The 56,636-nt window shown below is 66.8% G+C and carries 57 protein-coding genes (2 of these 57 only partly in view); 40 read left to right on the top strand and 17 right to left on the bottom strand.

What is annotated here, in order from left to right; genetic code table 11:
• Positions 1–432, top strand: the 3' end of a protein-coding gene (locus tag IEW19_RS00565) for a monocarboxylic acid transporter (RefSeq protein ID WP_188569746.1). 1,185 nt of this gene lie to the left of the window's left edge; the window shows 432 of its 1,617 coding nt (coding positions 1,186–1,617); the start codon falls outside the window, past its left edge; it ends in the stop codon at positions 430–432.
• A gap of 119 nt (positions 433–551) precedes the next feature.
• Here IEW19_RS00565 and IEW19_RS00560 read toward each other — a convergent pair whose 3' ends face one another.
• The 4 genes from IEW19_RS00560 to IEW19_RS00545 form a co-directional block, all read right to left on the bottom strand.
• A complete protein-coding gene (locus IEW19_RS00560) occupies positions 552–1,217 on the bottom strand; it encodes a hypothetical protein (RefSeq protein ID WP_229748230.1) in 666 nt (221 codons plus the stop codon).
• 1 nt (position 1,218) lies between these two features.
• On the bottom strand, positions 1,219–1,623 hold the full coding sequence (locus IEW19_RS00555) for a DUF4383 domain-containing protein (RefSeq protein ID WP_188569745.1): 405 nt from the start codon (positions 1,621–1,623) through the stop codon (positions 1,219–1,221).
• 170 nt (positions 1,624–1,793) lie between these two features.
• Positions 1,794–2,339, bottom strand: a complete 546-nt coding sequence (locus tag IEW19_RS00550; protein WP_229748229.1) for a hypothetical protein — start codon at positions 2,337–2,339, stop codon at positions 1,794–1,796.
• A gap of 173 nt (positions 2,340–2,512) precedes the next feature.
• Positions 2,513–2,986 carry an Lrp/AsnC family transcriptional regulator gene (locus IEW19_RS00545; protein ID WP_188569744.1) on the bottom strand — a complete coding sequence of 158 codons (474 nt, stop codon included), beginning with the start codon at positions 2,984–2,986 and terminating at the stop codon, positions 2,513–2,515.
• Between the two features lie 193 nt (positions 2,987–3,179).
• On the opposite strand from IEW19_RS00545, the gene pdhA reads away from it, so the two are divergent.
• Genes pdhA through IEW19_RS00530 form a run of 3 tightly spaced genes read left to right on the top strand, consistent with a single transcriptional unit; the run spans position 3,180 to position 6,732 of the window.
• Entirely contained in the window at positions 3,180–4,349 is a 1,170-nt protein-coding gene (gene pdhA / locus IEW19_RS00540) for a pyruvate dehydrogenase (acetyl-transferring) E1 component subunit alpha (RefSeq protein WP_188569743.1), read from the top strand.
• Complete coding sequence (locus tag IEW19_RS00535) at positions 4,349–5,359, top strand: alpha-ketoacid dehydrogenase subunit beta (protein WP_188569742.1); 1,011 nt, start codon at positions 4,349–4,351, stop codon at positions 5,357–5,359. Before pdhA ends, IEW19_RS00535 begins: the two co-directional genes overlap by 1 nt.
• Entirely contained in the window at positions 5,356–6,732 is a 1,377-nt protein-coding gene (locus IEW19_RS00530; RefSeq protein ID WP_188569741.1) for a dihydrolipoamide acetyltransferase family protein, read from the top strand. Before IEW19_RS00535 ends, IEW19_RS00530 begins: the two co-directional genes overlap by 4 nt.
• A 14-nt stretch (positions 6,733–6,746) precedes the next feature.
• Here IEW19_RS00530 and IEW19_RS00525 read toward each other — a convergent pair whose 3' ends face one another.
• Positions 6,747–7,394, bottom strand: a complete 648-nt coding sequence (locus tag IEW19_RS00525; RefSeq protein WP_188569740.1) for an SACE_7040 family transcriptional regulator — start codon at positions 7,392–7,394, stop codon at positions 6,747–6,749.
• A 145-nt stretch (positions 7,395–7,539) separates the two neighbouring features.
• On the opposite strand from IEW19_RS00525, the gene IEW19_RS00520 reads away from it, so the two are divergent.
• The 7 genes from IEW19_RS00520 to IEW19_RS00490 are packed head-to-tail and all read left to right on the top strand — an operon-like array spanning position 7,540 to position 15,582.
• On the top strand, positions 7,540–9,147 hold the full coding sequence (locus IEW19_RS00520) for a carboxyl transferase domain-containing protein (protein WP_188569739.1): 1,608 nt from the start codon (positions 7,540–7,542) through the stop codon (positions 9,145–9,147).
• 7 nt (positions 9,148–9,154) lie between these two features.
• Entirely contained in the window at positions 9,155–11,389 is a 2,235-nt protein-coding gene (locus IEW19_RS00515; RefSeq protein ID WP_373283539.1) for an ATP-binding protein, read from the top strand.
• A gap of 2 nt (positions 11,390–11,391) precedes the next feature.
• A complete protein-coding gene (locus IEW19_RS00510) occupies positions 11,392–12,555 on the top strand; it encodes an acyl-CoA dehydrogenase family protein (protein ID WP_188569738.1) in 1,164 nt (387 codons plus the stop codon).
• A gap of 45 nt (positions 12,556–12,600) precedes the next feature.
• The gene (locus IEW19_RS00505; RefSeq protein WP_188569737.1) at positions 12,601–13,365 is read left to right on the top strand and encodes a CoA transferase subunit A; all 765 of its coding nucleotides are present in this window, start codon (positions 12,601–12,603) and stop codon (positions 13,363–13,365) included.
• The gene (locus IEW19_RS00500; RefSeq protein ID WP_373283538.1) at positions 13,362–14,144 is read left to right on the top strand and encodes a CoA transferase subunit B; all 783 of its coding nucleotides are present in this window, start codon (positions 13,362–13,364) and stop codon (positions 14,142–14,144) included. The genes IEW19_RS00505 and IEW19_RS00500 overlap by 4 nt, the downstream gene beginning before the upstream one ends.
• Complete coding sequence (locus IEW19_RS00495; protein WP_229748228.1) at positions 14,141–14,746, top strand: MaoC family dehydratase; 606 nt, start codon at positions 14,141–14,143, stop codon at positions 14,744–14,746. Before IEW19_RS00500 ends, IEW19_RS00495 begins: the two co-directional genes overlap by 4 nt.
• Positions 14,743–15,582 (top strand): HpcH/HpaI aldolase/citrate lyase family protein, encoded by an 840-nt coding sequence (locus IEW19_RS00490; protein ID WP_188569735.1) that lies wholly within the window; start codon positions 14,743–14,745, stop codon positions 15,580–15,582. The genes IEW19_RS00495 and IEW19_RS00490 overlap by 4 nt, the downstream gene beginning before the upstream one ends.
• Positions 15,583–15,595: 13 nt before the next feature.
• Here IEW19_RS00490 and IEW19_RS00485 read toward each other — a convergent pair whose 3' ends face one another.
• Entirely contained in the window at positions 15,596–17,065 is a 1,470-nt protein-coding gene (locus IEW19_RS00485; RefSeq protein WP_188569734.1) for a lipase maturation factor family protein, read from the bottom strand.
• 121 nt (positions 17,066–17,186) lie between these two features.
• On the opposite strand from IEW19_RS00485, the gene dxr reads away from it, so the two are divergent.
• The 8 genes from dxr to IEW19_RS00445 all read left to right on the top strand — a co-directional run bounded on the left by dxr (position 17,187) and on the right by IEW19_RS00445 (position 24,249).
• Positions 17,187–18,371: a 1-deoxy-D-xylulose-5-phosphate reductoisomerase gene (dxr, locus tag IEW19_RS00480; protein ID WP_188569733.1), complete on the top strand. Its 1,185-nt coding sequence runs from the start codon at positions 17,187–17,189 to the stop codon at positions 18,369–18,371.
• Between the two features lie 17 nt (positions 18,372–18,388).
• A complete protein-coding gene (locus IEW19_RS00475) occupies positions 18,389–19,720 on the top strand; it encodes a M50 family metallopeptidase (RefSeq protein ID WP_188569732.1) in 1,332 nt (443 codons plus the stop codon).
• Positions 19,721–19,797: 77 nt separating this feature from the next.
• A complete protein-coding gene (locus IEW19_RS00470; RefSeq protein ID WP_188569731.1) occupies positions 19,798–20,538 on the top strand; it encodes a MarR family transcriptional regulator in 741 nt (246 codons plus the stop codon).
• Complete coding sequence (locus IEW19_RS00465) at positions 20,535–21,014, top strand: hypothetical protein (protein ID WP_188569730.1); 480 nt, start codon at positions 20,535–20,537, stop codon at positions 21,012–21,014. The genes IEW19_RS00470 and IEW19_RS00465 overlap by 4 nt, the downstream gene beginning before the upstream one ends.
• Positions 21,015–21,112: 98 nt before the next feature.
• Positions 21,113–21,406 (top strand): YciI family protein, encoded by a 294-nt coding sequence (locus IEW19_RS00460; RefSeq protein ID WP_188569729.1) that lies wholly within the window; start codon positions 21,113–21,115, stop codon positions 21,404–21,406.
• Between the two features lie 34 nt (positions 21,407–21,440).
• Entirely contained in the window at positions 21,441–22,607 is a 1,167-nt protein-coding gene (ispG, locus tag IEW19_RS00455; RefSeq protein ID WP_188569728.1) for a flavodoxin-dependent (E)-4-hydroxy-3-methylbut-2-enyl-diphosphate synthase, read from the top strand.
• Positions 22,570–23,460, top strand: coding sequence for a GNAT family N-acetyltransferase (locus IEW19_RS00450; RefSeq protein WP_188570000.1), 891 nt, complete (start codon positions 22,570–22,572; stop codon positions 23,458–23,460). Before ispG ends, IEW19_RS00450 begins: the two co-directional genes overlap by 38 nt.
• 54 nt (positions 23,461–23,514) lie before the next feature.
• Positions 23,515–24,249, top strand: coding sequence for a hypothetical protein (locus IEW19_RS00445; RefSeq protein WP_229748227.1), 735 nt, complete (start codon positions 23,515–23,517; stop codon positions 24,247–24,249).
• A gap of 33 nt (positions 24,250–24,282) precedes the next feature.
• Here IEW19_RS00445 and IEW19_RS00440 read toward each other — a convergent pair whose 3' ends face one another.
• The 3 genes from IEW19_RS00440 to IEW19_RS00430 are packed head-to-tail and all read right to left on the bottom strand — an operon-like array spanning position 24,283 to position 26,509.
• Complete coding sequence (locus IEW19_RS00440) at positions 24,283–24,924, bottom strand: TetR/AcrR family transcriptional regulator (protein ID WP_229748226.1); 642 nt, start codon at positions 24,922–24,924, stop codon at positions 24,283–24,285.
• Positions 24,921–25,676, bottom strand: a complete 756-nt coding sequence (locus IEW19_RS00435; RefSeq protein WP_188569997.1) for an ABC transporter permease — start codon at positions 25,674–25,676, stop codon at positions 24,921–24,923. Before IEW19_RS00435 ends, IEW19_RS00440 begins: the two co-directional genes overlap by 4 nt.
• Positions 25,676–26,509 (bottom strand): ABC transporter ATP-binding protein, encoded by an 834-nt coding sequence (locus IEW19_RS00430; RefSeq protein WP_188569727.1) that lies wholly within the window; start codon positions 26,507–26,509, stop codon positions 25,676–25,678. Before IEW19_RS00430 ends, IEW19_RS00435 begins: the two co-directional genes overlap by 1 nt.
• 430 nt (positions 26,510–26,939) lie before the next feature.
• Here IEW19_RS00430 and IEW19_RS00425 point away from each other — a divergent pair, with 430 nt between their 5' ends.
• Genes IEW19_RS00425 through IEW19_RS00415 form a run of 3 tightly spaced genes read left to right on the top strand, consistent with a single transcriptional unit; the run spans position 26,940 to position 29,768 of the window.
• Positions 26,940–28,751: a proline--tRNA ligase gene (locus IEW19_RS00425; RefSeq protein ID WP_188569726.1), complete on the top strand. Its 1,812-nt coding sequence runs from the start codon at positions 26,940–26,942 to the stop codon at positions 28,749–28,751.
• A complete protein-coding gene (locus tag IEW19_RS00420) occupies positions 28,748–29,542 on the top strand; it encodes a sulfite exporter TauE/SafE family protein (protein WP_188569725.1) in 795 nt (264 codons plus the stop codon). The genes IEW19_RS00425 and IEW19_RS00420 overlap by 4 nt, the downstream gene beginning before the upstream one ends.
• 55 nt (positions 29,543–29,597) lie before the next feature.
• The gene (locus IEW19_RS00415) at positions 29,598–29,768 is read left to right on the top strand and encodes a hypothetical protein (protein WP_229748225.1); all 171 of its coding nucleotides are present in this window, start codon (positions 29,598–29,600) and stop codon (positions 29,766–29,768) included.
• A 21-nt stretch (positions 29,769–29,789) separates the two neighbouring features.
• Here IEW19_RS00415 and IEW19_RS00410 read toward each other — a convergent pair whose 3' ends face one another.
• The 3 genes from IEW19_RS00410 to IEW19_RS00400 all read right to left on the bottom strand — a co-directional run bounded on the left by IEW19_RS00410 (position 29,790) and on the right by IEW19_RS00400 (position 32,865).
• Positions 29,790–30,842 carry an aminoglycoside phosphotransferase family protein gene (locus IEW19_RS00410; protein ID WP_229748224.1) on the bottom strand — a complete coding sequence of 351 codons (1,053 nt, stop codon included), beginning with the start codon at positions 30,840–30,842 and terminating at the stop codon, positions 29,790–29,792.
• A gap of 34 nt (positions 30,843–30,876) precedes the next feature.
• A complete protein-coding gene (locus IEW19_RS00405) occupies positions 30,877–31,644 on the bottom strand; it encodes a VIT1/CCC1 transporter family protein (RefSeq protein ID WP_188569723.1) in 768 nt (255 codons plus the stop codon).
• A 102-nt stretch (positions 31,645–31,746) separates the two neighbouring features.
• Positions 31,747–32,865 carry a DUF4439 domain-containing protein gene (locus IEW19_RS00400; protein ID WP_229748223.1) on the bottom strand — a complete coding sequence of 373 codons (1,119 nt, stop codon included), beginning with the start codon at positions 32,863–32,865 and terminating at the stop codon, positions 31,747–31,749.
• Between the two features lie 106 nt (positions 32,866–32,971).
• Here IEW19_RS00400 and rimP point away from each other — a divergent pair, with 106 nt between their 5' ends.
• From rimP to rbfA, 5 genes are all read left to right on the top strand, one after another.
• Positions 32,972–33,583 (top strand): ribosome maturation factor RimP, encoded by a 612-nt coding sequence (rimP, locus tag IEW19_RS00395; protein WP_188569722.1) that lies wholly within the window; start codon positions 32,972–32,974, stop codon positions 33,581–33,583.
• Positions 33,583–34,563 carry a transcription termination factor NusA gene (gene nusA / locus IEW19_RS00390; protein ID WP_188569721.1) on the top strand — a complete coding sequence of 327 codons (981 nt, stop codon included), beginning with the start codon at positions 33,583–33,585 and terminating at the stop codon, positions 34,561–34,563. Before rimP ends, nusA begins: the two co-directional genes overlap by 1 nt.
• A 180-nt stretch (positions 34,564–34,743) precedes the next feature.
• Positions 34,744–35,091, top strand: coding sequence for a YlxR family protein (locus IEW19_RS00385; RefSeq protein WP_188569720.1), 348 nt, complete (start codon positions 34,744–34,746; stop codon positions 35,089–35,091).
• Positions 35,092–35,243: 152 nt separating this feature from the next.
• Complete coding sequence (infB, locus tag IEW19_RS00380) at positions 35,244–38,147, top strand: translation initiation factor IF-2 (protein WP_188569719.1); 2,904 nt, start codon at positions 35,244–35,246, stop codon at positions 38,145–38,147.
• 290 nt (positions 38,148–38,437) lie between these two features.
• Complete coding sequence (gene rbfA / locus IEW19_RS00375; RefSeq protein WP_188569718.1) at positions 38,438–38,947, top strand: 30S ribosome-binding factor RbfA; 510 nt, start codon at positions 38,438–38,440, stop codon at positions 38,945–38,947.
• A gap of 80 nt (positions 38,948–39,027) precedes the next feature.
• Here the strand turns inward: rbfA and IEW19_RS00370 are convergent, their stop codons facing one another.
• Positions 39,028–40,155 (bottom strand): ScyD/ScyE family protein, encoded by a 1,128-nt coding sequence (locus tag IEW19_RS00370; protein ID WP_188569717.1) that lies wholly within the window; start codon positions 40,153–40,155, stop codon positions 39,028–39,030.
• 176 nt (positions 40,156–40,331) lie between these two features.
• Here IEW19_RS00370 and IEW19_RS00365 point away from each other — a divergent pair, with 176 nt between their 5' ends.
• The gene (locus IEW19_RS00365; protein WP_188569716.1) at positions 40,332–40,835 is read left to right on the top strand and encodes a nucleoside deaminase; all 504 of its coding nucleotides are present in this window, start codon (positions 40,332–40,334) and stop codon (positions 40,833–40,835) included.
• Between the two features lie 2 nt (positions 40,836–40,837).
• Positions 40,838–41,275, top strand: a complete 438-nt coding sequence (gene trxA, locus IEW19_RS00360) for a thioredoxin (protein WP_188569715.1) — start codon at positions 40,838–40,840, stop codon at positions 41,273–41,275.
• Positions 41,276–41,297: 22 nt separating this feature from the next.
• Here trxA and IEW19_RS00355 read toward each other — a convergent pair whose 3' ends face one another.
• Positions 41,298–42,455: a pyridoxal phosphate-dependent aminotransferase gene (locus tag IEW19_RS00355; RefSeq protein ID WP_188569714.1), complete on the bottom strand. Its 1,158-nt coding sequence runs from the start codon at positions 42,453–42,455 to the stop codon at positions 41,298–41,300.
• A gap of 94 nt (positions 42,456–42,549) precedes the next feature.
• Between IEW19_RS00355 and truB the strand changes: the two genes are divergently transcribed.
• The 10 genes from truB (at position 42,550) to IEW19_RS00305 (ending at position 52,612) form a co-directional block, all read left to right on the top strand.
• Positions 42,550–43,479, top strand: coding sequence for a tRNA pseudouridine(55) synthase TruB (gene truB / locus IEW19_RS00350; RefSeq protein ID WP_229748222.1), 930 nt, complete (start codon positions 42,550–42,552; stop codon positions 43,477–43,479).
• A 2-nt stretch (positions 43,480–43,481) separates the two neighbouring features.
• On the top strand, positions 43,482–43,835 hold the full coding sequence (locus tag IEW19_RS00345) for a hypothetical protein (RefSeq protein ID WP_188569712.1): 354 nt from the start codon (positions 43,482–43,484) through the stop codon (positions 43,833–43,835).
• A gap of 19 nt (positions 43,836–43,854) precedes the next feature.
• On the top strand, positions 43,855–44,313 hold the full coding sequence (locus IEW19_RS00340; protein WP_188569711.1) for a hypothetical protein: 459 nt from the start codon (positions 43,855–43,857) through the stop codon (positions 44,311–44,313).
• Between the two features lie 99 nt (positions 44,314–44,412).
• Positions 44,413–45,396, top strand: coding sequence for a bifunctional riboflavin kinase/FAD synthetase (locus IEW19_RS00335; RefSeq protein WP_188569710.1), 984 nt, complete (start codon positions 44,413–44,415; stop codon positions 45,394–45,396).
• Between the two features lie 56 nt (positions 45,397–45,452).
• Complete coding sequence (gene kynA, locus IEW19_RS00330) at positions 45,453–46,307, top strand: tryptophan 2,3-dioxygenase (RefSeq protein ID WP_188569709.1); 855 nt, start codon at positions 45,453–45,455, stop codon at positions 46,305–46,307.
• Positions 46,304–47,563, top strand: a complete 1,260-nt coding sequence (locus IEW19_RS00325) for a kynureninase (protein WP_188569708.1) — start codon at positions 46,304–46,306, stop codon at positions 47,561–47,563. The genes kynA and IEW19_RS00325 overlap by 4 nt, the downstream gene beginning before the upstream one ends.
• 199 nt (positions 47,564–47,762) lie before the next feature.
• Complete coding sequence (gene rpsO, locus IEW19_RS00320; protein WP_188569707.1) at positions 47,763–48,032, top strand: 30S ribosomal protein S15; 270 nt, start codon at positions 47,763–47,765, stop codon at positions 48,030–48,032.
• A gap of 241 nt (positions 48,033–48,273) precedes the next feature.
• Positions 48,274–50,532: a polyribonucleotide nucleotidyltransferase gene (locus tag IEW19_RS00315; RefSeq protein ID WP_188569995.1), complete on the top strand. Its 2,259-nt coding sequence runs from the start codon at positions 48,274–48,276 to the stop codon at positions 50,530–50,532.
• Between the two features lie 113 nt (positions 50,533–50,645).
• Entirely contained in the window at positions 50,646–51,989 is a 1,344-nt protein-coding gene (locus IEW19_RS00310; protein WP_188569706.1) for a M16 family metallopeptidase, read from the top strand.
• 77 nt (positions 51,990–52,066) lie between these two features.
• Entirely contained in the window at positions 52,067–52,612 is a 546-nt protein-coding gene (locus tag IEW19_RS00305) for a DUF1579 family protein (RefSeq protein WP_308419961.1), read from the top strand.
• Here IEW19_RS00305 and IEW19_RS00300 read toward each other — a convergent pair.
• The 3 genes from IEW19_RS00300 to moaA all read right to left on the bottom strand — a co-directional run bounded on the left by IEW19_RS00300 (position 52,585) and on the right by moaA (position 55,690).
• Positions 52,585–54,219, bottom strand: coding sequence for an HNH endonuclease signature motif containing protein (locus IEW19_RS00300; RefSeq protein ID WP_188569705.1), 1,635 nt, complete (start codon positions 54,217–54,219; stop codon positions 52,585–52,587). The two genes, IEW19_RS00305 and IEW19_RS00300, sit on opposite strands and share 28 nt — an antisense overlap.
• 71 nt (positions 54,220–54,290) lie before the next feature.
• A complete protein-coding gene (locus tag IEW19_RS00295; RefSeq protein ID WP_188569704.1) occupies positions 54,291–54,557 on the bottom strand; it encodes a MoaD/ThiS family protein in 267 nt (88 codons plus the stop codon).
• A 5-nt stretch (positions 54,558–54,562) separates the two neighbouring features.
• Positions 54,563–55,690 (bottom strand): GTP 3',8-cyclase MoaA, encoded by a 1,128-nt coding sequence (moaA, locus tag IEW19_RS00290; protein WP_188569703.1) that lies wholly within the window; start codon positions 55,688–55,690, stop codon positions 54,563–54,565.
• 74 nt (positions 55,691–55,764) lie between these two features.
• Between moaA and IEW19_RS00285 the strand changes: the two genes are divergently transcribed.
• A protein-coding gene (locus IEW19_RS00285) for a molybdopterin-dependent oxidoreductase (protein WP_188569702.1) crosses the window boundary here: on the top strand, positions 55,765–56,636 show its 5' portion. 808 nt of this gene lie beyond the right edge of the window; the window shows 872 of its 1,680 coding nt (coding positions 1–872); it begins with the start codon at positions 55,765–55,767; its stop codon lies beyond the right edge, outside the window.

Raw genomic sequence — 56,636 nt, 5'->3', positions numbered from 1 at the left:
ACCGTTGTGGTCATCGGCATCCTGGCCATCCTGGGCGGCATCTTCGCCAACGGCCAGAATGTGGCCTTCCTGGTGGCGCTGGCATTCGCCGTCGCCGCTTCGGCCAACCTCCCCACCATCCTCTACTCGCTGTTCTGGCGGAAGTTCACCACCCAGGGCGCGCTATGGAGCATGTACGGCGGCTTGGCTTCAGCTGTCCTGCTCATCGTGTTCTCCCCGGTGGTTTCGGGGGCCAAGACCTCGATGATTCCGGGCGCCAACTTCGCCCTCTTCCCGCTCAGCAACCCGGGCATCGTGTCCATCCCGCTGGCCTTCTTCCTTGGCTGGCTGGGCACCACCCTCGACAAGAGGCGGGAGGATGCGGCCAAGCAGGCCGAAATGGAAGTCCGCTCGCTGACGGGCATCGGAGCCGAGAAGGCCGTGGACCACTAACAGCGGACCGCTAAAAACACGCCGGCATGTTCCGGCAGCAACGTGAAGAGCCTCCTGCCGCAGACCCGCGGCATGGAGGCTCTTTCGTTGGGCCAATATGTTCCCGTTGCGGGAGTGGTTCAGTGTCGATGGTGGCCGTCCGGCGCCACGTTGCCATGCCCACCGTGCGGCACGGCGTACTGGCCAGCCGTGGAAGCGGCGAGTCCCGGCGTCGTTATTCCTGCCACCAGGACGGCGCCGGCGAAAGCTCCCAGCAGAAGCCTGCCCGGCCGCGCACCTGTCGATGCCGCCGCCGGTCCTTGGCCTGGCTGCTGCCGTTCACTTTCCTGCCGAGCCCCGGCCCGCCGCAGCCATCCCAGCGACGCGATAATCATCAGGGTGAGCAGCAGCGCCGAAAGCTGCGTGAGGTAAAGCCCGGGACGCCCGGGGGCCGCGAAGGCTATGGCGGCCAGATGGGCCGCGGCGGCAGCTGCCAGAACGTATCGCGCGGCCCCGCCGCCCGGCAGCCGGTCCCGGGCCAGGAACACCACGGAACCCGCCAGCAGGGCGGTCCCCCAGAGGCCGGCCAACGCACCGAAGGCCAACAGCTCCGGTCCCGTGGCACCGGCCGCTGCCGCGAAGAAGCTGGACGAGAGGGCCAGGTTGACCGTTCCCGCACCAAAGCCGGCGAACCCTGCGACCAGGCGGGTGGCAGCGGCAGCGGGAGGCAGGGCTGCTTCCGGGAACACCGCCTGGTCCTGGGGTACGGCCAGCTTCCGGGACACCGTTCGTCGGAGGGCTGCCATGCTAGGCCCGTGCGGCGGCAGGAGACTTATCCAGCGACAGGCCCACGCCGAGGAGAAGCACCGCACTGGCGAGGTGGAGGACGTTGTCAGCACCGTTCAGGGCGATGATGTTCAGGGACGAGTCCAGCAGGAACAGCCCCACGATGCCCACCAGGAGGTATACGCCGCCCACCGTGGCGTTCACCGTGCGCGCCGTGTCCGTCCCGCGAAGCCCCGCGAAGAGCAAGGCGGCGCCGATGGCCAGGTGGATGACATTGTGCAGCGGGTTGACTTCGAAGATGATGAGGTTCGCGCCTTCCGTGGCGACGAAACCGACGCCGGACGTGACGGCGAAGCCCAGGATGCCCACCAGCAGGTAGACGGCTCCGAATATGGTGGCGACGAGGCGGTTGGGTGAGTTGCGCATGGACCGAATCCTTCCGTTAAGGCGGGTGGATCTTCCCGCCGGCGTTGGGGTCCTGGCAGGACCCTCGGAAGCGATTCGGACCATCGTCGGGGGCGGATGGGTGAAAGGATCAGCACCCTTTCCACTGTTGTCTCCGCAAGAAGGCCCCCGCGTCCCAGCTGGGGCCGCGGCTAAGTTGCGGGCCGCAGCTTGATGTTGGTCATCCGCAACTGGTCCTTGCCCTCGAAGCGGTACGCGAGGTCCACCTTCTTGCCGGTGCAGCTGATCTCGCCGACCACCTCCGCCGACTTCACCCCGTTTTCCGCTGCCACCTTGGGGTTGTTGTAGGCGGGCTGGCAGGAGCTGTCCATCTCCAGGCTCCTCACCCCGGAGATGAAAGCCTCCTTGGACAGCTGCTTCTGCAGCGCGGGATCGAGGTATTGGTCGTATGCGCGGGACGTGTCACCGGCGATCACCTTCTTGGTGAAGTCGTCGGCAAGGCCTTTGGCCTGGTTGGTGGCACTGCCCACCACGTTCACCAGGATTACGACGCCGAGGATCACAAGGAGCAGCACGCCGCCGATGCTGCCAAGGACGATCCACAGCTTCCGCCGGCTCCGCTGCCGGGGCGGTTCCCCCGGCAGGCCGAACGGGGCGGGCCGCTCCGGCAGAGGGGGAACCTGCTGTGGCGGGTAGCCCGCCTGGCCCTGCCGGTATGGTTCCTGGGGACTGCTCAAGGGGGGCCTTTCGGAACAGGCGCTCGGCGCCGAACAACTGAACCCGGGCTTCTCCCGGCCCGGCGCATGACTGCAACCAGCCTATAGCCCTGCCCGCCGGCGTCGTACTTAATGCGGGTGCGCCTTCAACGCAGGACCGTCAATGCGCCGCGCCAAAGGTTCCGGCGCCGCTGCTATGCGCCCTCGGAGCCCCGCTCCAGCAGGGGCTGGACGCGGAAGGGGATCAGTTCACCCATTGCCAGCGCCGTGTCCGCACGCTCTACGCCGTCGCACGCCAGGATCTTGCCGTTGATGCGGAAGAGGTCCTCCGCGTCCCGTGCCACCACGCGCAGCAGCAGGTCCGCAGATCCAGTCAGCCCGTACCCCTCCAGGACCTCCGGGATGGCAGCGATCTCCTCCGCCAGCCGCCCAAGTTTCTGCTGCTGGACGTGTACGGAAATAAAGGCCATGAGCGGATACCCCAGGGCCACTGGATTGATGCGCCGCTCAAAGGACATGAAGACGTGCTGCTTTTCCAGCTGTGCCATGCGCGCCTGCACCGTATTGCGGGACAGGCCGAGCTTTTGCGCGAGGGCCACCACGGTGCGGCGCGGGTCCTGCGCCAGCGCCGACAGCAGTCGGGTGTCAGTGCCATCCAAAGCTCGCATAATGCGCAACGCTAGCACGGTTCGGGACTGCCACGCAGGGCATTTTGCTCAATAAGGGACGCAGTGGTTGTACCCCATGGGCATTGTGAGTAGGGTCACAGTATCTGGGGCAATGACGCCCGGAAGGCCGGTGGCGGCAGGGGCCAAAAGTCCGAAAACCACGGGTCAACGACGTACGAAGGTTGCGGCAATCGTGTCTACAGACGAAACGGGCCATGGCGGCGCAAAGACCCCCGAAAGCGCAGGAAACCCCGGTGGAACCGGGCAGGACCTCCTCCAGCTGATCACCCCGTCGGGTGAGCGCATCAGCCACCCGGAGTTTGATTTCTGGGTCAGGGACATCACCGACGAGCAATTATGTTCCCTCTTTGAGGACATGACCGTCATCCGCCGCATCGATGTTGAGGCCACCGCCCTGCAGCGGCAGGGTGAGCTGGCCCTGTGGCCCCCGCTCCTGGGCCAGGAAGCAGCCCAGATCGGGTCCGGAAGGTCATTGCGCCCGGACGACTTTGTCTTCTCCAGCTATCGCGAGAACGGCGTGGCGTACTGCCGGGGCGTGGACCTGACCGACCTCCTCCGGGTGTGGCGCGGCAACGCCTCGGGCGGCTGGGACCCGGACAGCATCAACATGGCAACCCCGCAGATCATCATCGGCGCCCAGACCCTGCATGCCACCGGCTATGCAATGGGGATCCAGAATGACGGCGCCGATGCCGTGGCCGTCACCTACTTCGGCGACGGTGCCACCAGCGAGGGCGACGTCAACGAGGCCATGGTGTTCGCCGCCAGCTTCCAGGCCCCGGTGGTGTTCTTCTGCACCAACAACCACTGGGCCATCTCCGAACCCGTGCGCCTGCAATCGCACATCCAGCTCGCGGACAGGGCCACCGGTTTCGGCATCCCCGGCATGCGGGTGGACGGCAATGATGTCCTGGCGGTCATGGCCGCCACCCGGCTGGCCCTGGACCGGGCGCGGCGCGGCGGTGGCCCCACTTTCATCGAAGCGGTCAGCTACCGCATGGGCCCGCACACCACCGCGGACGATCCCACCCGGTACCGGGACGCCAACGAGCTGGAGGACTGGGCCGCGAAGGACCCCATCTCCCGGTTGGCCGGACTGCTGGAGCGGAAGGGGCTCCTGACCCCGGAACTGCAGCAGCAGGTCAAGGACAAGGCCGACGCCGTCGCATCCGGGATGCGCCGCGGATGCACCACCATGCCGGACCCCCGGCCCATGGACATCTTCAAGCACGTCTACAGCACGCCCAATTCCTGGCTGGAACGCCAGCAGGACCATTACGCCCGTTACCTGGCCTCCTTCGGCGACCCCGCGGATGCCGTTTCAGAGGAAGGTGCACGCTGATGACCCAGTTGACCTTTGCCCGTGCCATTAATGCCGGGCTGCGGAAGTCCCTGGAAGACGACTCCAAGGTGGTCCTCCTCGGCGAGGACATTGGCGCGCTCGGCGGCGTGTTCCGGGTGACGGACGGCCTGCAAAAGGACTTCGGCACGCACCGGGTGGTGGACACCCCGCTGGCGGAATCCGCCATCGTGGGGACCGCCGTCGGCCTGGCCTACCGGGGCTACCGGCCGGTGGTGGAAATCCAGTTTGACGGATTCATTTACCCGGCGTTCGACCAGATCGTCAGCCAGGTGGCAAAGCTGCATTACCGCACCCGCGGAGCCGTCAAGATGCCCATCACCATCAGGGTCCCGTTCGGCGGCGGTATTGGCTCACCGGAGCACCACTCCGAGTCCCCGGAAGCCTACTTCACCCATACCTCCGGGCTGCGGGTGGTGACCGTCGCCAACCCCCAGGACGCCTACACGGTCATCCAGCAGGCCATCGCCTGCGACGATCCCGTCCTCTACTTCGAACCCAAGCGCCGCTACCACGACAAAGGCGAGGTGGACGAGTCCGTGGATCAGCGTTCCGCGCTGCCCATGGACAAGGCCCGGGTACTGACCGCCGGCAGCGACGTCACCCTGGTGGCCTACGGTCCCCTGGTCAAGACAGCGCTGGACGCCGCCTCCGCCGCTGCTGACGAGGGCATCTCCATTGAGGTCATCGACCTTCGCTCGCTGGCCCCCGTGGACTACGCGCCTGTGGAGGATTCGGTCCGGAAGACCGGTCGCCTGGTGGTGACGCACGAGGCCGGACAGTCCGGCGGGCTGGGCGCGGAGGTGGCGGCCAGCATCACCGAGCGGTGCTTCTACCACCTTGAGGCCGCCCCGGTCCGGGTCACCGGGTTCGACATTCCCTACCCGTACTCCAAGCTGGAAATGCACCACCTGCCGGGCCTGGACCGCATCCTGGACGGCGTGGACCGTGCCTTGGGCCGCCCCAATTCCCTGACCGGGCTGGAAGGATGAGCGCCACCATGATCAAGGAATTCCGGCTCCCGGACCTGGGCGAGGGGCTTACAGAGTCCGAAATCCTCAGCTGGAAAGTGGCCGTTGGCGACACCGTCAGCCTGAACCAGGTCATCGCGGAAGTGGAAACCGCCAAGGCGGTAGTGGAGCTTCCGTCGCCGTTCGCCGGGGTCATCAAGGAACTCCACGAACAACCCGGTTCCGTCGTGGAGGTGGGCAAGCCGATCGTCTCCTTTGAGGTAGCTGACGACGCCGGCGCGTCACCCTCGACGCCATCAGGCGCGTTGCCTGCCAAGGCGGGGGAGTCCGTGGTGGAAACGCCGAAAAGGGAACCGAACCTGGTGGGGTACGGCGCCGTCGTCGAGGGCTCCGGCCGGCCGGCGCGCCGGCGCCGGAACTTTGCCCCGGCGGTCGAACCCGTCGAAACCCAGACCGCCGCGGCGGCTGAGCCCGCCGAAACCCAGCCTGCCGAAAACACGGTCGAGCGCCCCCGGTCCACGCCCCCTGTCCGCAAGCTGGCCAGGGACCTGGGGTTGGATCTGGCACGTGTGCCCGGCACTGGTCCCGGTGGGTTGATCACGCGCGAAGACGTCCAGGAGTTCGCCGGGCATGCGGGGGAACCTGCCACCCAGGCGTCTGAGGAGCCTGTATCGACTGGAACCAGACCGGGGGAGCGGGAGACCCGGACCCCCATCAAGGGCGTGCGCAAACATACCGCGGCGGCCATGGTGCAGAGTGCCTTCACTGCGCCGCACGCCACCGAGTTCCTCACCGTGGATGTCACGCCCAGCCTTGAGCTGCTGGCAAGGCTCAAGAACAGCAGGGAGTTCGCCGGCATTAAGCTCACGCCCCTGACCCTCGCCGCCAAGGCAGTCCTTATTGCCCTGCACCGGAACCCGGCATTGAATTCCCGCTGGGACGAAGAAAACCAGGAAATCGTCACCTTCAACTACGTGAACCTGGGCATCGCCGCTGCCACGCCACGCGGGCTCACCGTCCCCAACATCAAGGACGCCGACGCCCTCCCGCTGACGCAGTTGGCCCAGGCGCTCACGGCGCTCGCCGAAACCGCCCGGGCAGGCAAGACAACCCCCGCCGACCTGTCCGGCGGCACCATCTCCATCACCAACATCGGCGTCTTCGGCATCGATGCCGGCACTCCCATCCTCAACCCGGGCGAGGCGGCGATCCTCGGCCTCGGCGCGGTCCGCACCCTGCCATGGGAATACCGGGGTGAGGTGGCACTGCGCCAGGTGCTCACGCTGAGCCTGTCCTTCGACCACCGCCTGGTGGACGGCGAGCAGGGCTCGCGGTTCCTGGCCGACGTCGGAGCCATCCTGGCTGAACCGGGCATGGTGCTCACCATGGTCTAGCGGCCCGCCCAGGATCAGGGAGCGGGGGCGCTGTCCACCATCAGGGCCGCAAGCGCCATCCGTTCCAGGAGGGGGCGGGCAACCCCGGCCGCCATCCGCCTGCCGTGGCTGCGCACCGAATGCGGTGTGGAATTGATGAGGCCAAACGTGGCGTGGGCACGCATCCGCAGCTCAGCCGCATCGGTTCCCGGGTGGACCTTGGCCAGGATGTCCACCCACACCTCCACGTAGCTGCGCTGCAGGGTGCGCACCGCCAACTGGTCCTGCTCCGAAAGGTTGCTGAAGTCCCGGTCCTGCACCCGGATCACGTCCGGCTTGCCGAGTGCAAAGTCCACCTGGAACTCCACCAGTTGCCGCAGTGCAGCCAGGGGGTCGGCGGTGCGCGCCACCACCTCGCGCCCGCCGTCCAGCAGCTCCTGGCTCACCGTCACCAGCAGGTCGGCGAGGACTGCCTGCTTGCCCGGAAAATGGCGGTACACCGCGGGCCCGCTTACGCCTGCCGCTGCGCCAAGGTCCTCCAGCGAAACCCGGTTGAAGCCGTTGAGGGCGAACAGCGAGGCCGCGGCCGACAGCAAAGCGTGCCGGCGGTCCTCCTTGGCCTTGCCGCGCTGCGTTCTCGGGGCCTGGGCGGTAGGGACCGGCTGGACTGTATTGCTGGACACTTTTCCTCCTCGGACCGACGCAGAGTCTAGCAAGGCGGCGGCGTGTTGGACATCACAGTTAATCGAGACTAACCTGAATTTCAGTTACTAGTCACTAACCGAGTTGGCGTGGAGCCGGCCCGGTCCACACAAGGACGGATCGTCGATGGAGACCCTGGCCACCCGGCTCGACCCGGCAAGCGAGTCCTTCCGTGCCAACCGGGAAGCGCAGTCTGCGCTCGTGGGGGACCTGCGGAAGAAGCTGGCGGACGCCGCGCTGGGCGGCCCCCAAAAGTCGCGGGACCGCCATGTAGCCCGTGGCAAACTCCTGCCACGGGACCGGATAGACCAGCTGCTGGATGACGGCAGTCCCTTCCTGGAGATCGCACCCTTGGCGGCCAACGGAATGTACGGCGACGAGGCGCCCGGCGCAGGGGTCATCGCCGGGATCGGCCTGGTGCACGGCCGGCACGTCCTGGTCATCTCCAACGACGCCACCGTCAAGGGCGGCACCTACTATCCCATGACGGTGAAGAAGCACCTCCGCGCCCAGGAGATCGCCCTGGAGAACCGGCTGCCGTGCGTCTACCTGGTGGATTCGGGCGGAGCCTTCCTGCCCAAACAGGACGAGGTGTTCCCGGACAAGGAGCACTTTGGCCGGATCTTCTACAACCAGGCACGCCTCTCCGCAGCCAAGATTCCACAGATCGCTGCCGTCATGGGGTCCTGCACGGCCGGCGGCGCGTACGTCCCCGCCATGAGCGACGAAACAGTCATCGTCCGCAACCAGGGCACCATTTTCCTGGGCGGGCCGCCGCTGGTGAAGGCAGCGATCGGGGAAATCGTCACCGCTGAGGAACTGGGCGGCGGCGAAGTGCACTCCCGGGTCTCCGGGGTAACGGACCACCTGGCGGAAAACGACGAACATGCCCTGCAGATCATCAGGGACATTGTTGCCACGCTGCCGCCTCCCGCCGCGGCCGCCTGGCAGGTGGAACCCGCCGTCGAACCTGCCGTGGATCCGGACGGGCTCTACGGCGCCGTTCCCACGGACGTCAACGCGCCCTACGACGTCCATGAGGTCATCGCCCGGCTGGTGGACGGCAGCAGGTTTCACGAGTTCAAAAAGGACTACGGAACCACCCTGGTGACTGGATTCGCCCGGATCGAAGGACACCCGGTAGGGATCGTGGCCAACAACGGCGTGCTCTTCAGCGAGTCCTCGCTCAAGGGAGCCCACTTCATTGAACTGTGCGACCAGCGCGGCATCCCGCTGCTGTTCCTGCAGAACATCTCCGGCTTCATGGTGGGCAGGGACGCCGAACAGGGCGGCATCGCCAAGAACGGGGCCAAGATGGTCACCGCTGTCGCCACTGCCCGCGTCCCCAAACTGACGGTGGTCATCGGCGGCTCTTTCGGCGCCGGGAACTACTCCATGTGCGGCCGCGCCTACTCGCCCCGGTTCCTCTGGATGTGGCCCGCTGCCCGGATCTCGGTGATGGGCGGCAACCAGGCTGCCAGCGTGCTGGCCACAGTGAAGCGGGACCAGTACGCGGCGGCGGCCGAGGATTGGCCGGCCGACGACGAGGAAGCGTTCAAGGCGCCCATCCGCCGGCAGTACGAGGACCAGGGCAGTCCCTACCATTCGACCGCCCGGCTGTGGGATGACGCAGTCATCGATCCCGCCGATACCCGCACCGTCCTGGGCCTGGCCCTCGACGTCGTCTCCCGCACCTCGTTGCCGGAGACGTCCTTCGGCCTCTTCCGGATGTGAGCCAGCAATGACCATGCAGACCAACACCGCCATGCAGCAAAGCACCGCCTCCACCGGAGAAGCCGGCGCCGCGCAGACCGCCGGCCGCCCCCTTTTCAGCACCGTCCTGGTCGCCAACCGGGGGGAAATCGCCTGCCGCGTCATCCGCACCCTGCGGCACCTGGGGATCCGTTCGGTGGCCGTCTACAGCGATGCCGACGCCGGCGCCCGCCACGTGCGGGAGGCCGACGCTTCCGTGCGCATCGGCCCCGCCGCGGCAACCGAAAGCTACCTCAGCATCGATGCCATCCTCGAAGCATGCCGGCGTTCCGGCGCCGACGCGGTCCACCCCGGCTACGGCTTCCTGAGTGAAAACGCGGACTTTGCCCGTGCCCTGGAAAAGGCCGGCATCACCTTCATTGGCCCGGGCGTGGAAGCGCTGGACGTCATGGGTGACAAGATCCGCGCCAAGAACCACGTGGCGGGGTACGGCGTGCCCGTGGTCCCCGGCGTTGCAAGGCCCGGCATGACGGACAGCGAACTGGCGGACGCCGCTGCCGGCGTCGGCTTTCCGCTCCTGATCAAGCCGTCCGCGGGTGGCGGCGGCAAAGGGATGCACGTGGTGGAAAAGGCGGCGGACCTGGCCGCCGTTCTTACCACGGCGCGGCGCGTAGCGGCGGCCGCCTTCGGCGACGACACCCTGTTCCTGGAGCGCCTGGTGACCACCCCGCGGCACATCGAGGTGCAGGTGCTGGCGGACGGCCACGGCAACGTGATCCACCTGGGCGAGCGCGAATGCTCCCTGCAGCGGCGGCACCAGAAAGTCATCGAGGAAGCCCCGTCGCCGTTGCTGGAGGGCCTTCCCAAGGGCAGCGAAGTCCGTGCCCGGATTGGTGAAGCCGCGTGCAACGCCGCCCGCAGCGTCAACTACACCGGGGCGGGAACCGTGGAATTCCTGGTTTCCGACAACGCGCCGCACGAGTTCTTCTTCATGGAGATGAACACCCGGCTGCAGGTGGAACATCCTGTGACGGAAATGGTCACGGGCATCGACCTGGTGGAATGGCAGGTGCGGATCGCCGCCGGGGAGGAACTCACCGTCCGGCAGGCCGGCGTCGAACTCTCGGGCCACGCAGTGGAGGCGAGGGTATACGCCGAGGTGCCGGAGAAGAATTTCCTGCCGTCCACCGGCACGGTGCTCACGCTGGATGAGCTGCCGCCCGGAACGGCGGGCCGGGTCCGGGTGGATTCCTCCCTGGCCGAAAACCTGGAGCTGTCGGCACACTACGACCCCATGATTTCCAAGGTGATCGCCTGGGGCGAGGACCGTGCGGCAGCCCTGGCAGCCCTGGACACGGCGCTGTCCGGCTACACGGCACTGGGCATCGAGACCAACGTCGAATACCTTCGGCTCCTGCTCAACGATCCCGACGTCCGCGCCGGGCACCTGGACACGGGGCTGATCGAACGGAAACTCCCGGGGCTGGAATTCCGGCGCATCGGTGAGCCGGAGCTGGTGGCCACCGCGCTGTACGCCCTCAGCATGGAGTCGCAGAACCACCCGGGGCCCGCGTCCGGCTCCTGGCAGGGCAGGAGCGGCTGGCGCCTCGGAGCACCGGCACCGCGCCGCATCAGCCTGGGAACGCCCGACGGCGGCGTGGTAACCGTGCAGGTCAGCGGCAGTCCCAGTGGCGGAGACACTGCGGTGGTTGCTGTCGGCGGCGGCCCTCGGCGCACCGCCGCACTGCAGTGGTCCAGCCGCAGAAGCATCGAACTTGACCTTGACGGCGAGCGTTGGAGTTATCGGCTTGCGCCGGTCTACACGGGGCCGGTGGAGCCGACGTGGAGCAACCCCATGCCCGGCCGGCCCATGCAGCTCTTCCTTGGCAGTGACGGCTGGTCCTGCAGCCTGGAGGTGCTGACAAGGGAAGCGCGGCTGGAACGGGTTCTGGCAGCCGTCCAGCGTCAGGAAGGCGCTGCCGATCCCGAGGTGCGCTCCCCGATGCCGGGAACCGTGGTGGCCGTCCCGGTCAGCGACGGGGACACGGTCCAGGCCGGGGAGGTCCTGGTGTCCGTGGAGGCCATGAAGATGGAGCACCACCTGGTGGCTCCGCTGGAAGGAACGGTGCACCTTGCCGCCCGCACCGGTGACCTCGTGAAGGCCGACCAGGTCCTGGCCACCATCCACCCCCATTCCGCGGGCCATGAAGCGGGCGCGGAGACAGACACAGATGCAACTGCAAGCCAAGGCGAAGGAGCCTGACCATGACCGGTTTTGAACTCACCGAGGAATACCAGGACCTCAGCGACACCGTGCGCGACTTCGCGGACAACGTGGTGGCCCCGGTCTCCGCCAAGCACGATGAAGAGCACAGTTTCCCCTACGAAGTGGTGAAGCAGATGGCGGAGATGGGCCTGTTCGGGCTGCCGTTCCCCGAGGAATACGGCGGCATGGGCGGGGACTACTTCGCGCTGGCCCTCGCCCTGGAACAGCTCGGCCGGGTGGACCAGTCCGTCGCCATCACCCTGGAGGCCGGCGTGTCCCTGGGAGCCATGCCGGTGTACCGCTTCGGCACGGACGCCCAAAAGCAGGACTGGCTGCCCATGCTGGCGTCCGGCCAGGCGCTTGCAGGGTTCGGGCTTACCGAACCCGAAGCCGGCTCGGACGCCGGCGGCACCAAGACCCACGCCAGGCGTGAGGACGGCAACTGGGTGATCAACGGCCACAAGGAGTTCATCACCAACTCCGGAACGGACATCACCCGGCTGGTGACCGTCACGGCCGTCACGGGGCAGACGAAACGCGAAGACGGCACTGTCAGGAAGGACATCTCCACCATCTTGGTGCCCACAGACACTCCGGGCTTCAAGGCGGAAAAGCCCTACAACAAGGTGGGGTGGAACGCCTCCGACACCCACCCGCTGACCCTGACGGACGTCCGGGTCCCGGAAGCAAACTTGCTGGGAACGGAAGGCCGTGGTTACGCCAACTTCCTGTCCATCCTGGACGAGGGCCGGATCGCCATCGCAGCCCTGGCCACCGGCGCAGCCCAGGGCTGTGTTGACCTGTCGGTCAGGTACGCCCGCGAGCGCCGGGCTTTCGGCCACGAAATCGGCAAGTACCAGGCCATCTCCTTCAAGATCGCCCGCATGGAAGCCCGGGCCCACACGGCACGCCTGGCCTACTACGACGCGGCCGCCCGGATGCTTGCCGGGAAGCCGTTCAAGACCCAAGCGGCCATCGCTAAGATGGTCGCAGGCGAGGCGGCCATGGACAACGCGCGGGATGCCACCCAGGTATTCGGCGGCTATGGCTTCATCAACGAGTTCACCGTGGCACGCCACTACCGCGACTCCAAGATCCTTGAAGTGGGGGAGGGCACCACGGAGGTCCAGCTGATGTTGATCGCCCGCGAACTGGGACTGTAGCCATTCGCAACACGCAGGACTGTAGCCGGCCTGAAAGGATCACTGATGATTGACAAGGTTGTTGCCAGTGCGGACCAAGCCGTGGCGGACATTCCCGACGGCGCCTCCCTGGCGGTGGGCGGATTCGGGCTCTGCGGAATTCCGGTGGCGCTGATCGACGCCCTCCACCGGGCCGGCACTTCGGGCCTGGAAACCGTGAGCAACAACTGCGGCGTGGACGACTGGGGGCTCGGCATCCTGCTCCGCGATGGCCGCATCCGCCGCACCATCAGCTCCTACGTGGGCGAGAACAAGGAATTCGCCCGCCAGTACCTTGCCGGCGAGCTCGAAGTAGTACTCACCCCCCAGGGCACGCTGGCGGAGAAGCTCCGGGCCGGCGGCGCCGGCATTCCGGCCTTCTACACCAAGGCGGGGGTGGGCACACAGGTGTCCGACGGCGGCCTGCCGCAGAAGTACGACGCCAACGGCGGCATTGCAGTTGCCTCGGCACCCAAGGAAGTGCGCTCGTTCGGGGGAGTGGATTACGTCCTGGAAGAGTCCCTCACCCCGGACTTCGGGCTGGTGCACGCCTGGAAGGGCGACCGGCACGGCAACCTGGTGTTCCACGCCACGGCGATGAACTTCAACCCGCTGTGCGCCATGGCCGGAAGGATCACCATCGCGGAGGTGGAGGAACTCGTGGAACCCGGCGAACTGGACCCCGAACACATCCACACTCCCGGCATTTTCGTCCAGCGCGTGGTCCTGGCCCGGGACGGGGAGAAACGGATTGAAAAGCGGACGGTGGAACTCAAGCAGGCAGGAGCATGACCATGGATCCCAACAGCGCCGAAGCGCCGCGCCCGGAAGCCGTACGCCCGGAGTACCGCCGGGCCGGTTCCCAGCAGCACGCCGGTCCCGGTGACTCGACATCGACTGCAGAGACGAAGGGCTGGACGCGCAACGAACTCGCCGCCCGCGTGGCCAGGGAACTCCGCAACGGACAGTACGTGAACCTGGGCATCGGGATGCCCACCCTGATCCCCAACTACATCCCTGCGGGGGTGGAAGTGGTGCTGCACTCCGAGAACGGAATCCTCGGCGTCGGACCCTATCCCGCTGAGGACGCGCTGGATCCGGACCTGATCAACGCCGGCAAGGAAACCGTGACGGTCAATCGGGGAGCCGCGTTCTTCGACTCGGCGACGTCCTTTGGCATGATCCGGGGCGGCCACGTGGACCTCGCCGTCCTGGGCGCCATGGAGGTGGCCACCAACGGTGACCTGGCCAACTGGATGATCCCGGGCAAGATGGTCAAGGGGATGGGCGGTGCCATGGACCTGGTGTTTGGGGCCAAGCGGGTGATCGTGATGATGGAGCACGTTGACCGCAACGGCAACCCGAAGATCGTCCCGGAATGCACCCTCCCGCTGACCGGCAAGGGCTGCGTGGACCGGATCATCACGGACCTGGCCGTCATCGACGTCGTGAAGGACGGTGGCGCGCCACGCCTTGTACTGCGGGAGCTGGCCCCCAACGTCTCCGTCCAGGACGTGGTTGCCGCCACCGGTGCCGAACTGTATGAAGAAGACCGGGAACTGACCGTATGACCGGCAACAGCCCCGCTGACAGCGTTTCGGCGGACTCCACCACCAAGCAGGGCGACGGCGGCACGCGGGTCATCGAGCAGCGCGGGTTGTACTTCGATGAGCTGGAGGAGGGCGTGCTGTACGCCCACCGTCCCGGCCGCACCGTGACCGAAACCGATAACGTCCTCTTCAGCACGCTCACCATGAACACCCAGGCGCTGCACCTGGATGCAGCCTGGAGCGCAGGGCAGCCCTTTGGCCAGCGGCTGATGAACTCCATGTTCACGCTTTCCACCATGGTGGGCCTGTCCGTCACCCAGCTCACCCAGGGGACCATCGTCGCCCAGCTGGGGCTGGAGGATGTCTCCTTCCCGCACCCGCTGTATCACGGGGACACGCTGTACACGGAGACAGCCGTCACCGGCAAGCGGCTTTCGGCCTCACGCCCCGGCCAAGGCATCGTGACCATGAAGCACACCGGGCGCAACCAGGACGGCACAGTGGTGGCCCGGGCCACACGCAGCTGCCTGATGTGGACGCGCGATGCCTATGCAAAGGCACATGAAGGAACGACGCAGGACGGAAAGACGCAGGAGCCCGGACAGGAGACAATGCCGGTATGACGTTTGTGATGGGCCCCGCCCTGCTGTTCTGCCCCGCCGACCGCCCGGAGCGCTACCAGAAAGCCGCCGCCCGGGCGGACGCGGTGATCCTTGACCTCGAAGACGCGGTGGCGCCGGCCGATAAGCAGCGTGCCCGCGGGGCCATCCTGGCCCAGCTGGGAACCACGGGGGTGGAACCGGAGCTTGAACCCAGCTGCACCATTGTCAGGGTCAATCCCGTGGGCACCGAGGACTTCGGAAAGGACCTGCACTGCCTGGCCCATACCCCCTACCGCACGGTCATGCTGGCCAAGGCCGAATCCGCTGAACAGCTCAAGGCGCTGGAGGGCTACCAGGTGATCGCACTGTGCGAAACGGCGCTTGGCGTGCTCAACGCCCCGGCCATCGCCGCCGCCCCCAACGTGGTGGGCCTGATGTGGGGGGCCGAGGACCTGCTGGCCACGCTCGGGGGTACTTCCAGCAGGACGGACGACGGCGGCTACCGGGCGGTGGCGCTGCACGCCCGTTCGTCCGTGCTGCTGGCGGCCAGGGCATTCGGCAGGGAAGCCGTGGATGCCGTCTATACCAACATCCCCGACCTTGAAGGGCTGGCGGCTGAGGCTGCCGACGCGGTGGCCTCGGGGTTCAGCTCCAAGGCGTGCATCCACCCCAGCCAGGCGGCAGTGGTCCGAAAGGCCTACGCCCCTTCGGCTGATGATGTCTCCGCGGCCCAGGCCCTCCTTGAGGCTGCAGCGTCAGCGGGGTCGGGAGTCTTCCAGTACCAGGGACGGATGATCGACGGCCCCATCCTCAAGCACGCCCAGGAAATCATCCGCCGCGCCGCTGTGGGCGCATAGCCAGGACGCGGAGTTACCGTTGCCGTCCCGGCGACCGCCGCACGGACGTGGGCGGGATGGGCTCGGACAGTAGCGTCCGCACCCAGCGGTTCCCTGTGTGCCGGAACTCCTTCCGGGTGGCGAAGCGGTAATGGAAACTGCGCACGCGCACCCAGCGCGGCCCGGCGCCGTCGAACGGGTCATGCCGGAGAAGCCGCAGCATCTGCCGGTCCGCCGCCAGCAGCTTGGCCAGGAAGGCATAGAACCATCCCTCGTGCACGCTCCGCAGCGGCAGGAACCACATCAGCCAGTCCAGCCGCAGGTGGTACGGGGCCCACTGACGGGGAATCCGGCGCACGTCGCCGGGCTTGCCCTTGAAGCCGTACTCGCGCCAGTCCGAACTGTCATCGGGGTCCTCGTCCAGCGTGCCCTCCACCACGATCTCGATGCGCTGCTTGGTCACCGTCCCGAACGCCCCGTAGGCGTTGACCAGTTGCCACCGGTTGAAGCTCGCGTTCATCAGCTGTCGGCGGGAGAAGAGGTTCCGCAGCGGCCAGTAGCTCAGCACCAGCAGCAGGAGGGACGCCGCCAGTGTGATGGCCAGCCACCAGGCCGGGGTTTCCTGCCGGGCTCCCGCGGCTGCATTCGAGTCTGCCGGGATGGCCGGTATGACGGCGTGAGCCACGGGATCGCTGACCGCCGCGAAGGCCAGGACTATCGCCATCCAGTTGAGCCAGGCGAAATTTCCGCTGGCCACCAGCCACAGCTGGGTGGCCACGACGACACCTGCCGCCACGCCCGCCACCGGCTGCGGGGCGAACAGCAGGAACGGCACCACCAGCTGGGCGATGTGGTTGCCCACCACCTCGACGCGGTGCAGCGGCTTGGGCAGGAGGTGCGCCTGCCGGCTCAGCGGACCGGGCATGGGCTGGGTCTCATGGTGGTAATACAGCGCCGTCAGGTCGCGCCACTCCCTGCCCCCGCGGATCTTGATCATCCCCGCCCCGAATTCCAGCCGGAACACCAGCCACACGATCAGGATCAGGATGGTCCGGGGCGGCTCCGTCTGGTTTGAGCCCAGGAAGCCAACGGTAAAGCCCGCCTCGAGGAGCAGCATTTCCCAGCCGAACCCGTAGAACGTCTGGCCCACGTTCACGATGGACATGTACAGCAACCACAGGACCAGGAACGCAATCAGCGGAACCCAGGGCGGACCCGCCTGCGGGATCCCTGCCACCAGCAGCGCCGACACCACCAGGCCGGCGGCGCACACACCGCGCAGCAACCTGTCCGTGTACCGCCAGCGGAACAGCGTAGGCCGGCGCAAACGGGTGAACGCGCCAAGGAACTCCGGCACCGGCAGCAGGCCGCGCTCGCCGAGCAGGGCGGGGAACTGGTTCAGCGTGGACAGGAACGCAACGAAGTACAGTGCCGCGACACCGCGTTGCAGCACCTGCCGGGCGAACCCGTACTCCGGCGCATCGAACCACGACAGCCAGTCCACGCACCCCACGTTACGCCCGGCTATCCGGGGGTCAAGGCGCAGCAGCCGGTCCGGGGCCGCAACAGGACAGGGCATAGGAGACGGGCGGATCGGGCCACGGCGGGTGCGGGATACTTAACCAATGCAGCCACGCAGAATCGTCCTCCTCGGATCCACCGGTTCCATCGGCACCCAGGCGATTGACGTCGTCGACGGCGCCCCGCACCTGTTCGAGGTGGTGGCACTCAGTGCCGGGGGCGGCAACCTGGAACTCCTGGCCAGGCAGGCTGTCCACACCGGGGCGGCAGCCGTGGGTATCGCCGGCGGAGACCCGGGGCGGCTGGAATCGCTGATCCGGGAAGCCGCCGCAGCAGCGGGCCGTCCAGGGTACCGGCCGGAAATCGTGGCAGGCCCGGACGCCTCCGCCCGGATCGCCTCGGTTGAAGCGGACGTGGTGCTCAACGGCATCACCGGATCCATCGGCCTGGCACCCACGCTGGCGGCCCTCAAATCCGGTGCCACCCTGGCCCTTGCCAACAAGGAGTCGCTGATCGTGGGCGGCAGCTTGGTCAAGGCCGCGGCCAGGGAAGGCCAGATCGTGCCGGTGGACTCGGAACACTCCGCGATTGCCCAATGCCTGCGCTCCGGTACCGGCGGGGAAGTGGACAAACTCATCCTGACCGCCTCCGGCGGTCCGTTCCGCGGCAGGAGCCGGGAGGAACTGCACGGCGTCACCCCGCAGGAGGCCCTGGCCCACCCCACCTGGGACATGGGCGTGATGGTCACCACCAACTCCGCCACGCTGGTGAACAAGGGCCTGGAAGTCATCGAGGCGCACCTGTTGTTCGATATTCCGCTGGACCGGATCGACGTGGTGGTGCACCCCCAGTCCGTGGTCCACTCCATGGTCCAGTTCGTGGACGGCTCCACCATCGCCCAGGCTTCCCCGCCGGACATGCGCCTGCCCATCGCACTGGGGCTCGGCTGGCCCGCCCGGGTGCCCAGGGCCGCCAGCCCCTGCGATTGGACGCAGGCCGCCACCTGGACCTTCGAGCCGCTGGACGCGGAAGCCTTTCCCGCCGTCGGACTGGCCAAGGACGCCGCCAGGCAGGGGAGCACCTTCCCTGCTGTCTTCAACGCGGCCAACGAGGAGGCGGTTACCGCGTTCCATGCCGGCCGGATCCGGTTCACCGACATAGTCGATACTGTGGACAGCGTGCTCAGCGAACACCCAGGTTCCTCCGGGCTCACTGTGGAATCAGTGCTGGATGCTGAAAGCTGGGCACGGGCCCGCGCCCACGAACGTTTAGCAGTCAGCAGTCTCTAGGAAGCAGCAGCACCTCCATGACCCCTGTCCTACTTTTCATCCTCGGCGTCGTCTTTGTCGCCCTTGGCATCGCCGTGTCCATTGCGCTCCATGAAGTGGGGCACCTGGTGCCCGCCAAACTCTTCAAGGTCCGCGTCACCAAGTACATGATCGGGTTCGGGCCAACGCTCTGGTCGCGCCGGAAAGGCGAGACGGAATACGGCGTGAAGGCCGTACCGCTGGGCGGCTATGTCTCGATGATTGGCATGTACCCTCCCAACAAGGAGGACGGCTCGGTCCGGCCCTCCAGCACCGGGATGTTCCAGACGCTCGCAACCGAGGCCCGCTCCATGGCCCACGAGGAAGTGGGGCCCGGCGACGAAAATCGGGTCTTTTACCGGCTGCCGGTCTGGAAAAAGGTGATTGTGATGCTGGGCGGCCCGGCCATGAACATGATCCTTGGCGTGCTGCTCACCGCCGTGCTGCTCATGGGTTTCGGTGTTGCCACGGCCACCACCACTATTTCCGACGTTTCGAAGTGCCAGGTAGCGGCAGGACAGACGGTCGATCCCGATTCCGCCGACTGCCAGCTGACGCCCGCCGCCGCGGCCGGGCTGAAGCCCAACGACACCGTCACCTCCTTCGACGGCAAGGCCGTCACCAGCTGGGACCAGTTGACCGAGTGGATCCGCGCCTCCGCCGGCAAGGAAGTTGCAGTCACGGTGCAGCGGGACGGGACTCCGGTCTCCACCACTGTGACCCCCATTCTGTCCGCCCGGCCTGTGATGGGAACCGATGGCCGGCAGGCCACCGACGCTGCAGGCAACCTCCAGTACCAGGACGTCGGGTTCCTCGGTATCGGCGCGCAGACGGCGTTGGTGCCCCAGCCGGCGTCGTCCGTCCTGCCCATGGCAGGCGAAAACATCCGCCAGGTGGCCGGCGTTGTCTTCAACCTCCCGGCCCGCGTGGTGGGAGTGGCCAAGGCCGCGTTCAGCGAAGAGCCGCGCGACCCCAACGGCCCCATCAGCGTGGTGGGCGTAGGGAGGGTTGCAGGCGAGGTGGCCGCGATGGAGGCCGTACCCCTGCAGTCCCGGGTGGCGACCCTCGTTGGCCTGCTGGCCGGCCTGAACTTCGCGCTTGCGGTGTTCAACCTGATACCGCTCCTGCCGCTTGACGGCGGGCATGTTGCCGGGGCCCTGTATGAGGGTGCGCGGCGCAGGGTGGCGAAGCTGCGCGGACGGCCGGATCCAGGGGCCTTCGATATCGCCAAACTGCTTCCCGTCACGTACGTGGTGGCAGCACTGCTGATGGGTATGAGCGCGCTGCTCATCTATGCGGACATCGTCAAACCGGTCAACCTCTTCGGATAGTCACCCACTATCGGGCGACTTCGAGAAATCAGCCAAATCTGATTGATAGATCAGACTCAACCGCCTATGGTTGAGGTATGTTCGTTATGACCATCGACCAGCGCGGCAGCACCAGCGATCAGGACCGCGTTCCGGCGCTGCTGGCACAGGTGGCCCGCCTCGAACTGCCTGGAATGGAGCAGCCGGTCTTCGAGCGCTCTGTGGGGGATGAAGTCCAAGGGGTGGTGCGGGACGCCGGCGCCGTGGTGGAGATAGCCCTGCACGCGCTGCGTGACGGACGCTGGTACGTCGGGATCGGCGTCGGAGCCGTCTCCCTGGCGCCCGGTGCCAGCCCCAGGGAAGGAACCGGGACCGCGTTTGTTGCCGCCCGCAAAGCCGTCGAGCTTGCCAAGGGCGCCGGGTCCCAAGTGCCGCTGTCAGTGGTGCCGGGCATCATGGCAGGGGAAACCAGCAACGACGTTCCAGCCGGGGAGGGGGAGCAGGCCTGTGCCAACGCGGAGGCGGTACTCCGGCTGCTCGGCCGGCTTGTCCGGGAACGGACGCAGGCCCAGTGGCGGGTGGTGGATGCCCTGCGCCGACTGGGTGTGGCTGGCCAGGGTCCCGGCCGGCATGGAAGCCAGAAGCAGGTGGCGCGTGAGCTTGGAATCTCGGAACAGTCGGTGAGCCGTACCGTGCTTCGCTCCGGGTGGCAGGAAGAATGGGCAGCCAGGCCGGCCGCTTCCATGCTGCTTGGTTTTGCCGACTCCCAGATAGTCCAGGCCCCGAAAAATGCCCAGGCTCCGAAGGACCCGGACGACCGGAATGAAGGAGACAAGTGACTGCACTGTGGGTGGCGGTGGCCTTGGTGGTGGCGGGCTTCGCCGGCTGGCCGGTCACCGCGCTGGTGTTCAAGCTCGCCCGGACCATCGACGACAAGGCGGATGCTGCCAATGCGGCGGAGGAAGCCCGCCGGGCGGAACAGGACCCCTCGGCTGACGTCACGGACGGCGAGCTGACGGCCGCGCCCGGCCAGCCGGCGTCGGACGGGCCGACGCCGGGACCGGTGTTGCCCAGCCAGCGCATCCTGCGCGGGGGAGCCATCATCGGTGTGCTGGAGCGGCTGGGAGTGTGCCTTGCCATCCTTGCCGGCCAGCCCGTGGCCATCGCCTATATCGTCGCCATCAAGGGCCTCGGCAGGTTCGCCGAACTGAAGGAGACGCCGGTGGCCGCTGAGCGCTTCATCATCGGGACCCTGACCTCCATGCTCTGGGCCGCCGGAACCGCTGCCGCCGTCAAGGTCCTCTTCCTGCACTGAGTTCCTTCTCCTGCGCTGGGTTCAATTCCTCCACGGGGCTCCTCCCGGCATGGGGGATGGGTACGGTACCAAGGCCGCCATGGCGATAGGGTAGCGGTATGACAGTTTTTGCCGTTGAGTACGTTTATGCCGCCGACTCCACCGACACACGCAATGAGGTTCGGACCGCACACCGGGAATGGACGGGCGGCCTGGCGCAGGACGGCGTCCTCGTAGCCAGCGGCCCGTACGGCGACGGCGCCGGTGCCCTGCTGATCTTCAAGGCATCGGACGAAGCCGCCCTCAACTCGATCCTCAAGCAGGATCCCTACGCCGCAGCCAGCGTGATCGCCGGCACCCGCATCACGGAATGGTCTCCGGTAACCGGCATGCTGGCCGGGATCGCCGCCTAGCCACCTCTTTACCCTTTCAACTCAAGGAGTCCACGTGACCTCGGTCAGCCTGGGAATGCCGTCAGCACCACCGCCCGTCCTTGCCCCCCGCCGCAAGACGCGCCAGATCAAAGTCGGCTCGGTAGGCGTCGGATCTGACTTCCCCATCAGCGTGCAGTCCATGACCACCACGCCCACCACGGACATCAACGCCACGCTCCAGCAAATCGCCGAACTCACCGCGTCCGGCTGTGACATCGTCCGCGTCGCCTGTCCGTCTGCGGACGACGCCGAGGCGCTGCCCATCATCGCCCGGAAATCCCAGATCCCGGTCATCGCGGACATCCATTTCCAGCCCAAGTACGTCTTCGCAGCGATTGAAGCCGGCTGCGCGGCCGTGCGGGTGAACCCCGGCAACATCCGCAAGTTCGACGACCAGGTCAAGCAGATCGCCGCCGCCGCAAAGGACCACGGCACCTCCATCCGCATCGGCATCAACGCCGGCTCGCTGGAACCCGGCATCCTCAAGAAGTACGGCAAGGCCACCCCCGAAGCGCTGGTCGAGTCCGCCGTCTGGGAAGCATCGCTCTTCGAGGAGCACGGCTTCCACGACTTCAAGATTTCCGTGAAGCACAACGACCCCGTGGTCATGGTGGCTGCCTACGAAATGCTTGCCGAAAAGGGCGACTGGCCCCTGCACCTGGGCGTCACTGAGGCCGGACCTGCCTTCCAGGGAACCATCAAGTCCGCCACGGCCTTCGGCGCGCTCCTCTCGCGGGGCATCGGTGACACCATCCGCGTGTCCCTCTCCGCACCGCCGGTGGAGGAGATCAAGGTGGGCAACCAGATCCTCCAGTCGCTGAACCTGCGGCCCCGCAAGCTGGAAATCGTGTCCTGCCCTTCCTGCGGCCGTGCCCAGGTGGACGTGTACACTCTGGCAGAACAGGTCACCGCCGGGCTCGAAGGGATGGAGATCCCGCTGCGCGTAGCGGTCATGGGCTGTGTCGTGAATGGTCCCGGTGAGGCGCGCGAGGCTGATCTTGGCGTTGCCTCTGGCAACGGCAAGGGCCAGATCTTCGTTAGGGGAGAGGTCATCAAGACTGTTCCGGAGAGCGCAATTGTTGAGACACTGATCGAAGAGGCCATGCGTATCGCGGAAGAGATGGGGGAGGCCGATGGCGAAGATGCTGTCAAGGGTAGCCCCGTGGTTAGCGTCTCGTAGGGACCCGGCCGACCCCGCCGGGCTTTCTGTCCGTATGCTCGACGGCCAGGACACCCCTGCGCTGAAGCTGCTGGCCCAGCAGGACCCGGTGACCAACGTGTTCATCCTGGCCCACCTCCGTGCCACCGGGACGGCGGGGCCCACCAGCGGCGGTGCCGGAGTGATTGGAATTTTCGACGACGGCGTCCTGGCAGGCGCGTGCTGGGCCGGAGCCAATCTGGTTCCGGTCCAGCTCGATCCCGCCCTGGCCCCGCTGGTGGCGGAAGCCGCAAGCAGCTCCGGGCGCCGGTATGCGTCCGCGTTTGGTCCAGCGGACGCGGTGCTGGCACTCAATACCGAGCTTGCCGAGCTGGGGCACCGTGCTCACGAGGTACGGGCGGACCAGCCACTGATGGTCATCGAAGGACCGCCGGTTGTGCAGCCGAACCCTGGTCTGGGCCTTGGCAACATCGCCGACTTTGACCGCATCCTCCCCGCCTGCGCTGCGATGTTCGAGGAAGAGGTGGGTTATTCGCCCTACCTGGGCGGCAGGGAGTTCTACAGCCGCAGGGTAGAGGGCCTTATCAGGCAGGGACACTCCATGGTCCATCTCAACGAGGCGGGTGAGGTGGTGTTCAAGGCCGAGCTGGGGGCAGTCACGGAGGACGTCACCCAAATCCAGGGCGTCTGGATGAATCCCCTTTTCCGCGGCCAGGGGTTGAGCGCCAGCTACATGTCCGCAGTGGTGGAAAAGGCCCAACAGATCGCACCGGTGACCAGCCTCTACGTCAATGGCTTCAACACCAGGGCCAGGTCCACGTACGAACGGGTAGGCTTCCGCCAGGTAGGCACCTTCGCTACAGTTCTCTTCTAGCCGGCGGCCGCCGGCAGCGGGCTGGATATTGGGGGACCAGTGAAGACTTTTGTGATGGGAACTTTCGGTGCTTCTGCGCTTCTTGCCGCGGCGTTGACAGCCTGTGCAAGCCCCGCGGCACCCCAGGACAATCAACCTTCCGCCGCTGCCGAAACCAGCGCCGCAACTCCTACCCCAACACCCACTCCCACGTCGGAGGCCAAAACCTACACTGCTGACCAGCTGGCTGCCATCGTGGGAAAGCTGCGGGACTCCGCGGACCGGCGGCTGTCGGTCCTGGGGAGCGCTGACCTGGCCCGGTCCATGGAAACAGCCAAGGCGGCAATTACTTCGCTGAAGGTAGCGCCGGCAGAGTGCCAGGAGCTGGCGGGCGCCAGCAACATAACCGCGTTCGATGGCGCCGCTATGGCAGCAGGGCAAAGCATCGACTCTGCTGCCGGTTCAATGTCGATGGTGACCCTGGCAGCCGGGCTGGATGAATCTGTCCTCGCCAGGATCGCAAGCGAGCAGCAGCATGTGGAGACGTGCGCCACCATGACCATGACCGCCTCCGGTGTCGACTACACGGTTACTTTGCGCCCTCTTGAAGGGGCAGGCAGCGTCCCGGGCACGGTTGCGTACCGGACGGATACCACGTCCTCCGACGGCAAGAAGCAATCCACCATCAAGGCCCAGGCGGTTCAGCACGGCGTACTGATGACGGCGGTCGCTCTTGGCGGCGAAAGCGAAGCCGACGCCGTACGACGTGCGGGAGCGCTCCTGGACGCGGCTGCCGCCCTGATCAAGTAGGCCAACGCTGATCATGTGCGTCAACGGGAACCATCAGGTTAGGGGACCGGTGAGGTAGCGCTGCACGGTGTGCGCGACCAACTGCACAACCTCGTCGGGGGCCGCAGACGCGAGCGGCTCCAGCCGGACAACGTAGCGGACCATCATCAGGCCCACCACTTGGGTTGCCACCAGGTTTCCACGCAGCGCCACTTCCTCCGGTGGCCCGGGAACTGAAGCCATGATCCTGCTGATCACCCTGCGTTCCACCATTTCCCGCAGGAGCGCCGTCTTGGCCTTGGACCCGATGGATCCGCGGAGGAAGGCCAGCAGGGCGGCCTGGGCAGGGCTCTCCCACAGTCGGAGCACGGTGCGGACGATCAGTTCCGCCCGCCGGTCCGGGTCGGCGTCGGCGACGCCGGCCAGCACCTGCTCCGGGTCGGCGGGCAGTTCCACGCTGTGGGCGAAGAGTTCATCCTTGCCCTTGAAGAAGTGGTGGACCATCGCTGGGTCCACTCCTGCCGCGCGGGCCACTTGACGCATGCTGGTCCCCTCAAAGCCATGCTCGGCGAAGAGCTTCCGGGCGGTGTCGAGGATATGTTCGCGTGACCCGGCTTGGCCGCCGCGGCGCCCCCTGACGGCCGTGGACCGGCCGGTGCGGTGGGCCGCCGGGGCGCCGGGAGTTGGCACGCTCACGATGTGCGCCGGCGCAGCGTGAGTGCCGCGAGGACCAGCACCCCAAGCGCGATGGCCGCCATGGTTGCAGCGTCCTGCCACAACCGGTCGGTTGCCTCGGCGTGGGCCGCTACTTCTTGGAGGGCGTCCACCGAATAGGTCAGGGGCAGCACGTTGGAGATTGCTTCCAGCACGTCGTTCATCCGTTCCCGGGCCACGAACAGCCCACACAGAAGGATTTGGGGGACCACCACTACAGGCATGAATTGGACTGCCTGGAATTCGGTCCTGGCGAAGGCCGAGCAAAACAGGCCCAGCGCGACGCCAAGGACAGCGTTGATCACTGCGATCAGTACCACGTAGCCCGGCGCCCCGGCGATATCGAGGCCAAAAATCCAATATGCGACGGCCGTGGCCACCAACGATTGCAGGGCGGCCATGAGGGAAAATGCCAACCCGTATCCAAAGAGCAGGTCTGCCTTGTGCACGGGTGTCGTAAGCAGCCGTTCCAGCGTCCCGGTCGTGCGCTCCCGAAGCATGGTGATCGAGGTGACCAGGAACATCACCACAAACGGAAAGATTGCCAGCATCATCAACCCGACGCGGTCGAAAGTGCGCGGAACGCCGGGCCGGAGCGTTTCGTTCTCATAGAGGAAGTAAACGGCCGTGAGCAGCAGCGCGGGCACCACCAGGATCAGGGCGATGCTGCGGTGGTCGTGCCGCAGTTGGCTCAGCACCCGCCGTGCAGTGGCGAGCATCATCCGGATATCCATCACCGCACGCTCCTGCGTTGTTCCAGCCCCGCCGGGCGGATCCCGCCGATGGTCCGATCCGGCGGGGTCCCGCCGTCGCCGTCTTCCTGTTCCCTGATGACGGCCAGGAACGCCTGCTCCAGGTTGCTGCTGTGCCCCCGCCTGCCGAGCTCGGCGGGCGTGAGTTGGGCCAGTAGCCGGCCTTCCCGTAACAGCAGGAGCGTTTCGCAACGGCTGGCCTCCTCCATGACGTGGCTGGAAACCAACAGCGTTGTTCCGGCCTCTGCCATGGCGCGGAACCGGTCCCAGAGGTCCGCCCGCAGGACCGGGTCCAGGCCCACGGTCGGTTCGTCCAGCACCAGTAGCCGGGGATGCGCAACCAGGGCGCATGCCAGGGACACCCGATTGACCTGGCCGCCGGACAGGCCGGCGGCCCTGCGGCGGGCCAGCGGTTCAAGTCCGACGGCGGCGATGGCCTCCGCCACGTCGGCCTTGCCCTTCTTGTGCATCGCTCCGAAGTACCGGACGTTCGCTTCGACCGTCAGGTCTGGGTAGACGCTGGGGGACTGGGTGACATAGCCCACCTCCCGCCGCAGGGCGGCGCTGCCGGCAGCAAGCCCCAGGACCTCAACCGTCCCGCCCGCAATGCGTTGTGTCCCGACGATGGTCCGCATCAGGGTGGTTTTGCCGCTTCCGGAAGGTCCGAGCAGCCCGGTGATACGTCCGGCAGGAATGGCGAAGTCGAGCCCGTGAAGAACGGGCAGCCGCCCCAGCCGGACGGTGAGGGCGGTAGCCACAACCGCCGCTGCCCCGTGGTGCGCCGGCCGGGAAGGTGCTGCTGACGAGTGGGACAAGTGTGCCTCCGTTGCTGCGCCTGGTCCGGCCCGGCCGGACACCCGCTTAATTCATCAGCTGATGAATTAAAGCTAGGCCTGGTCATATTCGTCGTCAACACGGCCGGCTAAGTAAAAACTCTTGTCAAACGTGTGCGCGATCACATAAATTCTATCTAGCTGCGCTGGAAGTGGGGTGGGCGGTCTCACCAGTCCTCATCAGTACTCAGGCGATAACGGCGTCGGGCCACGCCCGGATACGATGACCAGCCCTATTGGGGGGCCAGGGGCTTTGTATTCCCGGGCGTGGCCCTACTGTGTCCGGGACATTCCGGTTCCGGCTGCCGGCACCCTCCCAGTCCGTGGCGCCGGGCGCGTGCCGGTAGATTAGTACCCAGACGAATTGTCCGGCCCTGCTGACCCAGCACTTCCCCAGAAACGGATACCACCCGTGGTCCTACGACTGTCCCAGCTTTTCCTGCGTACGCTGCGCGAAGACCCCGTCGACGCCGAGGTTGCCAGCCACAAACTCCTGGTCCGCGCCGGCTACATCCGCCGCGCCGCTCCCGGCATCTACACCTGGCTGCCGCTGGGTTTGAGCGTCCTGCGCAAGGTCGAGGAAATCATCCGCGAGGAAATGACTGCCATCGGCGCCCAGGAAGTCCACTTCCCGGCCCTCCTGCCCCGCGAGCCGTACGAAGCGACCAACCGCTGGACAGAATACGGAGAAGGCCTCTTCAGGCTCCAGGACCGCAAGGGCGCCGACTACCTGCTGGCCCCCACGCATGAGGAGATGTTCACGCTCCTGGTCAAGGACCTGTACTCGTCGTACAAGGACCTTCCGCTAAGCCTGTACCAAATCCAGAACAAGTACCGTGACGAAGCGCGCCCCCGGGCGGGGCTCCTCCGCGGCCGCGAGTTCATCATGAAGGATTCCTACTCCTTCGACGTTGACGACGCCGGCCTGGACGCCAGCTACGCAGCCCACCGTGCCGCCTACCTGAAGATTTTTGAACGCCTGGGGCTTGAGGTTGTTCCCGTGGCGGCCACCGCCGGTGCCATGGGCGGTTCCAGGAGCGAGGAATTCCTGTTCCCCACCGAGATCGGCGAGGACACGTTTGTCCGCTCTGCCGGCGGCTATGCGGCCAACGTCGAGGCCGTCACCACGGTGGTTCCCGACGAGATCGACTTCAGCGGCGCCCCGGCCGCGGAGGTCCTGGACACCCCGGACACCCCCACCATCGACACGCTGGTTGCCGCGGCAAACCAGATTGCCCCGCGGGCAGAGGCCGACGGCGGCGCCTGGGCTGCGGCGGACACGCTCAAGAACGTGGTGCTCGCGGTGACGTTGCCCACCGGCGAGCGGCAGCTGGTGGTCATCGGCCTTCCCGGGGACCGCGGAGTGGACCTCAAGCGCGTGGAAGCGAACATAGGCGCTTTCCTGCCGATCGCGGGCGAGATCGGACTCGAGCAGGCCGGCGAGGAGGACCTCAAGAAGCAGCCGCTGATCGTCAAGGGCTACCTGGGCCCCGGGCTTTCCCTGGACCAGCCGCTCCTGGGTTCCGAAAGCGCCACCAAGCTGCTCTACCTGGTGGACCCGCGCGTGGTCAGCGGCACTGCCTGGATCACCGGCGCCAACGAGGCCGGCACGCACGTCTTCGGCCTGGTCGCCGGCCGCGACTTCGGCTGGGACGGCGTCATCGAGTGCACCGAAGTCCGCGCGGGCGATCCCTCGCCGGACGGCTCCGGCCCCCTGGAGACCGCCCGCGGCATTGAGATGGGCCACATCTTCCAGCTCGGCCGCAAGTACGCCGAAGCCCTGGACCTGAAGGTGCTGGACCAGAACGGCAAGCAGGTGGTGGTCACCATGGGCTCCTATGGCGTCGGCGTCACTCGCGCCGTTGCCGCGCTGGCCGAAGCCAACCACGATGACCGCGGACTCGTCTGGCCCCGCACAGTGGCCCCGGCCGACGTGCATGTGGTGGCCGTGGGCCGCGGTGAGGAAATCTTCCAGACCGCGGAGAAGCTCTCGGCAGAACTCGAAGAAGCAGGCCTGTCCGTCATCTATGACGACCGACCCAAGGTCTCGCCGGGCGTGAAGTTCGGCGACGCGGAGCTCGTCGGCGTCCCCACCATCCTGGCAGTGGGCCGCGGATTGGTGGACGGCGTGGTGGAGATCAAGGACCGCCGCACCGGGGACGCAGAGAACGTTGCAGTGGACAAAGCCGTCGACTACGTGGTCAACGCCGTCCGCAACCGGTGACCTCGGGCTTCGAGTCGATCCAGCTCACCACCGTCATCCTGATCGTGGTGGCTGGATTCGCAGCCGGCTGGGTTGACGCGGTGGTGGGCGGCGGTGGCCTCATCCAGCTTCCCGCGCTGCTGCTGGTTCCCGGCATCGCGCCCGTCCAGGCGCTTGCCACCAACAAGATGGGCTCCATCTTCGGAACCGCCACGAGTGCCGCCACCTACTACCGGCGGGTCGGGCCGGACCTCCGGACTGCCGTCCCCATGGCGGTCATAGCCCTGGCCGGCAGTTTCGGCGGGGCAAGCCTGGCCGCCACCCTGCCGGCCGGGGTCTTCAAGCCCATCATCGTGGTGGCGCTGGTCGCCGTCGCGCTTTTCACTGCCCTGAAGCCCAGCATCGGTGAGCTGACGGCGCTGCGCCACGAAGGCCACAAGCACTACGTCGTGGCCTGCGCCATCGGTGCGGTGATCGGCTTCTACGACGGGCTCATCGGGCCGGGGACAGGATCCTTCCTGGTCATCGCCCTGGTGTCCGCCATGGGCTATGCCTTCCTGGAAGCGAGCGCCAAGGCCAAGATCGTGAATATGGCCACCAACGCGGGCGCCCTGCTGTTCTTCCTGCCGCACGGGTCCATCCTGTGGGGCCTCGGACTGGTGCTCGGGGCAGCGAACATGGCCGGCGGCTACCTTGGCGCCCGCACTGCCGTGCAACAGGGAAGCAAATTCGTCCGGGTGGTCTTTCTGGTGGTTGTTGCGGCCCTGATCGTCAAACTCGGCTACGACGTCTGGCAGGAAAACTTCGCCTGATCCATCCCGGAAACCAGCCCTCGTGGGGTGCGGCTGCCCGGCCTGGCATGCAGGTATGGCACACGGCGACGACGAGTATGCCGCGGCACTGGCGGCCGCAGTGGGGCATTCGCAGGCCTGGCTGTCAAGCCTCCCGCGCCGCCCGGTGGGACCGAGTCGGCACGCTTCCGAGCTCGCCGCGGTACTTGCGGTCCGGTCAGCCATGGCGGCAGTACGGAACTCCTGACGGTCCGCGGGTTGCCAACGTTTAGCCAGCCGTTGGGCCCTGTCCAGGTTCCGGCAGCGAATGGGGATGCGGCAGGCTGTCCAGTGTGTTCCCGGCGAGGGTGCTGGCGACCCAGAGCGATCGGGCCAGATCACCCCGGTGGCCCTGCCCGGCGTACCACAGCGCATTTTCAACTTCCCTGGCGATGCCCCATTGCAGGGACACATCCGGGTCCAGCCCGGCCGCAGTGCTGAAATCGTGGCAGCGCGCAAGGAGCGCGGGCCCGGACTGGGCCGCGGGCAGGTCCCCGAGGCGGTTCCACAGCAGCGGGGCAACGGCGAACTCCGGCTCGCCGACCATTGGCTGGGGGTCGATCGCTGCGTACCCTGCCGGCGTCGGTGTTCCACCTCCGGCTGAAGCCTCCGGCCGCGCCAGGACGTTCAGGTAATGCAGGTCAGTGTGCACCAGTACGTCGTGGGCGGACCGGCGTCCCACGGCGCCGCGCGTCTGGCACACCTCCAGGGCCGCTTCCAGCAGCCACCTGGGAAACGGCCGTCCCAAGTGTTCCCAGTCATCGGGCAGGTCGTCGCTCCACTGTTCCGCCCGGGCAGCGATATGGCCGAACTCCCGCCACTCGGGGCGGTGGTTGGGGGTCAGCCCCAGCTGCCGGACCACCCCGCCCCAGGCCTGCACCGCAGCGTCCATCGGCAGGTCCGCCAGCGACCGGCCGGCGTCGAGGCGTTCCAGGAGCATGGCGCATGATTCGGCATGGGAGGCCAGCAGTGCAACAGCGCCGCTGCCGCCCCAGAGCGCCAGCGCATGCCGCTCCACTTGGGCCTCATCGTGGGGGAAAGCGATTTTGAGGGCGGCCGGCGAGCCATCTTCCTGCCGCACCGGGACCACGAGGCCGCCGTGACCGCTCCACGGGAGGCTGCCGGGCGCCAGGTCAACCTTTAGCCGCCACTGCTGCAGGCGGTCCGCCAGGAGTTCCGGAAGCCTCCCGAGCCAGGCCCGTCCCGCGCTGTTGCGGGTGTAGCGGGCCGAGAGGTCTGGGGGGATAGGGACTTCCCGCAGCAGCACGGGGTGAGGCAACAAGGGATCAGGCAACACGGGGTCAGACAACACCGGGTCAGACAACACCGGAGGCGCCGAGCAGGTTGCCGATGACGAACGTTGCCGCGAGTGCCAGGGCGCCGCCAATCACCACCCGGACAGCTGCCCGCGTCCTCGAGCCGCCGCCGATCCATGCGCCAAGGGCGCCCGTCAGTGCCAAGGCCACCAGGACTGAAACGAAGGTCAGCGGGACGCGGATCTCCGGTGGCGGAAGGAGGATGGCAAGCATCGGCAGGATGGCCCCGATGGTGAAGGCGATGGCGGAGGCGAAAGCAGCGTGCCAGGGGCTGACGATGTCCTCCTCATCGATGTTGAGCTCTGCGGAGAGGTGCGCGGCCAGGACATCGTGGGCCGTTAACTCCTGGGCAACCTGGGCGGCTGTTTCCGGGGTGAGGCCCTTGGCTTCGTAGAGGGCAGTCAGCTCTTCAAGTTCCGCGTCCGGTTCCTCCGCCAGTTCCCGGCGTTCCTTTTCGATCAGGGCCCGCTGGCTGTCGCTTTGGCTGCTGACGGACACATATTCGCCCAAGGCCATCGACACCGCGCCGCCCACCACCCCGGCTACACCCGCAGTGAGGATGGGGCCCGATTCGGCAGTGGCCCCGGCAACGCCCACCACAATGGCGGCGACGGAGACGATGCCGTCATTGGCACCCAGGACGCCAGCGCGCAGCCAGTTCAACCGGTGCGCAATGTCGTTGCCGTGCGGTTCTGTTTCAAGGTGGTTGTTCAGCCCTGGACGGCCCGCACTGGTTTCCGGACCCTCGGCCGGTTCGTCCGCGTTCATCCCTTCAGCAAACCGCCCCTGCCTGCCAGTTGCCACCCTGTTGGGGGGCTTTCTTTGCATGCGGGGGACAGGTCCGGGCAGGTCCCCTGGCAACGAAGGAGGCTAGGAAGCGGCGGGCGAAGGCGTAGGGCCATCACCGGCAGGAAGACCTGCGCCGGCAGGAAGGGCAGGCAGCTTCCCGGCGTCGAGGGTGAGGCCGGGAACAGGGCCGGGGTCTGCACCCCACCGCAGGGCCCGGGCGGCCGCTGATTGAAGGGCTGACAGCGCCCACCTCCGGTCCTGGCCCTGTGATACTGCTACGACGTCGCCATAGGCAGCCACTGTTGCCGTTTCCAGCTTGCCCAAACCTGCCGCCGGTGCTGCCAGGAAACCCGGATCGAGGACGTACCCCGGCTGTTGCGGTACGGACCCTCCGCAGGCGAGCCGGAGGCGTTTCTCCGCGGCAACGGCCAGTTCCTTGTGGCGGCCCAGGAATTCCGACGCCGGGCCGGCCAGGGCGGGAGCGAGGCGGGGGAGCGCTGCCTGGTAGCCGTAGGCCGCCTGCTGTTCCGCGGTCAATGCACCGGCCAGTGCCTGGCGGGTGCCTGCAGGAGTGCCGGGCCCCGTGGCCTCCTGGGCGGTGGCCGGGGCTGAAGCTGAAGGGCATGCAGAAGCGGTTGCAGCTGCCCCGTTGCCTTCTTCGTCCCATCCTGCCGTTCCCTGCGGTACCGGCAATCCCGCGGCGGCCGCAAGACGCCCGGCCGCGAGGAGCTGTGCCGTGCCGGTCCCCGCGAGAAGCCGCGCCATGCCGCCGTCGGCTGTTTCCGCGTCCTTGACGCGTGCGGTCCCACTGTCGGCCAGGGCCTGGACGAGCTCCGCGGCGTTGTGGGGGCCGGCGATGGAAGATGCCGGCGGGGAGGATTGCGGGGAGGCCGGCGCGGACTCGGGCGCGGGGGAGAGCAGCGCCCTGGCCTGGATGGTCAGCAAGGTCACAACCTCGTCCAACACGGTAGGATCCGCCGGGCCCGCGGAAGCCAGCTCCATGGCGGCAGCCCGCAGATCCAGGGCCTCGCTGAGCGCCGCCGCCCTGGCCCGCTCCGGGAACGGAGGTTCGGCAGGTGCAGGTTTTTCCGCGGGAATCAGGACGAAACCGAGGCTCAGGACAACCAGGGCAGCAAGGGCAAAGACGGCAAAACGGAACGGGCGCATGCGGGGGTGGGTGTCCTGGCGGGGGTCTTTCACAACAGACCATGGTGTCACGCTGAGGGGGCACCCGGGTGCACCACTGGGCCGGTAAAATAGCTACGCTAGTAAACACCACATCATCTATAGGAGGGCGGCCGGCATCGTGAGCAATGCAGAAGCCACGGCTTCACCAGACCATACCGGTACGGGAAGCGCATCCGAGCCGGCGCACAACCCCGAAGCTGCCCGGCTCCGGGGCCTCCTGGAGCCCGCCGTCCAGGCCAACCGCCTCTACCTTGAGGACGTCGCCATCATCCCCGGCTCCCACCGGGTGGTCCACGTTGTGGTGGACCTGCCGCAGGAGGAGACCGGCGGGGTGGGCCTGGACGTCATTGCGGACATCTCAAGGGTGCTCTCGGATGTGCTGGACAACGATCCCAATGACGACGGGCGTCCCTATGACCTCGAAGTGTCCTCGCCCGGCGTCGGACGTCCCCTGACGGAACCCCGGCACTGGTACCGGGCCCGCGGCCGGATGGCCAAGGTCAACGTCATCCAGGGCGAGAACGTCACCGGCCGCATCCAGGCCGTGGATGACGGCGGAGTGACGCTTGTCCCCGAGGTCGCGGTCAAGAAGGGCATGAAGCCCCGGCAGGGCGAACCCGTAAAGCTTCCTTTCGACAGGATCCGTAACGGAAAAGTCGAGATCGAATTCAGCCACCTCCCGGAGGACGGTCTGGAACCTGAACACAATGGACCTTCTGAGGAGGCCTGATGGATATTGACATGAGCGCACTGAGACTTTTGGAGCGTGAGCGTGAAATTCCGCTGGACCTCCTGATCCCCACCATCGAGCAGGCGCTCTTGGTGGCGTACCACAAGTCTCCCGGCGCCTTTGAAAAAGCGCGCGCCGAACTGGACCGCAAGAGCGGCCACGTCACTATTTGGGCTGTCGAAATTGACGACGACGGCGCTCCCATCGGTGAGTTCGAGCACACCCCCGAGGGGTTCGGCCGGATCGCCGCCAGCACCGCGCGCCAGATCATCCTGCAGCGGCTCCGCGATGTCGAGGACGACAACGTCCTGGGCGAATTCAAGGGCCGCGAAGGCGAACTGGTGTCCGGCACCATCCAGCAGGGCAACAACCCGCACATGGTCCAGGTCAACCTCGGCTCGCTCGAGGCCCTCCTGCCGCCACCCGAGCAGGTCCCCGGCGAGAAGTACATCCACGGCAACCGGCTGCGCGCCCTGGTCATCGATGTGCACCGCGGCACCAAAGGGCCGTCCGTCACGCTGTCCCGGTCACACCCCGGCCTGGTCCGGAAGCTCTTCGAACTCGAAGTGCCCGAGATTGCCGACCACTCCGTGGAAATCGTTGCGTTGGCCCGCGAAGCCGGCCACCGCACCAAGATCGCCGTCAAGGCGAACACTCCGGGGATCAACGCCAAGGGCGCCTGCATCGGCGAGATGGGCTCCCGCGTCCGCGCGGTCATGACCGAGTTGAACGACGAAAAGATCGACATCGTCGACTTCAGCGAAAACCCGGCCACCTTCATTGCCAGCGCCCTGTCGCCGTCACGCGTGAATTCGGTCACCATCACGGACGAAGCCACCCGCTCCGCCCGGGTTGTGGTCCCCGACTACCAGCTGTCCCTGGCCATCGGCAAGGAGGGCCAGAACGCCCGCCTTGCGGCCAAGCTGACCGGCTGGCGTATCGACATCGTCTCCGACGCCACAGGCAACCGCGACAAGTGAGGCCCTGGGCCGGGTGGCTGGCGCGCCGCGGCAGCCACCCGGTTTCGGGCAGAATGCCCCGGAGGGGCTAGAATAGGTAAGACCGCGCCTAACGGCCGGTAGCCGTGTGCCTTGGGCGTGCTCGTTTCCGTGACTGCGGATGCGGTAAAACCTGTGGCCAGCAGAAAGAACGTCAGGACGATGACCGTGGCAGAAGTGCTTTCCACCGGGCATCAGCCCCAACGTACCTGCATCGGATGCCGGAAGAAGGGCCCGCGGTCGCAGTTGCTCCGGCTCGTCGCCGACGGCAGCGGTTCACCCGCTGTCCTGGTGGATGAACGACGCCGGATGGCTGGCCGGGGTGCATGGCTGCACCCCAGCGCATCGTGCCTGGCTCTGGCGGTCAAGCGGCGAGCATTCGGGCGTGCCCTTCCGGGCGCAATCGGGACCGCCGCCGTCGAACACCGGATCACGTCAGGCCCGAACGTTGACGCCGCCCCGGTGGCTGCAACACCAACCGTCCAACCTGAAAGCGGGTCAGAAATCTGATGGAAACCCGATGAGTTCCCAGCGATGAGTGCGTAACGATGACAACTTTGTTGCGCTCTGCAATGGGCCCCTTCGCACCAAAAGCGGCTGGGGTCCGCAGTAAGAAGTAGACGGTTCGTGCCTGGCTCGGTGCGGACCGAGACAGGAGAAATGTGGCCAAGGTCCGCGTACATGAGCTCGCCAAAGAGCTCGGTATAACTTCCAAAGATGCAGTGACAAAACTGCAGGAACTGGGCGAATTCGTTCGCTCCGCCTCGTCAACCATTGAGGCCCCCGTTGTGCGGAAACTGCGCAATGCCTTCCCCGACGCCGCTGCCAAATCAGCGGCACCGGCTGCGGCTTCCGCCGCCGCCGCCAAAGCGCCAGCGCCCGCAGCAGAATCACGTCCTTCAGCCCCGGCCCCCGGCCCCGCTGCGCCCAAGGCTCCGGCCCCCAAGTCACAGGCCCCGGCTCCGGCTGCTCCCGCCGCACCCGTGCAGGCAGCAACACCGTCAGCGCCCGCCGCTTCCACGCCTGCCGCCCCTGCGGCTCCGTCCGCTGGCGCCAAGCCCGGTGCACGTCCGGCGCCCAAGGCCGAAACCCCGGCTCCCTCGGCACGTCCAGGTGGATCCACGCCCGGTGCGTCGGGCCCCCGTCCCGGCGGCCCCCGTCCCGGAAACAACCCCTTTGCCACATCGCAGGGCATGCCCCGCGGCCGTGGCGGAGACGGTGAGCGCGCCCCCCGTCCGGGCAACAACCCGTTCGCCACATCGCAGGGCATGCCCCGCCCGGGCGGCAGCCGCAACGACGGTGACCGGCCCGGTGGTCCCCGTCCCGCAGCTGGTGCAGGCGGACCGCGCCCCGGTGGGCCGCGTCCCGCAGCCGGTGCCGGTGGTCCCCGCCCCGCGGCTGGTGCAGGCGGGCCCCGTCCCGGTGCGCCGCGTCCCGGCGGTCCCCGTCCTACTCCCGGCATGATGCCCAACCGCACCGAACGTCCCGCACCGGCAGGTGCAGGCGGCCGTCCCGGCGGCGGCCGTGGTCCCGGGCGTCCCGGCGGCGCTCCGGGCACCGGCGGACCCGGTGCCGGCAGCGGTGCTCCCGCAGGCGGTGGCTTCGGCAAGGGCGGCCGCGGCCGCGGCGGCACCCAGGGTGCCTTCGGCAAGGGCGGCGCAGGCCGTGGCAAGCAGCGCAAGTCCAAGCGCGCCAAGCGCCAGGAACTCGAGCAGATGAGTGCCCCGTCGCTGGGTGGCGTGAGCGTGCCCCGCGGCGACGGCAACACCGTCATCCGGCTTCGCCGCGGCTCGTCCATCACGGACTTCGCCGACAAGATCGAGGCAAACCCCGCCGCCCTGGTGACCGTGCTGTTCCACCTTGGTGAAATGGCCACGGCAACCCAGTCGCTGGACGAGGACACCTTCGCCCTGCTCGGCGAGGAACTGGGCTACAAGCTCCAGGTCGTTTCCCCGGAGGACGAGGAGCGCGAGCTGCTCTCCAGCTTCGACATCGACTTTGACGCCGAACTCGAAGCCGAAGGCGACGAGGAACTTGAGGCACGTCCTCCGGTCGTCACCGTCATGGGCCACGTCGACCACGGTAAGACCCGCCTGCTCGATGCCATCCGCAAGTCCGACGTCATGGCCGGCGAACACGGCGGCATCACCCAGCACATCGGTGCCTACCAGGTCACGCACAACCACGAAGGCACCGATCGCAAGATCACCTTCATCGATACCCCGGGCCACGAGGCGTTCACCGCCATGCGTGCCCGTGGTGCCAAGGTCACCGACATCGCCATCCTGGTGGTCGCAGCGGACGACGGCGTAATGCCGCAGACCGTTGAAGCACTCAACCACGCCCAGGCGGCCAACGTGCCGATCGTCGTGGCAGTGAACAAGATCGACAAGGAAGGCGCCAACCCGGAGAAGGTCCGCGGCCAGCTGACCGAATACGGCCTGGTTCCCGAGGAATACGGCGGCGACACCATGTTCGTCGAGGTCTCTGCCCGCCAGAACCTCAACATCGACGAGCTGCTCGAGGCCGTCCTGCTCACCGCGGACGCCGCTTTGGACATGCGCGCCAACCCGAACAAGGACGCCCGAGGCATCGCGATCGAAGCCAACCTGGACAAGGGCCGCGGTGCTGTTGCCACCGTCCTGGTGCAGTCCGGCACGCTCCGCGTCGGCGACACCATCGTGGCAGGCACGGCCCACGGCCGCGTCCGTGCGATGTTCGACGACGACGGCAGCGCCCTGACCGAGGCCGGCCCGTCCCGCCCCGTCCAGGTGCTGGGCCTGTCCAACGTCCCGCGCGCCGGTGACACCTTCTTCGTGACCGCTGACGAGCGCACCGCCCGCCAGATCGCCGAGAAGCGCGAAGCCGCCGACCGCAACGCCGCCCTGGCCAAGCGCCGCAAGCGCATCAGCCTGGAAGACTTCGACCAGGCCGTCGCCGAAGGCAAGATCGACACCCTCAACCTCATCCTCAAGGGTGACGTGTCCGGTGCCGTGGAAGCCCTCGAAGACGCGCTGCTCAAGATCGACGTCGGCGAAGGCGTGCAGCTGCGCGTCATCCACCGCGGTGTGGGTGCCATCACCCAGAACGACGTCAACCTGGCAACGGTCGACTCCGCCGTCATCATCGGCTTCAACGTCAAGCCCGCCGAGCGGGTTGCCGAACTGGCAGACCGCGAAGGCGTGGACATGCGCTTCTACTCCGTCATCTACGCAGCAATCGATGACATCGAGGCAGCGCTCAAGGGCATGCTCAAGCCGGAATACGAAGAAGTCCAGCTCGGCACCGCCGAGGTCCGCGAAGTCTTCCGCTCCTCCAAGTTCGGAAACATCGCCGGCTCGATCGTCCGCTCGGGCATCATTCGACGCAACGCCAAGGCACGCGTCACCCGCGACGGCAAGATCATCGGTGACAACCTCACCGTTGAGTCGCTCAAGCGCTTCAAGGACGACGCCACTGAAGTCCGCACGGACTTCGAATGTGGTATCGGTCTTGGCTCGTACAACGACATCACCGAAGGCGACATCATCGAGACCTTCGAGATGCGCGAGAAGCCGCGCGTCTAGCTGGCCAGCCTTCGGGCAGTCAGAAGTGCCAGGTGCGGGGCCGTTGGATTTTTCCGGCGGCCCCGCCCCTTCGCCGGACGTCTTTCGATCTTTCGATCGAAGCCGCCCGGCTCCGACAGGCCCGATGCCACTCCCAGGCCGCCGGAAAAACCCAACGCAGGTCCGTCGTACACTCGCCATAGTGCGTGGCATCCCGGCCCGAGGTGCGTGGCAGATAACTGAAACGTGCGACGCGGCCTCTTTCGCCGCCGTCGTTCGTCCCTAATTTTTTCTTCTTATAGGAGTTGTTCATGGCTGATCCGGCACGTGCTGCCAAATTGGCGCAGCGGATTAAGGTTGTTGTTGCTGAGGCTCTGGGCCGGAAGGTCAAGGATCCCCGGCTGGAGGGCATTACTGTTACCGATGCCCGCGTGACCAATGATCTGCAGCACGCCACTGTTTACTACACCGTCTTCGGCGACCAGGCCGTCCAGGCTGATGCTGCCAAGGGGCTGGAGAAGGCCAAAGGGGTGCTCCGGCAGGAGGTTGGCCGGAACATCACCGTCCGCCTGACCCCCACCCTTGAGTTCGTGGCTGACCAGATTCCGGTCAACGCGTCCAACCTGGAGGAGCTGCTGCGGGAGGCGAAGAAGCGTGACGCCGAGGTTGCTGCGCTTGCAGCCCAGGCCAAACACGCCGGTGACGCGGACCCGTACAAGTCCGATGCGTCCGCCGATGTGGACATCGACGAAGACGACTTCGACGAAGAGGACCTCGACCTCGGCAGCGGCGACGAACCCGACGAAGACGGCAACAAGTAGGACGTTCACAAGTAAGACGGCAACAGGGCCCGGGAGCTGATCCCGGGCCCTGGCTTTTTAACTCATCAATGCTGTATCCGCTACCGCAGGTCTGCCTCGATCACCTTGCCCGCAGGAGGCTGGGACGGGTCGCCCAGGGCGTCGATCGTGGCGTACAGGGTTTGGCCGCTGATGTCGACGTCCGCCGGCATCTTAACTGCCAGGAACTGGGACCGGTGGCCGTCGCAGCTGAACTTCAGGATTTCGCCGCCGAACAGCGACGCAACGTAGACATCACCATTGCCGGCCACCGCCACGCCCGTGGGGCTGAGGATGTCCTCTGCCCAGAGGTCAGTGTCGCCGTTCCACGGATTGATCCTGAAGATCGCACCACGGGCACCCAGTTCAGGTCCTTCCGGGCCGCCAGGCAGCGACGTCACATAAAGCATGCCGTCAGGTCCGATCCCCACGTCGGTCGGTACACGCTCAAAGGCATATTCATGGCCCACCGCACAGGCGGGCACCTCAACGGTGCTGCCCACCATGTCAGTGGGAATCCGCAGGCCCGCCGGAATCACGGCAGGTCGAGGGGGCAGGACAGCGACAGTGTCAATATCGCCACTCTTCAGGTCGACCTTGAGGACGGCGTTCATGCCCGCATCCGCAACATAGGCGGTGTCACCGCGGACCGCCAGGGCGTACGGGTGTGAATCCACCAGGCCTTTGTAGGTGGCGGGCGGGAAGTTCGGCCAGCCGGCGAGGCACTGCGCGCTGACGTCGCCGCCGAATCCGTAGTGCTGGTCCCCATCCGGGTTGTGGCGACGCTCGTAGTCCGCGAAGTTGGCAATGGTGTCCACGTCTCCCTTACGGTCAATGGACTTCAGGTAGCCCTGGAGTGCCGCGGGGTCTCCCTGGCCGGCGCCCACGCTCTCCAGGAAATACGTCGTGTTGCCGCGCGTTTCGGCTCCGGCCACCTCCCAGCCCTGGGGAGTGTCGGTGGCAAGATCCCCGGTGGAGCCATCACGATCGATCCGGGTGAGTTTCCCGGCAAAATCCTGGGACACCAGGACCGATTTTCCGGGTCCTGCCGTGACGTGCAGCGGCGACACGAGGCCGCCTGCAAGCACCTCGTAATCCGGTGTGTCGGTGGAAGCAGCGGTAGGGCCTGCGGACGCTAAGGCAGCGGCCGAGACGGTGATACAGGCTAAGAGGGCGAGTGTTTTCTTCATTGGGTACTCCGGGGTGCGAGAGGCCCTTGCGGGCTGGATACGAAGCCTCGGCAGAGGCCAAATGTATTCCCCCGGGCGCAAGCGTAGGCCCCTACCGGCCGGTAGTGGTTGGGGGCATCCCCCTGTTTAAACCCCTTTCCATCCCCCAACGGGGCACGCGTGGCTAGGATCGTGATATGACCTCCGCGGACAACGCCAACAGATCCTTTGGGCACCTTGAACAGGCAAAGTATCTTGAACAAGCCGTGGACCTGGCCACGCAGAACGTCGGGCAGGGCGGCGGCCCCTTCGGGGCGGTGGTGGTGACGCCGGACGGGCGCGTCCACGCCGGCGTCAACAGGGTGACCAGGGACAACGATCCCACCGCCCACGCGGAGGTGGTGGCCATCCGGGCAGCGGCCGCGGCAACGGCAGACTTCGACCTCAGTGGCTCGGTCCTCTACGCCAGCTGTGAGCCGTGCCCGATGTGCCTGGCTTCGGCCTTGTGGGCCAGGATCGGCCGCGTCTACTTCGCCGCGGACCGCCACGGCGCCGCCGCGGCAGGATTTGATGACGCGCTCTTCTACGACTACTTCAGCGGCGCCACGCCGGAGCTGATGCCGGTCACCAGGGATGACATCCCGACGTCGGACGTCCCTTTCCAAACGTGGCGCGCCTTTGACAGCAGGAAGGAATACTAGCCGTGGAGCCCTCACTTGTTACCTGCCCCGCCTGCGGGAAGACCAACCGGGTGCCTGCCCAGGCTGCCGGCCATCCCCGCTGCGGCAACTGCAAGGCAGACCTGCCGTGGATCGTAGCCGCCGGCGACGGCGATTTCGCTGCGGTGGCGGAGCAATCGCCAGTTCCCGTGCTGGTTGATTTCTGGGCCGCCTGGTGCGGCCCGTGCCGAATGGTCAGCCCTGTCCTGGACAAGCTGGCCCGGGAACGGCCAGGGAAAATCAAGTTGGTGAAGGTGGACGTTGATAAGTCGCCCGGCCTGTCACGGCGGTTCGACATCCAGGCCATTCCCACTCTGATGGTGCTCGTCGACGGGAAAGTCGCGGCGCGCCAGGCAGGGGCCGCGCCGGGGGAGGCCCTCCGGACCTGGCTGGACAGGGCACTCGCCAGCGCGCGGAACTGACGGGCGCGGCCTGCCCGGCCTGTTACAGCCCGGTGCCCGGCAGCCGGGACAGTCCCTCCAGCAGGTCCTGCTTCCGGCCGCACAGCGCGATCCGGACCCACCCCTCGCCGATGGAGCCGAACGCCGTCCCCGGGGCCAGCGCCACCCCGGAGTCCGCGAGGAACCGCCGTACCCAGGCCCGCACATCCCCGCCGCTCACGTGGGACATATCAGCCCACAGATAGAACGCCCCCTGGGCCGGGAGGTAGCGGATCCCTTTCCCCACCAGGACCGCCGAGGCCGCATCCCGGTTCTCCCGGTAGTGCTGGTGCGCGTGCCGGACGTAGTCCTGCGGACCGGTCAGGGCCGCGAGCGCCGCGTACTGCGGGGCAGACGCCACGCAGGAGACGATCGATTCCATGACGTTGTCCATCTTCTGTTTAAGCCCCGGGGGGCAAACCAGCGCGCCGATCCGCAGCCCCGTCAGGCCGTAGGTTTTGGACAGTGTCAGCGAAGTGAACACTTGCGAATCCGCCGGCGTGCCGCCGTCGAACCGTGCCGGGCTGACGTGGGGCACATCGTAAGTGAATGCCTCGTAACACTCGTCCGAGATCACCCAGATGTCGTGCCGACGGGCAAGGTCCACCAGTTCCCGGACCAGTTCTTCACTGAGCACGGCACCAAGCGGGTTGGAGGGGGAGTTGAGCACCAGCACCCGGGTGCGGCTGGTGATGAGGGCCTCCACATCGGCAACCCGTGGCTGGAAGCCGTGCTCCGGGTGCAGGGCATAGCCCACCGGAACGGCGTTCAGCAGTCGGCTGGTCATGGCGAAGGTGGGGTAGCCAGGGTTGGGGATCAGGACCTCATCGCCGGGGGCGAGCAGGAGGCTCATGGCGAAGTGCAGCCCCTGCTGCGCCCCGGACACCACGTAGACGCGGTCGGCGCCGACGTCGACGCCCTGCTCTTCCCGGAACCTTGCGGCGAACGCCTCGCGGAGAGCGGGGATCCCGGCGTTGGGCGTGTAGTTTGTCTCATCGCGGTCCAGGCAGGCAATGCCCGCGTCCAGGACGTGGCGGGGGAGCGGGAAGCCCGGCTCGCCGATGCTCAGCACGACGGCGCCGGGAGTGCGCCAGGCAGCCTCGGTGATCTCGCGGATCTGGTTGACGGGCACGTCGCGGACATGGGCGGCAAGCTCAGGCATGCCAGCCATCCTAGCCGCCTGCGTGGGGCTGCCACCCAGCGTCCGCGCGGGGCTCCGTGCCGGGGCGCCAACCTGCGCCGATATACTGGGAGGCGTGCTTTCTGGACTGGTGATAGTGGACAAGCCGCAGGGATGGACCAGCCATGACGTGGTTGGCCGGATGCGGCGCCTCGCAGGTACCCGGAAAGTGGGCCATGCAGGCACCCTTGATCCCATGGCCACCGGTGTGCTGGTGCTGGGCATCAACAAAGCCACGCGGCTGCTGACCTACATCGTGGGCACCTCCAAGACCTACACGGCCACCATCCGGCTGGGCCAGTCCACGGTGACGGATGATGCGGAAGGCGAGGTGACGGCCACCGCCAGCGCCGCCGGCGTCACCGACGAAATGATTTACGACGCCGTCGCGGCGCTCACGGGTGAGATCCAGCAGGTGCCCAGCAGCGTCAGCGCGATCAAGGTCAATGGGGAGCGCGCCTACGCACGCGTGCGGTCGGGCGAGGACGTCAAGCTCGCCGCGCGGCCTGTCACCATCCACCGGTTCGAGGTCCATGGTGTCCGGCGGGACGCGGCGGCGGGGATCGTGGACCTGGACGTGACGGTGGAGTGCTCCTCCGGCACCTACATCCGTGCCCTGGCCCGGGACCTGGGCAATGCCCTTGGCGTCGGCGGTCACCTCACAGCGCTCCGGCGGACCCAGGTGGGTCCGTACTCCCTTGACCAGGCGAGGACCCTCGAACAGCTGGCCGAGGAGCTCAACGTCCTGGACATGGCCCTGGCCGCCAGGGCCCTGATGCCCAACCGTGAGCTAAGCCCCGAGGAAACCACGGAGATCTCCTTTGGACGGCGGATCCCGGCCGGCACGGCCCCCGGCCCCGGCGCCGCCACGGCGGAACACCCGGCCGCGGCCTTCGCGCCCGATGGCAGCCTGGTGGCCCTGCTCGCGGACGCGGGCAGCTACGCCAAGCCGGTCCTCGTCTTCGCCCCGGGCAACGGGGCTCCGACCGCAGCTGCGGGAGCATAAGCGTGGACGCATATTTCTGGATTATCCTTGTCACCGGCCTGGTGTCCACGGTGGTGTGCCTGGGGGCCGGGATCCTGAAAAAGGCGCCGAACGACATCACCATCCTCTCCGTCGCGGCCGTGGAAGCGGCCCTGGTGGTCTACCTGGTGGGATCCATCGTCCGCGTCATCGCCGGCGAACCCATCGCCGGCGAGGCGTGGGAATTCTGGGGCTACATGGCCACGGCCATGCTCCTGCCGCCCGCCGCCATCTACTGGTCCATCCTGGAGCGTACGCGGTGGAGCAACTTTGTCCTGGCCGCAGTGGGCGTCACGGCGCTGGTGATGGCTGCCCGAATGAACCAGATCTGGTACTGAAGTGGAAGAAGCACCAAGAATGAAAGACCAGCAGGCCACCGGCCACGCCCCCGTCCGCAATACCCGCAACACCGGACCCGGCCGCCTCCTGATTGCGGTGTACGGGGTTTTCGCTATCTCGGCCACTGCCCGTGCCGGGTACCAGATCCTCACCAAGTTCTCGGACGCGCCCCTGGCCTACCTGCTTTCGGCCTTTGCCGCCCTGGTGTACATCCTGGCCACCGTGTCGCTGGCGAAGGCAGGCACCACGTGGTTCAAAGTCTCCGTTGCCGCCGTGCTGGTTGAACTCGCAGGTGTCCTGGTGGTGGGGACCCTGAGCGTCCTGGACTCCGTGCAGTTCCCGCACGAGACCGTCTGGTCCCTGTTTGGCCGCGGCTACGGTTTCATTCCCCTGCTGCTGCCCATCCTGGGCCTGGTGTGGCTGTACCGGCGCCGCCCATCCGCGGCTGCGGCAGCACAGGCCAAGGCTGCGGAGTGACGGCAAAAGCCGCGCAGTGAATCCGGGTAACCTTAGAGAGTTCCGCGGCCGGCATGGTTCCGGAACGTCGATACTTGCAGGCAGCATAAGGCGAGGGTGATGGTCTACATCTGGAACGATCCGTCCGATGTCCCGGCGGACTTCGGCCCATCTGTTGTCACTTTCGGCAACTTCGACGGCGTTCACCGCGGCCACCAGCAGGTGCTGTCCCAGCTGATCCGTTCCGCCCGGCTCACCCAGGCCAAGGCGGTGGCTGTCACCTTTGATCCCCATCCGGCCGTGATCCACCGGCCCGAAGCCGCGCCGGAGCTCATCATGGGCCTGGACGACAAGCTGGAAGCGCTGGGAGAACTGGGCCTGGACGCCATCCTGGTGATCAAGTACTCGCTGGACCTGGCCAGCCTCACGGCTGAAGAGTTCGTGGAGCAGTACCTGGTGGACTGCCTGCACGCCAGCCACGTGGTCATAGGCCATGACGCCCGCTTCGGACGGGGCAACTCCGGCGACCTGGACACCATGAAGGCCCTGGGCGACAAGTTCGGCTTCGCAGTCCAGGTCATCAGCGAGTTCGGCGCGGAGGGCTACCCCCTGCATGACGACGACGGCATGGACCGCCGCTGTTCCTCCACCTGGGTGCGCGAAGCCCTGCAGGAGGGCGATGTCGCCACCGCCGCCTCCGTCCTGGGCCGCCCGCACCGGATGCGCGGCGAAGTGGTCCACGGAGCGGCCCGCGGCAGGGCGCTCGGTTTCCCCACTGCGAACCTCGCCTCCAATGCCACTGGGCTGATTCCCGCTGATGGCATCTACGCCGGGTGGCTGGTGGACCAGGCCGGCAAGCGCTGGCCGGCAGCCATCTCGGTGGGTTCCAATCCCACGTTCGACGGCGTCAGCCGCCAAGTCGAGGCGCACGTGATCGACAGGCCAAAGGAAGCCGTGGAGGACTTCGATCTTTACGGCCAGACAGTCATCGTTGAATTTGTGCGGCGGCTTCGCGGCATGGTGGCCTACCGTGGCCCTGAGGCCTTGGTGGATCAAATGCGGCTGGACGTGGCCCAGGCCCACCAGCTCCTGGGCGGCCACTGACTGCAGCGGCCGGCGGTGCTGCAGCAACCGGGCGACAACAACGAAAGGCAGTGTGCGTGTCCGTCGAGAAGAACACCCGCAAGCTGGACAAGGGGATTGTCAGCGACTTCAGCTCGCGGATGAGCTATGCCGCCTACCTGCAGCTTCCCACGCTGCTCAGTGCCCAGCAGCCGGTCAGTCAGCCTGAACACCACGACGAGCTGCTGTTCATCATCCAGCACCAGACCACGGAGCTGTGGCTGAAACTGGTCCTGCATGAACTGCGCAGCGCCGCCGCCTGGCTCCGGGAGGACGACCTGGGCTCGGCGCTGAAAGGCATCGCCCGCGTCAAGCACATCCAGAAGACCCTCACCGAGCAGTGGTCCGTCCTGGCCACCCTGACGCCCACCGAGTACTCCCAGTTCCGGGGCTTCCTGGGCAACTCCTCCGGCTTCCAGTCTGCCCAGTACCGCGCGGTGGAGTTCGTCCTGGGCAACAAGAACAGCAAGATGCTGCCTATCTTCGAATCCGACCCGCAGGCCCACGCCATGCTGGCGGAGCTGCTGGCCGCCCCCAGCATCTACGACGAGTTCCTCGCCTACCTCGCCCGGCAGGGGTTCGATGTTCCCCGTTCCGTCCTGGACCGGGATGTCACCCGGGCCCATGAGTTCGCCCCGGAACTCGTGCCGCTGTTCAAGCACATTTACGAAAACGCGGCAGAGAACTGGGCGGCCTACGAGGCCTGCGAGGAACTGGTGGACCTGGAGGACAACTTCCAGCTCTGGCGGTTCCGGCACCTCCGCACCGTCCAGCGGACCATCGGCATGAAGACTGGCACCGGCGGATCCAGCGGTGTGACCTTCCTGCAAAAGGCACTGGAGCTGACGTTCTTCCCCGAACTATTCGCTGTCAGGACGGAGATCGGACAATGAGCATCCACCAGGAAAACCACACCGGCGTGACCGCCGAACAGCTCCGCCGGCGGGCCGACGAGCTGGACCGCCGGGATGCCCTGGCACACTACCGGGACGCCTTCATCGGCACCGACACACCCCTGTCCTACCTGGACGGCAACTCCCTGGGCCGGCCCCTCAAACGGACCGCCGGCGACGTCGCCGCCTTCATCCGGGATGAGTGGGGCGGCCGCCTCATCCGCGGCTGGGACGAACAGTGGCTGAACATGCCGCAGGCCATTGGGGACCAGCTGGGCCGTGCCGTCCTGGGGGCGGCTCCCGGACAGACCATCATCGCTGATTCCACCACCGTGGTGCTCTACAAGCTGGTCCGCGCAGCCCTGGCCGCCGTGCAGGATCCGGACCGCAATGAGCTCGTGCTGGACACCGAGAACTTTCCCACCGACCGCTACCTGGTGGAGGGCATCGCCCTCGAGGAGGGCCTGACCCTCCGCTGGATCGAACCTGACCCGGCTGCCGGGGTGACCGTTGAACAGGTGCGCCAGGCCGCCGGGCCGCGCACCGCCGTCGTCCTTCTCAGCCAGATCGCCTACCGGTCCGGCCATCTGGCCGACCTGCCGGGCATCACCGCAGCAGTGCACGACGCCGGCGCCCTGGTGGTGTGGGACCTTTGCCATTCGGCGGGGTCGGTGGAGATCGACCTGGACGGCCCGGACGTGGACTTCGCTGCGGGTTGCACCTACAAATACCTCAACGGCGGCCCGGGCTCGCCCGCCTTCGCCTACGTCAACGCCCGGCACCTGCCCTCGCTGAACCAGCCCATCTGGGGATGGATGGGCCGCAAGGACGCCTTCGAAATGGCGGCCGGGTACCAGCCCGCCTCCGGCATTCGCGGTTTCCTCAGCGGCACCCCCGCCATCTTCGGGATGCTCGCCATGCAGGGGACCCTGGACCTCATTGAAGAGGCTTCGATGGCTGCCATCCGGGAGAAGTCCCTGGCACTGACGGCCTTCGCCGTGGAGGTCTTCGATGCCTGGCTGGCCCCGCTGGGCGCGGACCTGGCATCACCCCGGGATCCGGGGGAGCGGGGCGGCCACATCACGGTGGACCACCCGGACTTCACCAAAGCCACCGTGGAAGCACTCTGGGAAGGGGACGTCATCCCGGACTTCCGCTCGCCGCACGGCATCCGGGTGGGGCTCTCGCCGCTGAGCACCAGTTTCTCCGAAGTGCTTCAGGGCATGGCGGCCATCCGGGAACGGCTGCAGGGCTGACCGGGGCGCCGGTTGGACCGCACTGTTTCGACAAGGTTAGGCCGGGGCCGGTAAACTTAGCGATGGATCCGGCTGCAGTCCGTGGCGGCTGGTTCCTGCTGCTGGCGGTCTCTTCCGGTTTACCGGATTGCGACGTACGCGGCAGACCCGGCGGTGAGTTACTGACCTGGGCCCTCACGGCACATCCCAAGGAGTTATTGTGGCACTTGACGCCGCTGTAAAGCAGTCCATCATCAAGGAATACGCAACCGTAGAAGGCGACACCGGTTCACCCGAGGTCCAGGTTGCAGTCCTGACCCAGCGGATCAAGGATCTGACTGAGCACATGAAGGAGCACAAGCACGATTACCACACCCAGCGCGGTCTGCTGGGCATGGTCGGTCGCCGCAAGCGCATGCTTGGCTACCTCAAGAAGACTGACATCGCCCGCTACCGTTCGCTCATCGAGCGCCTCGGCCTGCGCCGCTAGTCTGGCTTTGGGGCGGCCCTTTCCTTCCGGAACGGGCCGCCTTCTTCAAATGAAAACTAAACAGGAGGATCAACCGCATCACGCATTCGCGGTCCTCGGTAGTGATCCCCGGGAACGGCTTCGTTGACTGAAGCCGGCGGCCCGTGGGTCTCGATCGATGACCGGGTGCAGGGCCAGTAGACAGATGCTGGCTGGGTTGATGCGGCTTGACTCCGTAAACCATGAAACGGAGGTGACTCTCTTGGAGGGTCCCGAAATCCAGTTCTCGGAAGCGGTCATTGACAATGGCCGTTTTGGCAAGCGCGTAATCCGCTTCGAAACCGGCCGCCTCGCCAAGCAGGCCGCCGGCGCAGCCATGGTGTACATCGACGATGACACCGCACTGCTGTCCGCCACCACCGCCGGCAAGCACCCGCGTGAAGGTTTTGACTTCTTCCCGCTGACGGTCGACGTCGAAGAGCGCATGTACGCTGCCGGCCGCATCCCGGGCTCGTTCTTCCGCCGTGAAGGCCGCCCGTCCACCGAAGCCATCCTGGCCTGCCGCCTGATGGACCGCCCGCTGCGCCCCGCCTTCATCAAGGGCCTGCGCAACGAGGTCCAGATCGTGGTGACCGTCCTGGCCATCAACCCCGACGAGCTGTACGACGTCGTGGCCATCAACGCTTCCTCCATGTCCACCCAGCTCTCCGGCCTGCCGTTCTCCGGCCCCATCGGCGGCGTGCGCGTTGCCCTGGTTGCGGACGAAAACGGATCCAAGTGGGTTGCGTTCCCCAAGCACTCCCAGCTGGAAAACTCGGTCTTCAACATGGTGGTCGCAGGCCGCGTTGCCGGTGACGACGTCGCCATCATGATGGTCGAAGCCGAAGCCACCGACAACTCCTGGAACCTCATCAAGGAACAGGGCGCCACCGCCCCCACCGAAGAGGTCGTTTCCGAGGGCCTCGAGGCTGCCAAGCCGTTCATCAAGGCACTCTGCGATGCCCAGGCCGATCTCGCCGCACGCGCCGCAAAGCCCACCGTTGAGTTCCCGGTCTTCCTGGACTACGAGGACGACGTGTACGCCGCCGTCGAGTCCGCTGCGGCCGAAAAGCTTGCCGCAGTCTTCCAGATCGCCGACAAGCAGGAACGCGACAACGCCTCCGACGCGCTCAAGGACGAGGTCACCTCTTCCCTGGCAGGCCAGTTCGAAGGCCGCGAGAAGGAACTGTCCGCAGCTTTCCGCTCCGTCACCAAGCACGTGGTGCGCCAGCGTATCCTCAAGGACCAGATCCGCATCGACGGCCGCGGCCTGACGGACATCCGCCAGCTCACCGCCGAGGTTGAGGTCCTGCCCCGCGTCCACGGATCCGCCATCTTCGAACGCGGCGAGACCCAGATCATGGGTGTCACCACGCTGAACATGCTCAAGATGGAACAGCAGATCGACTCGCTGTCCCCGGTGACGCGCAAGCGCTACATGCACAACTACAACTTCCCGCCGTACTCCACCGGTGAGACCGGCCGCGTGGGTTCGCCCAAGCGCCGCGAAATCGGCCACGGTGCCCTGGCGGAACGCGCCCTGGTGCCCGTACTGCCGTCCCGCGAGGAGTTCCCGTACGCCATCCGCCAGGTGTCCGAGGCCCTCGGCTCCAACGGTTCGACGTCGATGGGTTCCGTCTGCGCCTCCACCCTGTCGATGCTGAACGCCGGCGTGCCCCTGAAGGCCGCCGTCGCAGGTATCGCCATGGGCCTGGTCTCCGACCAGGTGGACGGTCAGACCCGCTACGCAGCCCTGACCGATATCCTCGGCGCCGAAGATGCCTTCGGTGACATGGACTTCAAGGTTGCCGGTACCGCCGAGTTCGTCACGGCCATCCAGCTGGACACCAAGCTCGACGGCATCCCCGCCTCCGTGCTGGCAGCAGCACTGAAGCAGGCCCGCGAAGCACGCCTGCACATCCTGGATGTCATCAACTCCGCGATCGACACCCCGGACGAGCTTTCCGAGTTCGCACCGCGCGTCATCGCCGTGAAGATCCCCGTGGACAAGATCGGCGAGGTCATCGGCCCCAAGGGCAAGATGATCAACCAGATCCAGGAGGACACCGGCGCGGACATCTCGATCGAGGATGACGGCACGGTCTACATTGGCGCCACCAACGGTCCGTCTGCCGACGCAGCGCGCTCCGCCATCAACGCCATCGCGAACCCGCAGGTCCCGGAAATCGGCGAACGCTACCTGGGTACGGTCGTCAAGACCACCACCTTCGGTGCCTTCGTGTCGCTGACCCCGGGCAAGGACGGCCTCCTGCACATCTCCGAACTGCGCAAGATCGCAGGCGGCAAGCGGGTGGACAACGTTGATGACGTCGTCTCCGTTGGCCAGAAGATCCAGGTCGAGATCACCAAGATCGACGACCGTGGAAAGCTTTCGCTCTCCCCGGTAGTGGCCGAGGAAGAAGCTCCGGCCGACACCGAACGTGCCCACGCCACGGAGCCTGCAGAAGGCGCTGAGGTCTAGCAGTTCCGGTTTCCGGAATACAAGCATGAATCGGCGGGACCGGTGGATGATCCACCGGTCCCGCCGCTGTTACGATGGCAGCCAGATCCGGCTGCCCGTCCTGAAAGGCATCAATGACTGTTGTACCCCTGCCGCTTGAGCAGAACCACGCCGGCGACACCCTGGTCCATGGCTCTGACGGAGGGTCCGAGGTCCGGCGTTCCGTGCTGCCAGGGGGAGTGCGGGTACTGACGGAAGCGATGCCGGGCCAACGGTCAGCCACCATCGGGTTCTGGGTGGGCGTCGGGTCCCGCGACGAGGCACCCGGCCAGCACGGGTCAACGCACTTCCTGGAGCACCTGCTGTTCAAGGGCACCAAGCGCCGCACGGCCCTTGAGATCGCTTCCGCGTTTGACCAGGTGGGCGGCGAATCGAACGCCGCAACCGCCAAGGAAAGCACCTGCTACTTTGCCAGGGTCCTGGACACGGACCTGCCCATGGCCATCGACGTGATTGCGGACATGATCACGGGCGCCGTGCTGGATCCTGACGAGATGGAGCAGGAACGGGACGTCATCCTCGAAGAAATCGCCATGGACAGCGATGACCCTACCGATGTTGCCCACGAGCACTTCGTGTCCGCGGTCCTGGGCAGCCATCCGCTCGGCCGCCCCATCGGCGGTACGCCCGCCGCCATCAAGGCAGTGGCGCGGGACTCCGTATGGGAGCACTACCGCAGGTATTACAAGCCCGAGGAACTGGTCATCACCGCTGCCGGCGGGCTGGACCACGACGTCGTCTGCGGACTTGTGGTGGACGCCCTCGAGACCGCCGGGTGGTCGCTGGAGCACGATGCGGCGCCGGTGCAGCGGCGCTCCACCGAACGCGCCCTGATCACCGGGACGGCCGGACTGCACGTGGTCAAGCGCGCGGTGGAGCAGGCCAACATCATCATGGGATGCCCAACCATCGTTGCCACCGACGAACGCCGCTACGTCATGAGCGTGCTGAACGCGGTCCTGGGCGGCGGCATGTCTTCAAGGCTGTTCCAGGAAGTCCGCGAGAAGCGCGGCCTGGTCTACTCCACCTACTCGTTCGCATCGTCCTATGCCGACGCCGGCTACTTCGGGATGTACGCGGGCTGCACGCCGTCGAAGGTCAGGCAGGTGCTGGACCTGCTGGCTGTGGAGCTGGACAAGCTCGCCGAAGACGGCATCTCCGAGGACGAACTTCGCAAGGCCGTGGGCCAGCTCGGGGGCGGTATTGTCCTGGCGCTGGAGGACACGGGATCCCGGATGTCCCGGCTGGGCCGGGCTGAACTGGTCTCCGGTGAATACCAGGACATCGATGAGACCCTGCGCCTGATCAAAGCCGTCACGGCAGAACAGGTCCAGGAGCTGGCCGCCGAACTTGCTGCCGCCCCGAGGACCGTCACCGTGGTGGGCCCGTTCGACGAGACGGAAACCTTCGGGCTGTAGCCTTTTCCCCACGGACGCTGGCGGCGAGGCCCTGCAGAGTCCATCCTGAGTGATAGGAATCTTCGGCAGGGGGTCGCGTGACGGTGCAGGAGCCGGGACTGGAGCATGGGCATCCGGCCTTATCAGCCTTGCTGGGTCACTGGCGGGGCCAGACGCATGTGGCCGCAGGTCCTTGGGGACCGGAACGCCGAGTGGATGCCGAAGTGTCCTACAGCCAGGTTGCCAACGGCCTCGGCGTGGTGCAGAGCTACCGCCACGTTGAACCGGACGGCAGCCACTTCGAAGGCCACGGCATATTCACCGTGGATCCGGTCCGCGATGACGTGCTGTGGTACTACGTCGACAGCACCGGCGTGCCGCCCGGTACCGCTGCCCGCTGCACCTGGCGTGACGGCATCCTCCGCGTTGAACGGCACAGCGCTGCCGGCTGGACGCATCACTCCATCAGGGTCGAGGACGATGCGCTGACCCACGTCACCGAGCTGCGTTCCGGGGCCAAGGCTGACGGCGGGCACGCACCAGGTTCCGGCCAGGACGGCAAAGGTCCGGCTTACCAGCCGTTTATGCGCTCGGTCTTCCACCGATCGCTCCCTGCTTACGCAGGTGTCCCCGGGAAGGTGTGATCAGCCAGCGCCAGCATCAGGTAGAACTCGGCGAACCGGTCCCGGGGCAGCTCACTCTCAGGAACCCCTGGGTCTTCGGGGATGTCGAAATCGGGCGGGTCCGCAAAGCGCACCGCCTCCGCTGTGTCGTTCCGGGCCACGTCTTGGGGTAGGCCCGGCCCCGTGCCATCCGCTGTCGACCCCAATTCCGGCCATTCCTCTGTCATGAGGGCAGGCCAGAATGGCGGCTCCGAGTCCGGGAGTTCGCTTCTATAGTGGCGGCCGGTTGGTGAGGTCCAGCCGGGTGGTTCGTTTTTCGTTGCGGCATCGGGGGTCCAGGGCCGTGCGTGTTTCAGGCGGTGGTGTTTTGGGCAGAGTTGTGCCAGGTTGCTGGTTCCGGTGGTGCCGCCGTGTTCCCAGGCTTTGAGGTGGTCGGTTTCGTTGTCTGGGGTGTGGTTGGTGCAGCCGGGGAAGGTGCATTTTCCGTCGCGCATGCGGATCCATTTTTTGATGGTTTGGGTGAGCCGGTAGTTCTTCCGGCCGATTTCCAGTGGTGCGCCGTCTCTCGGGTCGACCAGGACGCGGTAGAACGATTCCGCCCCGTCGGCGACGAGCTTGCGGGCCATCGAGGCCGGGATTGGACCGAGACCGTCCAGCATCGCCGGCTCGTCGGTGGCCCCGAGGAGGGAGAATACCGGGACCATGACCAGGACATCGGCCCGAGGGGTGGGGACTTTCCCGATTTCGGTGTGGTTCCCCTGACCGTCAGTTTCGGCGTCGGTGCCGTCGGCGGTGCTGCCCTGGGTGCCGAGGAGGAGGCTGGCTGCGATGTCGGGGCGGAGTTGGGTGATGGTGCGTGGTTCGTCGGGTCCTTGGAGGCCGCGGGCGGTGGCGGTGGTGCGGTTCCAGATGGCGCAGGCTTTGTCTCCGGGAAGGCAGAGGGAGATCCAGGCCATGCCGTCCCGGTCCGGCCTGTATTCCATCCTCCGGTCGGCAACGCTCTTGGCGTGGCGTTTTTGGATGGATTCGGGGTGGTGGCGCTCCCGCCACCCCCGGATCTTGGCCCGGAACCGGGAGGGGACGAGTTCGCCGGGGGTGGCGCCGCGGGCAGCGTTGGGGGCGTGGGGGTCGAAGAAGTGTGCCACCAGGGCGGCGGCGCCGGCTTCGGTGAGGCCTTCGGTTTCGTCGGCGAGGATGCGGGCGTGCTGCCAGGACATGGCGCCGGTGGACAGCGCTTCGAAGGCCGGAGGCTGGGAGCAGATCCGCTGTGCCTGGTCCACGAACGCCCCTGCCGCCGGGGAACTGAGCGTGAGGACCCCGGCGATTTCCTCCACAGTGGACATCTCCGCGTAGGCACGCTCATGGGCTGGGGAGTCCGGGGCGATCATCGCCTGCTGGAATTCGATGGCGTCGGCCGCGTCGCGGGCTTTCACCGCGGCCAACTGCGCTTCCAGTCGGGATACGAGCTCCAACCGTTCCAGCCGGATCCCATACCGCCGCTGCAACACATCAACATCAGCACCAACCCCCGCAGCCAGGAAATTATCCTCACGGTCCAGCGCATCAAGGGCAGCAACGCAGGCGTGAGCACCTTCCGTTGCTACCCCGACACCGCTGCTGATTCCCATAAGGACATCATCCAACGGGGCACTGACATTCAAACCCCAAGGCAGCTCCACATGCTGCGCCGCCCGAACGCCTACCCGCCGGCGAACGGGGGCAGCACGTCCACGACGTCGTCGGGGCCCAGAACCGTTGACTGGTCCCGCACGGCAACCTCATTGAGCAGGAAGCTGCTCCGCGAGAGGATTCGGTGAAGCGGCGGGGTCCCCGCGGGCGAATCAGCACGCTCCACGGCGACAACGGCTGCCAGCAGGTCAGCAACGGTGGCGCCGTGAGGCAGGTCGAACTTCTCTTCGTCAAAACCTGCGGCAGCGCGGGCGGCGGCAAAGTAACGTACAAGCATTCCTGTCAGCCCCCGATAGCGCTCATGCTGCGGTCCGGCTGGACGAAGTCAGGAGCGTCCAGTCCCACGTGGTCCATGCCGTGGGCCTTTGGCTTGATCCACATGGCGTCCTGCCACCGCTCTGCCAGCTCATCGTCACTGGCACCAGCGCGGAGCAGACCGAGCAGATCAAACTCCTCTCGTGAGAACAAGCAGCTCATGATCTTGCCCTCCGCAGTGATCCTGGTGCGCCGGCAGTCAGAGCAGAACGGCTCGGTGACGGAGGCGATGATCCCCACGGTTCCCAGCATCGGACTCTCCGGATCCGGAGAACCAGCCGCGCGCCGTCGAACTTCAAAGCGCTCCGCCGGCGCGCCGTCACGGGCCCGGGGATCGGGGCTGAGGAAAAAGTCCCGGGACAGCAGCCCGCGGATCTCCGCGGCCGTGATCATGTTGCGGCGCGTCCAGCCGTGGTCGGCGTCGAGCGGCATCTGCTCAATGAACCGCAGTTCATACCCGCGCTCCAGCGCCCAGGACAGCAGTTGCGGGGACTCGGCGTCGTTGATGCCCCGCATCAGGACCGCGTTCAGCTTGACCGGGCCCAGGCCGGCAGCCCAGGCAGCGTCCACCCCGGCCAGGACCTGGTCCAGGAACGGCCGGCGGGTCAGCTTGGTGAATGTTTCCTCGTGCAGCGAATCAAGCGACACATTGATGCGCGTCAGCCCGGCGGCCTTGAGCGCCGCCGCCTTCTTCGCCAGGCCAACGCCGTTGGTAGTCATCGAAATCGGCAGGTCCGGATGGTTTGCCCGCAGGGCCGCGATGATCTCCACGAGATCGTGCCGGACCAGCGGCTCACCACCCGTCAGCCGCAGTTCCCGGACCCCCAGCTGCTCCACGCCCACCCGGACAATCCGCACGATTTCATCGGCGGACATCACCGCCTGCTTTGCGAGCCATTCCAGGCCTTCTGCCGGCATGCAATAGGTACAGCGGAGATTGCACTTGTCCGTCAGGGACAGCCTCATGTCCGTGGCGCGGCGGCCGTACCGGTCCGTCAGCCCGGCCGGGGCATCCGCGGGCCGTCGCCCGGGCACGGCCGGCAGCGCCGATGCTGCTTCCTCCCGCGGCTGGGGCATGCCTAGCTGGACACTCATGAAATCAGGCTACGCCACCTCGGGCCGCGCATCACACCGTGACCGGCGCAGAACCATCCGGGTGCCGCGAACCTATGCTTGAAGTTGTGAAGAGTTCCCGGCATAAGGACGGGGCGGACGACGACGGTGCCGGCCTGGATCCGCGTGCGGTCAGTTCTGTCTGGCAACAGGCAGTCCAACGCGCCGAGGGCGGTTGGGCTGCCGTGTCTGGCGTGGTTTCCGCGGTCGGCGGTGTGGCAGCGGGGGAGCTGCTGGCCGGTTTTGCCAGCCCCTCCCTGTCTCCGCTGACCGCCGTGGGCGGTGCCGTCATCGACGCCGTCCCTCCCGGCGTCAAGGACTGGGCCATTTCCATCTTCGGCACGGCCGACAAAGCCGCACTGCTGGCGGGCATGGCACTGGTCATCGCAGCGCTGGCCGCCCTTGCCGGAGTCCTTGAGTACCGCCGCCGCTTCAGCGGTGTTGCGGTGATGGTCATCTTCGGGCTTGCCGGAACGGCCGCCGTCCTGACGCGCTCCCAGATGACACCGACGGCGCTGGCACTCCCGCTCCTGGCCGCGGTGGTCGCCGTCGTGCTGTTGCGGTTCCTGGTTGGCATGCTCCAGGCATGGGATGAGGCTGCTGCCAGCCACGCAGCCGCCGGCCCTCCAGCCGCTGGCGAAACCACCCATGACCCCGCATCCGCCCGCTCACGCCGCAGCTTCCTCCAGTCCCTCGCGGTCACGGGGATACTGTCAGGCGTAGGAGGAGTGCTGGCCGGGATCTGGCGCGGTGCCACCAGCGCAGTCAGCGAAGCCAGGGCCAGGACCACCCTGCCAACGCCGGCGTCACCGGCGCCGCCCGTCCCGGCTGCCGCGGAAGCCGGCGCGGCCGGAACGCCGCCGTTGGTCACCCCCAACCGGGACTTCTACCGCATCGACACAGCCCTGTCAGTCCCCGCGGTCAACCC

Source organism: Arthrobacter liuii (assembly GCF_014639275.1).
In the GTDB taxonomy this organism is placed as follows: domain Bacteria; phylum Actinomycetota; class Actinomycetes; order Actinomycetales; family Micrococcaceae; genus Arthrobacter; species Arthrobacter liuii.
Note: the sequence above shows the minus strand (reverse complement) of the source record. Positions and strands in the feature narration are given on the sequence as shown.

Coding starts and splice junctions, on each gene's coding strand:
- IEW19_RS00335 (WP_188569710.1), top strand. CDS start 44,413: ATGGTCTACATCTGGAACGATCCGTCCGATGTCCCGGCGGACTTCGGC.
- IEW19_RS00490 (WP_188569735.1), top strand. CDS start 14,743: ATGACGTTTGTGATGGGCCCCGCCCTGCTGTTCTGCCCCGCCGACCGC.
- IEW19_RS00365 (WP_188569716.1), top strand. CDS start 40,332: ATGACCTCCGCGGACAACGCCAACAGATCCTTTGGGCACCTTGAACAG.
- IEW19_RS00520 (WP_188569739.1), top strand. CDS start 7,540: ATGGAGACCCTGGCCACCCGGCTCGACCCGGCAAGCGAGTCCTTCCGT.
- moaA (WP_188569703.1), bottom strand. CDS start 55,690: ATGAGTGTCCAGCTAGGCATGCCCCAGCCGCGGGAGGAAGCAGCATCG.
- IEW19_RS00295 (WP_188569704.1), bottom strand. CDS start 54,557: ATGCTTGTACGTTACTTTGCCGCCGCCCGCGCTGCCGCAGGTTTTGAC.
- IEW19_RS00555 (WP_188569745.1), bottom strand. CDS start 1,623: ATGCGCAACTCACCCAACCGCCTCGTCGCCACCATATTCGGAGCCGTC.
- IEW19_RS00405 (WP_188569723.1), bottom strand. CDS start 31,644: ATGAACGCGGACGAACCGGCCGAGGGTCCGGAAACCAGTGCGGGCCGT.
- dxr (WP_188569733.1), top strand. CDS start 17,187: ATGCAGCCACGCAGAATCGTCCTCCTCGGATCCACCGGTTCCATCGGC.
- IEW19_RS00340 (WP_188569711.1), top strand. CDS start 43,855: ATGAAAGACCAGCAGGCCACCGGCCACGCCCCCGTCCGCAATACCCGC.
- IEW19_RS00325 (WP_188569708.1), top strand. CDS start 46,304: ATGAGCATCCACCAGGAAAACCACACCGGCGTGACCGCCGAACAGCTC.
- IEW19_RS00495 (WP_229748228.1), top strand. CDS start 14,141: ATGACCGGCAACAGCCCCGCTGACAGCGTTTCGGCGGACTCCACCACC.
- IEW19_RS00560 (WP_229748230.1), bottom strand. CDS start 1,217: ATGGCAGCCCTCCGACGAACGGTGTCCCGGAAGCTGGCCGTACCCCAG.
- IEW19_RS00445 (WP_229748227.1), top strand. CDS start 23,515: ATGGGAACTTTCGGTGCTTCTGCGCTTCTTGCCGCGGCGTTGACAGCC.
- IEW19_RS00450 (WP_188570000.1), top strand. CDS start 22,570: ATGCTGTCAAGGGTAGCCCCGTGGTTAGCGTCTCGTAGGGACCCGGCC.
- IEW19_RS00515 (WP_373283539.1), top strand. CDS start 9,155: ATGACCATGCAGACCAACACCGCCATGCAGCAAAGCACCGCCTCCACC.
- IEW19_RS00510 (WP_188569738.1), top strand. CDS start 11,392: ATGACCGGTTTTGAACTCACCGAGGAATACCAGGACCTCAGCGACACC.
- IEW19_RS00500 (WP_373283538.1), top strand. CDS start 13,362: ATGACCATGGATCCCAACAGCGCCGAAGCGCCGCGCCCGGAAGCCGTA.
- IEW19_RS00435 (WP_188569997.1), bottom strand. CDS start 25,676: ATGGATATCCGGATGATGCTCGCCACTGCACGGCGGGTGCTGAGCCAA.
- IEW19_RS00385 (WP_188569720.1), top strand. CDS start 34,744: ATGACCGTGGCAGAAGTGCTTTCCACCGGGCATCAGCCCCAACGTACC.
- IEW19_RS00505 (WP_188569737.1), top strand. CDS start 12,601: ATGATTGACAAGGTTGTTGCCAGTGCGGACCAAGCCGTGGCGGACATT.
- IEW19_RS00470 (WP_188569731.1), top strand. CDS start 19,798: ATGTTCGTTATGACCATCGACCAGCGCGGCAGCACCAGCGATCAGGAC.
- IEW19_RS00355 (WP_188569714.1), bottom strand. CDS start 42,455: ATGCCTGAGCTTGCCGCCCATGTCCGCGACGTGCCCGTCAACCAGATC.
- nusA (WP_188569721.1), top strand. CDS start 33,583: ATGGATATTGACATGAGCGCACTGAGACTTTTGGAGCGTGAGCGTGAA.
- IEW19_RS00460 (WP_188569729.1), top strand. CDS start 21,113: ATGACAGTTTTTGCCGTTGAGTACGTTTATGCCGCCGACTCCACCGAC.
- IEW19_RS00310 (WP_188569706.1), top strand. CDS start 50,646: ATGACTGTTGTACCCCTGCCGCTTGAGCAGAACCACGCCGGCGACACC.
- IEW19_RS00545 (WP_188569744.1), bottom strand. CDS start 2,986: ATGCGAGCTTTGGATGGCACTGACACCCGACTGCTGTCGGCGCTGGCG.
- IEW19_RS00415 (WP_229748225.1), top strand. CDS start 29,598: ATGGCACACGGCGACGACGAGTATGCCGCGGCACTGGCGGCCGCAGTG.
- IEW19_RS00535 (WP_188569742.1), top strand. CDS start 4,349: ATGACCCAGTTGACCTTTGCCCGTGCCATTAATGCCGGGCTGCGGAAG.
- IEW19_RS00475 (WP_188569732.1), top strand. CDS start 18,389: ATGACCCCTGTCCTACTTTTCATCCTCGGCGTCGTCTTTGTCGCCCTT.
- rbfA (WP_188569718.1), top strand. CDS start 38,438: ATGGCTGATCCGGCACGTGCTGCCAAATTGGCGCAGCGGATTAAGGTT.
- IEW19_RS00370 (WP_188569717.1), bottom strand. CDS start 40,155: ATGAAGAAAACACTCGCCCTCTTAGCCTGTATCACCGTCTCGGCCGCT.
- IEW19_RS00530 (WP_188569741.1), top strand. CDS start 5,356: ATGAGCGCCACCATGATCAAGGAATTCCGGCTCCCGGACCTGGGCGAG.
- IEW19_RS00300 (WP_188569705.1), bottom strand. CDS start 54,219: ATGGGAATCAGCAGCGGTGTCGGGGTAGCAACGGAAGGTGCTCACGCC.